The sequence below is a fragment of the Streptomyces litmocidini genome, assembly GCF_014649755.1.
Classification (GTDB): domain Bacteria; phylum Actinomycetota; class Actinomycetes; order Streptomycetales; family Streptomycetaceae; genus Streptomyces; species Streptomyces litmocidini.
In genome coordinates, this window is record NZ_BMTQ01000001.1 from 172,250 (window position 1) to 228,773 (window position 56,524).

Sequence of the window (56,524 nt, forward strand, 5' to 3'; positions counted from 1 at the left end):
GACCGCGATCGGCCCCGTGGACATCCTGTGCCGGGACGCCGACGGCGCGACGGTCGCGGTGGAGATCAAGCGGCGCGGCGAGATCGACGGCGTCGAGCAGCTGACCCGCTACCTGGAGCTGCTCAACCGCGACCCGCACCTCGCCCCGGTGAAGGGCGTCTTCGCCGCCCAGGAGATCAAGCCGCAGGCGCGGGTCCTGGCGACGGACCGCGGGATCGGCTGCGTGGTCCTCGACTACGACGCGCTGCGCGGCATCGAGGACGACAAGCTGCGGCTTTTCTGACCGCGGCGGGAGTACGAGCACGGGGACGGCCCCGGGTGCGGTGAGCGCGCCCGGGGCCGTCGTCGTTGGCGTACGGGATCAGGCCGGCGAGTCCGTGGCAGCGGAGGTTTCGGAGGCGGAGGGGGCGCCGAGGGTGGTGGTCTCGCCGGTCGCGGGGGACGAGGTCGGCGCCGTCGGCGTGGCCGTGCTCGGCTCCGGCGAGGTCGTCGGCGAGGAGGTGCTCGGCTTCGGCGTGCTCGACGTGGGCCTCGGGGAGGAGCTCGTCGGGCGCGGCGGCCGGGTGGTCGTGTTCGGGCTCGTGGGCGCGGTCGTCGAGGGGGCCGTGGTGGCCGTCGGGCTGTCCGAGGACGACGGGGTGCCGGAGGTGCTGGGGGTGCCCGAGACCGTGGGGTCCGGCGACGCGCTCGCGGAGCCCGACGGGCTCGGGGAGTCCGAGCGGGTCGCCTCGCCCGTCTCCGTCGGGTCGGCCTCGCCGTCGGCCGGCTGGTCCTCGCCGTCGAGGCCGTCGTCGGTGCCGGTCTCGCTCGTGGTGCTGTCGGAGGTGACGCGGTCGGTGGCGGGGTTCTCGCCGTTGCCCGAGGTGGCGCCGAGGGTGACGACGGTGCCGAGGACCGCGACGAGGAGCGCGCCCGCGCCGACGGCGACGAGGTTGCGGCGGGCGCCGCCGAGGATGCCGCCCTTGAGGCCGGGGCGGCGGCCGTCGGTGTCGGGGTGGGTGAGGACCGTCGGGGCCTCGTCGGCGAAGTCGGGGAACGCGGGGACCGGGGCCGCCGCCGGGGGCCGGGCGGGTCCGCCCGGCAGGGGGGCCGTGACGGGCTCCGGTCTCGCGGGGCGGGCGGCGGGGCCGCGCAGGGCGGGGGTGCCGCGCGGCGGGGAGAGGGGCTCCTCGGCGCGCGGGGCGACCGCGGCGGCGTGCTCCCCGGAGAGGTCGGAGACGAGGGCGAGCGCCCGGCGGCCGGCGACGGTGCCGCGCTTGTCGGCGAGCGCCCCGCGCATGCCGATGGAGGCCTCCAGCTCGGCGCGGGCGCGTTCCAGGTTTCCGGCGCAGATCGCGAGGACGCCGAGTTCGTGGTGGAAGTAGGCCTCTTCGGCGACGTCTCCGGTGAGGCGGGCGGCTTCCTGGCCGGCGCGCAGGGCGCGTTCCCAGGCGCCCCAGTGCAGTCCGGCGGCGAAGGCGGGTGCGGCGGCGCGGGCGAGGAGGACGGCGGTGGCGCGGTGTTCGGCGGCGGATTCGCCGGTGCCGGGGACCAGCGCGGTGAGGGCGGCGAGCAGCGCGTCGGCCTCGGCGGCGGCCCGTTCGGGGGTGACGGAGGGGTGGGCGGCCCACCAGGCGTAGTGCTGGGCGAGGGTGTGGGCGCGGTCGGTGGCCCCGTGGTCGTAGCCGTGGGCGAGGAGCTGGGTGAGGACGCCGGCGGCGAGCCGGTAGCGGGGGCCGGCCGGGGAGAGCAGTCCGCAGGCCATGAGTTCGCCGAGGGCGGCGTCGGCGTGGGTGTCGCCGACGAGGGCGGGGAGGTGGGCCTGGTGCGGGACCTCGCCGCCGAGGGCGACGGCGAAGCGCAGGGCGGACTGGGCGGCGCGGCTGAGGCGGGAGGCGAGGAGGGCGGCGGGGGCGGCGCCTTCGCCGAGGCTGGGCAGCGGTACGTCGCGCAGTTCGACGTCGGGGTCGTCGATGCCGTCGAAGGCGGCGGCGGCTGCGGCGGCAGCGGCCGTGGGGTCGGTGGGTCCGAAGGCTTCTTCGAGGGCGCCGAAGGCGTCGAACTCGGCGGGGGTGACGCGCAGCCGGTCGCGCTGCCGGAGGAGGGCGCCGGCCTGGACGAAGCGGAGCGGGAGGCCTTCGGACTCGAACCACAGGTCGCCGGCCCAGTTGGCCTCCTCCTCGGTGAGGGTGCGGCCGGCGGCGGTCTCCAGGAGTTCGAGGGCGGCGGCGCGGCCGAGGCCGGCGAGGAGGACCTCCTCGACGTGGGCGTCGGCCGAGGGGGCGGGGGTCTCGGGGCCGGCGGCGAGGAGGAAGGCGCACTCGGGGGCGGCGGCGAGGAGCTCGTCGAGGGCGGCGCCGCCGAACTCCAGGTCGTCGACGACGACCACGGCGCCGACGTCCCGGAGCCGGTCGAGCAGGGCGGCCCGGTCGGGGCGCTGGTCGGGGGCGTACCGGACGGCCGCGAAGAGCTCGTGGAGGAGTTCGGTGGGCGTGCGGTGGCGGCCGGAGAGGCGGACGACCCCGTCGGGGGCGAGGTCGGCGCAGTCGGCGGCGACGGCGTCGAGGAGGGCGGTGCGGCCGGAGCCGGGGACGCCGAGGAGGCGGGCGCAGCGGCCCTGGCGGAGGATGCCGGTGAGCCGCTCGCGCTCCTCCTGGCGTTCGAGGAGGGGCAGCTCGGGTGCGGGAGGGCCGGGCGGGAGGGGCGGGGCGACGGCGCGGGCGGCCTCGGCGCGCTCCTCGGGGGTGCGGGGGCGGGGGGCCGCCGGTTCCTGCCCGGGCGGGCAGGGTTCGATCTCGCTGCCGTCGACGGGGTTGACGGTGAGGAGCAGTTCGCCGGAGACGAGCCGGACGACGCGGGCGCGCGCGGGCGTCGGCGCGGGCATGCCACGGCCCTGCCGGGCCTCCTCGCCCTCGGTGTCGTGACCGTACTCCTCCGACCCAGGGTTGATCGGGTCCATGGTCCTAGCCCCCAAGAAGCGGTGTCCGGTGCCCGCCGGTGGGTCCGCCCCATGTGCAGGCGGGTCCGTCAATGTGCGGGCGACCGAACCCTAGACCGTGGTCAGCGGCTCGGGAACAGCCGGGGTGCTCCCGAGACCAAGACGTCACGGTCTTGTGAGGATTGGGCGTGACGCCTGGTTCGCGCGGCTGCTTCACGGACGGCGGGGCCGGGAGCGGATCACATGCGGGGAAGGGACTCCAGGGCGAGGCCGCCCTCGATGGCGAGGATGCGGTGGAGCCGGGTGGCGACGAGGAGTCGCTGCATCTGGGGCGGGACCCCGCGCAGGACGAGGCGTCGGCCGCAGCGGCCGGCCCGCCGGTGGGCGCCCATGATGACGCCGAGCCCGGTGGCGTCCCAGGAGTCGAGGCCGGTCAGGTCGAGCACCAGGTCGCCGACTCCGTCGTCGACGGCCGAGTGCAGGACCGTACGGGCGTCCGCCGCGCTGCGGACGTCGAGGCGGCCCCCGACGACCAGCTCGACGTGGTCGCCCCTGATGTGCATATGCGCTCCCCGAGAGTGCTCCGTCTTCGCAACAACTGACTGCCGCACCGGCAGATACGTTGCGCCTTGTCAGCGAACCGATGCCGAAATTCACCCCACGGAGTGAGGCGGGGTGGTGGGTGGGGCTCAGTACTTGTAGAAGCCCTGCCCGCTCTTGCGGCCGATGTCACCCGCGTCCACCATCCGGCGCATCAGCTCCGGCGGCGCGAACTTCTCGTCCTGGGACTCGGTGTAGATGTTGTTGGCGGCGTTCACCAGGATGTCGATGCCGGTGAGGTCGGCGGTGGCGAGCGGGCCCATGGCGTGGCCGAAGCCGAGCCTGCAGGCGATGTCGATGTCCTCGGCGGTGGCGACGCCCGACTCGTGGAGCTTGGCGGCCTCGACGACGAGGGCCGAGATGAGGCGGGTGGTGACGAAGCCGGCGACGTCGCGGTTGACGACGATGCAGGTCTTGCCGACGGACTCGGCGAACGCGCGGGCGGTGGCGAGGGTCTCGTCGCTCGTCTTGTAGCCGCGGACCAGCTCGACGAGCTGCATCATCGGCACGGGCGAGAAGAAGTGGACGCCGACGACGGCCTCGGGGCGCTCGGTCACCGCGGCGATCTTGGTGATCGGGATCGCGGAGGTGTTGGAGGCGAGGACGGCACCGTCCTTGACGATCTTGTCGAGCGAGCGGAAGATCTCGTGCTTGACGTCGAGGTTCTCGAAGACGGCCTCGACGACGACGTCCGCGTCGGCGACGGCGTCGAGCTCGGTGGTGGCGGTGATCCGGCCGAGCGCGGCCTCGGCGTCCGCGGCGGTGAGCTTGCCCTTGGCGACGAACTTGTCGTACGACGCCTTGATGCCGTCGGTGCCGCGGGTCAGGGCGGCGTCGGTGACGTCACGCAGGACGACGTCCCAGCCCGCCTGTGCGGAGACCTGCGCGATGCCGGACCCCATGAGTCCGGCCCCGATGACGGCGAGCTTCCTGGCCACGATGTTCCACCCCTTTAACGCCTGTTCACTTCTGGCTCTCCGGCGGAGATTAGCGGTCGCGGGGCGTCATGTGACCGTGAAGTAATGCGCGTCACGCCGTCTTTGACGGACGTCACACTCGCGACAGGCCCGGGGAGGCCCCTCAGGCCCGTACGGCGTACGTCAGGACCTTCTCGCTCAGCAGCTCCTCGATCTCGTCGAGGAGGACGAGGGCCTCCCGGGAGACGGTGGTCGCCTTGCGTCCGGCGGTCATCCCGTCGCTGACGAACTGGACGACGGCGTCCTGGATCCAGGCGATCTGGCCGCCCACGAGCAGGGGCATCGGGTCGTCGGGCCCGGTGCCGACCTCCTCGCGCAGGGCGGCGACGGTGGTCCGGCGGACCTCCTGCTGGAGGACCATGAGCCGGGCCTGGAGGGTGGGGGCCTCGTCGATCACCCGCATGAAGTCGGCGTAGCCGTCCATCAGTCCGTAGGCGGGCGAGACGGCGGTGACGTGGCCGCGGATCTCGCGGAGCACGGCCTGGGCGGCGGACTCCCCCGCGTCGCGGCCGCGGATCATCCGGGCGAGGCGGTGGACGACGCCCTCCATCCGGTCGAGGAAGAGGTCTTCCTTGGCCGGGAAGTAGTTGTAGACGGTGTTGACGGAGACGTCGGCGGCCTCCGCGATCTCCGCCACCGTCACGGCCTGGAAGCCGCGTTCCAGGAAGAGTCCGGTCGCGATGTCCGAGATCCGCTGTTTCGTCTGACGCTTCTTGCGCTCCCTGAGCCCTTCACCCATGCCGCCATCCTAGGCGGCCTAAAATTTTGGTGGCATTGCAAATTTTCAGTGACTCTGTTTTTGTAGTCGCCATGGCAATCATCAGCACGTCCGGGCTGTCCCGGACCTTCCGGACGAAACAGGGCGAGGTGCACGCGGTCCGCGGCATCGACCTCACGGTGCGGGCGGGCGAGATCCTCGGTTTCCTCGGACCCAACGGCGCCGGCAAGTCCACGACCCTGCGGATGCTCAGCACCCTGCTGCCGCCCACCGGCGGCGCCGCCACCGTCTGCGGCCACGACCTGCTGCGGGACCCCGTCGCGGTACGGCGGAAGATCGGGTACGTCGCCCAGGGCGGCGGCGTCGACCCGCAGGAGACCGTCCGCTCCGAACTGGTCACCCAGGGCAGGCTCTACGGCCTTCCCCGGCCCGAGGCCACGGCCCGCGCCGCCGCACTCGCCCGCGACCTCGACCTCACCGAGCTCCTCGACCGGAGCACCGCCGCGCTCTCCGGCGGCCAGCGACGCCGGCTCGACCTCGCGCTCGGCCTGACCCACCGCCCCGCGCTGCTCTTCCTCGACGAGCCGACCACCGGCCTCGACCCGGGCAGCCGGGCCGCCCTGTGGGCGCTCGTCCGGCGACTGCGCGACGACCACGGCACCACCGTCGTCCTCACCACCCACCACCTCGACGAGGCGGACGCCCTCGCCGAACGGCTCGTGATCATCGACGGGGGCGCCGTCGCCGCCGAGGGCTCCCCCGCCGCGCTCAAGGCCGAGCACGGCGCGGACACCCTCCAGGACGCCTTCCTCGCCATCACCGGGCGCGGCCCCGCGCCCGTCGACACCACGCCCGTCGCCGTCCAGTAGCCGTCCAGGAGTCCACACGATGCTTCTCCACGACACCGCGGTCCTCTTCGGCCGCTACGCCCGGCAGACCCTGCGCTCGCCGTTCCAGATCTTCTTCGGCGCCCTGACGCCGCTGCTCTACCTGTTCTTCTTCGGCCCGCTGCTCACCGGGCTCCCGCTCGGCCGCGCGGGCGACTCCTGGCAGGTCCTCGTCCCGGGCCTGCTGCTCCAGCTCGGACTCTTCGGGGCCTCGTTCGCGGGGTTCGCCGTCATCATGGAGAAGAACTGGGGCGTCCTCGAACGCATGCGGGTCACCCCGGTCAGCCGTCTCGCGCTGCTCCTCGGCCGGACCCTGCGGGACACCGTCCTCTTCCTCTTCCAGGCCGTCCTGCTCGTCCTCGCCGCCCTGCTCATGGGCCTGCGGGCGCCGCTCCCCGGCATCCTCGTCGGCTTCGGCTTCGTCACCCTGCTCACCTTCTCGCTCGCCTCGCTGTCGTACGTGCTCGCGCTGCGGCTGCCCAGTCCGCAGGAGTTCGGCCCGGCGATCAACACCCTGGCCATGCCCGCCATGCTGCTGTCCGGCCTGATGCTGCCGATGGCCCTCGCGCCCGGCTGGCTCGACGTCCTGTCGCACTTCGTGCCGTTCCGCTATCTGGTGGACGCGGTACGGGACGCGTACACCGGGCACTACGCGACCGCGACGATGCTGTACGGCGTCCTCGCCGCGGCCGGACTCACGGTGCTCGCCGTGACGGTCGGCACACGGACGTTCCGCGGGGCCGAGGCGTAACTACGCTGGACCCATGGTCAATCTGACGCGCATCTACACCCGTACCGGCGACAAGGGCACCACGGCGCTCGGCGACATGAGCCGGACCGCCAAGACGGATCTGCGGATCTCGGCCTACGCCGACGCCAACGAGGCCAACGCCGCCATCGGGACCGCCATCGCCCTCGGGCAGCTCGACGAGGACGTCGTGAAGGTCCTCGTCCGGATCCAGAACGACCTCTTCGACGTGGGCGCCGACCTCTGCACGCCGGTGGTGGAGGACCCCGAGTACCCGCCGCTGCGCGTCGAGCAGGCGTACGTCGACAAGCTGGAGGCCGACTGCGACCGCTTCCTGGAGCCGCTCGACAAGCTGCGCTCCTTCATCCTGCCGGGCGGCACGCCCGGTGCGGCCCTGCTGCACCAGGCGTGCACGGTCGTCCGGCGGGCGGAGCGCTCCACGTGGGCGGCCCTGGAGGTGCACGGCGAGACGATGAACGCCCTGACCGCGACGTACCTCAACCGGCTATCGGACCTGCTCTTCATCCTTGCCCGGACCGCGAACAAGGAGGTCGGGGACGTGCTCTGGGTCCCCGGCGGCGACCGCTGAGCGGGCCCCCGGGTCCTCCTTCCGCCAGACGAAGTAGCTGAGCGCGATCAGGCCGTGGATGCCCACGGCCCGCCAGGCACCGTACATCCAGCTCCGCAGGCTCTCGGTGTTCCCGTCGTCGCCGACGTACGCCATGGCCAGGAGCAGCAGGACGGTGGCGACGGCGCCGCCGGCCAGCGTGCCCAGCCAGATCCCGCCCTCGTGGCGGGCGCGCGCCGCGCCGTGCTTCGGGGGCCTCGGGGGCGGCGGGCCGCCGCCGAGACGGTGGGCGGCGTGGCCGTCGAGCCATCGCACGGTGCGGTGGCCGTGGCCGACGGTGTAGCCGATGTAGAGCGCGGCGAGGCCGTGCTCCCAGCCGGGGTCCGCGCCGTTCTCGAGGTCGATCGCGGTGGCGACGAGGAGCACGAGCTCCAGGACCGGCTCGGCGAGCAGCAGCGCCATGCCCGCCCGGGGCATCCCCAGGAGGTAGCGAGTGGTGAGGCCGGCGGCCAGCAGGACCCAGAAGCCGACCTCGCAGAGCACGATCAGCGTGACGATCACGGCGGTTCCCCTTTCGGTTCCCCTTCAGCGTCCCGTGCGGCCGGGGCCGACGCGTCGTCGCCGGTGACGACGTCCGTCTACATCCTTCGGCGGAGGCCGGCACGCGCGCGCATCGGCCCTGACGAGGAGGTTCCCGCGCGTGGGGGCGTGTTGGATGAGGACGTGACGCTCCCCCGCCCGCACCGCATCGACCTGACCATCGCCGTCGTCGGCCTCGCCGGCGGGCTGGTCCTGTGGTGGTTCGGTCTGCACACCCAGCTGGACCGGCCGTTCACCCAGCGCTGGGCGACCCTGGTGCCGCTCGTGGTGATGGCCGGGTGCGAGGCGGCGCGCCGGACCGCGCCCCGGACGGCGCTGTCCGTCGGCACGGTCGCGATCGTCGCGGACCAGTTCACGTACGGGAGCCTGGTCACCGTCCTGATGTTCACGGACGTCGTCTACGCGGCCGTCGTGTACGGGGCGCCCGCCCACGCCCGCCGCGTCCCGTACACCACCGGACTCGTCACGGTCGGGGTGACGATCGGCTTCCTGGTCTGGTGGCAGAACGCGTACGCGCTGCTCGTCGGCGTGCTCACCGGCATGATCTCCTTCCTGCCCGCGATCACGGGCGCGGTCGTCCGCAACCACCGGGAGGCGGCGGGCGCGGCCAGGCTGCGGGCCGAACAGACGGCGCTGCTCGCCGAGATGGACCGGGTTCAGGCGGTGGCGGCCGAGCGGGCCCGGATGGCGCGCGAGCTGCACGACGTGGTCGCGAACCACCTCTCGGCGATCGCGATCCACTCCACGGCCGGGCTCTCCCTCGACGAACCGGCCACCACGCGGCGGGCGTTGACGGTGATCCGGGAGAACAGCGTGGCGGGCCTCGCCGAGATGCGGCGGCTCATCGGGCTGCTGCGGGACAGCGGCGGGGAGCCGGAGCCGGGGGCCGTGCCGAGCCTCGACGCCCTGGACCCGCTGCTCGCGCGGGCCCGGACGAACGGTTCGGCGGGCGGCCTGGAGTTCGTCCTGGAGGACACCCGTCCCCCGGGCGGCTCCCTGCCGGCGCCGGTGGAGCTGGCCGCGTACCGGATCGTCCAGGAGTCGCTGGCCAACGCGGTCAAGCACGCCGCCCCCGGTACGGTCAGGGTGCGGGTCGGCCGGTCCGGCGGGGCGCTGACGGTGGCGGTGGACTCGCCGTACGGGCGGCGGCCGGGGCCGGGCGCGCCCGGCACGGGTTCGGGCCTGGTGGGCATGCGGGAGCGCACGGAGCTGCTCGGCGGGGAGTTCCGCGCGGCGGCCTCGGGGGCGGTATGGCAGGTGCGGGCGGTGCTGCCCGCGGACGAGAGGGCGGGGGACGCATGACGGTGCGGGTGGTGGTCGCCGAGGACCAGTCCGCGGTGCGGGCGGGGCTCGTGCTGATCCTGGGCAGCGCGCCGGACATCGAGGTGGTCGGCGAGGCGGCGGACGGCGAGCGGGCGGTGGAGCTGGCCCGCGGGCTGCGGCCGGACCTGGTCCTGATGGACGTGCAGATGCCCCGGATGGACGGGGTGACGGCGACCGGGATCGTCGTGGCGGAGGGCCTCGCCGACGTCCTCGTGCTGACCACCTTCGATCTCGACGCGTATGTGTTCGGGGCGTTGCGGGCGGGCGCGGCGGGCTTCCTGCTGAAGGACGCGGACGCCCGGGAGCTGATCGAGGCGGTGCGGACGGTGGCGCAGGGCGAGGGGCTGATCGCCCCGGCGGTGACCCGGCGGCTGCTCGCGGAGTTCGCCGCGAGCAGCCGTCCGGCGCGGCCGGAGCGGGGGACGGGCGCGGCGGATCCGGCGCGACTGGGCGTGCTGACGCCCCGGGAGCGGGAGGTGCTCTCCGCGCTGGGGCTCGGTCTGTCGAACGCGGAGATCGCGGTACGGCTCGACATGGCGGAGGCGACGGTGAAGACGCACGTCAGCAAGGTGCTGGGGAAGCTGGGGCTGCGGAGCAGGGTCCAAGCGGCGGTGCTGGCGCAGGAGTGGGGGGTTTAGCAGTTCTTTGCCGACGTTGGTCTGGACCTCTTGACGATTGGTCCAGACCTTCCTACGCTCGCGGGGCGCGCGCACCTTTCGGACCACCCCCACCTTGTCCGTCCGCAACTTGAGGAGCACCGTTGAGCACTCAAGCACCGACGCGCAGAGCAGGGTTCAGACACCGGACCGCCGCCGGACTGACCGCCCTGATCCTGCCCCTGGCCGCCATGGTCGGCCTCGCCTCCCCCGCCGAAGCCGCAACCTCGGCCACCGCGACCTACACCAAGACCCAGGACTGGGGCACCGGCTTCGGCGCCAACTGGACCGTCAAGAACACCGGCACCACCACCATCAGCTCCTGGACCGTCGAGTGGGACTACCCCTCCGGCACCGCCGTCACCTCCGCCTGGGACGCCACCGTCACCGGCTCCGGCACCCACTGGACCGCCAAGAACGTCGGCTGGAACGGCACCCTCGCCCCCGGCGCCTCCGTCTCCTTCGGCTACAACGGCACCGGCTCCGGCGCGCCCACCGGCTGCAAGATCAACGGAGCTCCCTGCGACGGCACCACCCAGCCGGGCGACAACCCGCCCTCGGCCCCCGGCGCCCCCGTCGCCTCGAACATCACCGACACCTCGGCGAAGCTCACCTGGACCGCGGCCACCGACGACAAGGGCGTCAAGAACTACGACGTCCTGCGCGACGGCACCAAGGTGACCACCACCACCGGCCTCACCTTCACCGACAGCGGCCTCACCGCGGGCACCGACTACTCGTACACCGTCGTCGCCCGCGACACGATCGACCAGACCGGCCCCGCCGCCGGCCCGGTCGCCGTCCGCACCACCGGCGGAGGCGGCGGCCAGCCCCTCCCGAACGCCGTGAAGATGGGGTACTTCACCAACTGGGGCGTCTACGGACGCAACTACCACGTGAAGAACATCGTGACCTCCGGCTCCGCGTCGAAGATCACGCACATCAACTACGCCTTCGGCAACGTCCAGAACGGCAAGTGCACCATCGGCGACGCCTACGCCGACTACGACAAGGCCTACACCGCCGACCAGTCCGTCGACGGCGTCGCCGACACCTGGGACCAGCCGCTGCGCGGCAACTTCAACCAGCTCCGCAAGCTGAAGAAGGCCTACCCGAACATCAAGGTCCTGTGGTCCTTCGGCGGCTGGACCTGGTCCGGCGGCTTCGGCCAGGCCGTGCAGAACCCGACCGCCTTCGCCCAGTCCTGCTACGACCTGGTCGAGGACCCGCGCTGGGCCGACGTCTTCGACGGCATCGACCTGGACTGGGAGTACCCCAACGCCTGCGGCCTGTCCTGCGACACCAGCGGCGCGGCCTCCTTCAAGAACATGATGCAGGCCATGCGCGCCAAGTTCGGCGCCAACAACCTGATCACCGCGGCCGTCACCGCCGACGCCTCCACGGGCGGCAAGATCGACGCCGCCGACTACGCGGGCGCCGCCCCGTACATGAACTGGTTCAACGTCATGACGTACGACTTCTTCGGCGCCTGGGAGGCGAAGGGTCCGACGGCCCCGCACTCCCCGCTCACCTCGTACGCCGGCATCCCGCAGCAGGGCTTCAACTCCGCCGAGGCGATCGCCAAGTTCAAGGCGAAGGGCGTCCCCGCCGACAAGCTCCTCCTCGGCATCGGCTTCTACGGCCGCGGCTGGACCGGCGTCACCCAGTCCGCCCCCGGCGGCACGGCGACCGGCCCGGCGCAGGGCACGTACGAGCAGGGCATCGAGGACTACAAGGTCCTCAAGAACTCCTGCCCGGCCAACGGCACCGTCGCGGGCACGGCGTACGCCCACTGCGGCACCAACTGGTGGAGCTACGACACCCCCGCCACCGTGAGCTCGAAGATGAGCTGGGCCAAGAACCAGGGCCTCGGCGGCGCGTTCTTCTGGGAGTTCAGCGGCGACACCGGCAACGGCGAGCTGGTCGGCGCCATCAACAGCGGACTGAGCTAGCGCACGTGAAGGAGCGGGGGACGGCGCAGCACGCCGCCCCCCGCTCCTTCACGTCTCACGCGACGTTCACCCTCTGCCCGGGAGGCGCCGCCTCCAGCCAGGCCATGAAGCCCGTCCGGGCGTCCTCGCTCATCGCGAGCTCCAGGCGGACGCCCTCGTACATGCAGGGCTGGATCACGGCGTCGGAGAGCAGCGCGAGCTCCTCCTCGCCCTCCGGCATCCGGCGCTCCAGGGCCACGATGGAGGAGCGCTCCAGGACCCGGCGCGGGCGGGGCGAGTAGGAGAAGACACGGAACCAGGAGATCTCGTCACCGCTGTAGCGGGCGACGCCGTACACCCAGCCCTTGCCGGTCGGATCCGGCTCGTCGGGGACGTCCCAGCGCAGCGAACAGTCGAAGGTGCCGCCGGCGCGCTGGATCAGTCTGCGGCGCAAGCCGAAGACGAAGAGCCCGATCACCACCAGTGCGACGACCAGGCCGCACACGAGCAGAGCGAGGAACATCTTCACCGACCTCCTCGCTGCGTCCCGTAGCCGGCACCGCCGGCAGAACCGAATACGACCTGCATCTGCATCGCCTCAGCCGCGACACGCTCCGGAGTATTCCGGACCGTGCCGCGGCTGAGGGCACTCCTGCTCGGCGCGGACCGTCAGCGGACCGCTACCGCGCGCAGCCGGACCTCGGCGCGCCGCTCGGCGGCGGCGTCGGAGTCCGTCTTCGCACGCTCCAGCGCGCGCTCGGCGCGCCGGGCGTCGATCTCGTCCGCCAGCTCGCAGACCTCCGCGAGCAGAGACAGCTTGTCGTCGGCGAACGAGATGAATCCGCCGTGGACGGCGGCGACGATCGTCCCGCCCTCGCTCGTACGGATGGTCACCGGGCCCGACTCCAGCACACCGAGCAGCGGCTGGTGGCCGGGCATGACGCCGATGTCGCCGGAGGTGGTACGCGCGATGACCAGGGTGGCCTCGCCGGACCAGACACTCCGGTCCGCGGCGACCAGCTCGACGTGCAGCTCAGCAGCCAAGGGTGGCTCCTCGGGTCACCACCCGGCGGTCGTGCCGGGTGTTGGGGTCAATTCTAGGGGGCGTGGAGAGGGGGACGGGACGGATCCCGTCCCCCTCGGGCGAGCACGGGGCTCAGGAGACGCCGAGCTCCTTGGCGTTGTTCTTGAGGTCCTCAAGACCACCGCACATGAAGAACGCCTGCTCCGGGAAGTGGTCGAACTCACCGTCGCAGATCGCGTTGAACGCGGCGATCGACTCGTCGAGCGGAACGTCCGAACCGTCCACGCCGGTGAACTGCTTCGCCGCGTGGGTGTTCTGGGACAGGAAGCGCTCGACACGGCGGGCGCGGTGGACGACGAGCTTGTCCTCCTCGCTCAGCTCGTCGATACCGAGGATCGCGATGATGTCCTGGAGGTCCTTGTACTTCTGCAGGATGCCCTTGACCCGCGAGGCGGTGTCGTAGTGGTCCTGCGCGATGTAGCGGGGGTCCAGGATCCGGGACGTGGAGTCCAGCGGGTCCACGGCCGGGTAGATGCCCTTCTCGGAGATCGGACGGGAGAGAACCGTCGTCGCGTCGAGGTGGGCGAAGGTGGTCGCCGGCGCCGGGTCGGTGAGGTCGTCGGCGGGGACGTAGATCGCCTGCATCGAGGTGATCGAGTGACCACGGGTCGAGGTGATGCGCTCCTGGAGGAGACCCATCTCGTCGGCCAGGTTCGGCTGGTAGCCCACCGCGGAGGGCATGCGGCCGAGCAGGGTCGACACCTCGGAACCGGCCTGGGTGAAGCGGAAGATGTTGTCGATGAAGAACAGCACGTCCTGCTTCTGCACATCGCGGAAGTACTCCGCCATGGTCAGACCGGCGAGGGCCACACGGAGACGGGTGCCCGGGGGCTCGTCCATCTGGCCGAAGACCAGGGCGGTCTTGTCCAGAACGCCGGACTCTTCCATCTCCGCGATGAGGTCGTTGCCCTCACGGGTGCGCTCGCCGACGCCGGCGAAGACGGAAACGCCCTCGTGCAGCTTGGCCACACGCATGATCATTTCCTGGATGAGAACGGTCTTGCCGACACCGGCGCCACCGAACAGACCGATCTTTCCACCCTTGACGTACGGGGTGAGAAGGTCGACGACCTTCAGGCCGGTCTCGAACATCTCGGTCTTCGACTCGAGGTCCGCGAACGCCGGGGCCTTGCGGTGGATGGACCACCGCTCGGTGACCTCGGACTCGGCCTCGGGCTCGTTCAGGATCTGGCCCAGCGTGTTGAACACGCGGCCCTTGGTGACGTCGCCGACGGGCACCGTGATGCCGTCGCCGGTGTCGACCACGGGGGCCTGGCGGACCAGACCGTCGGTGGGCTGCATCGAGATGGTGCGGACGATGCCGTCACCGAGGTGCTGCGCGACCTCGAGGGTCAGCGTCTTGAGCTTGCCCTCCTCGGCCGGGTCGGCGACCTCGACGTGCAGGGCGTTGTAGATCTCCGGCATCGCGTCGACGGGGAACTCCACGTCGACGACCGGGCCGATGACCCGGGCGACGCGGCCCGTGGCGGCGGCCGTCTCAACAGTGGTCGTCATTACTTGTCACTCCCCGCGGTCGCGTCGGCCAGGGCTGCGGTGCCACCGACGATCTCGCTGATTTCCTGGGTGATTTCGGCCTGGCGGGCCGCGTTGGCAAGTCGGGAGAGATTGTTGATCAAGTCTCCCGCGTTGTCGGTGGCCGACTTCATCGCGCGGCGGGTGGCGGCGTGCTTGGAGGCAGCCGACTGGAGCAGCGCGTTGTAGATCCGGCTCTCGACGTAGCGCGGCAGAAGGGCGTCGAGGACGTCCTCCGCCGACGGCTCGAAGTCGTACAGCGGACGGAGGGTGTCCGGCTCGCCGGCCTCCTTCGCCACCTCGTCGAGGCTGAGGGGCAGCAGCCGGGCCTCGACCGCCGTCTGGGTCATCATCGAGACGAACTCGGTGTAGACGATGTGGAGCTCGTCCACACCACCCTCGGCCGTCTCCTTCTCGATGGCCTCGATCAGCGGTGCCGCGATCTTCTTGGCGTCCGCGTACGTGGGCTCGTCCGTGAAGCCGGTCCACGTGTCGCTCAGCCTCCGCTCACGGAAGTTGAAGTGCGCGACGCCACGGCGACCGACGACGTAGATGTCGACCGCCCGGCCCTCGCCCTCCAGCTTCGCGATGAGCTGCTCCGCCGCCTTGATGGCATTGGAGTTGAAGGCACCGGCCAGACCGCGGTCGCTCGAGAGGAGCAGGACCGCGGCACGGCTCGGGTTCTCCGCCTCGGTGGTCAGCGGGTGCTTGTCGTTCGCACCCGTGGCCACCGCCGTGACCGCGCGCGTGAGCTCGGTCGCGTACGGAGTCGACGCCTGCACCTTGCGCTGCGCCTTGACGACACGCGAGGCGGCGATCATCTCCATCGCCTTGGTGATCTTCTTCGTCGCGGTGACGGATTTGATGCGACGCTTGTAGACCCGGAGCTGCGCTCCCATGAGTCAGGTCCCTTCCGTCGTCACTTCGAGACGTTGACGGCGGGAGCGTCAGCGCCGAGCAGCTTGCCGTCAGAGGTCTCGAACTGCTTCTTGAACTCCGCGATGGCGTCGCCGACGGACTGCAGCGTGTCGTCCGACATCTTGCCGCCCTCGCGGATGGAGGTCATGAGGCCCGAGTGGTTCTGGCGCAGGTACGCCAGCATCTCGGCCTCGAAGCGACGGATGTCGGCGACCGGGACGTCGTCCATCTTGCCGGTGGTGCCGGCCCAGACGGAGACGACCTGGTTCTCGGTCGGCATCGGCTGGTACTGAGCCTGCTTGAGCAGCTCGACCATGCGCTGACCGCGCTCCAGCTGCGCCTTCGACGCGGCGTCCAGGTCGGAACCGAAGGCGGCGAACGCCTCGAGCTCGCGGAACTGGGCCAGGTCGACACGGAGGCGACCGGAGATCTGCTTCATCGCCTTGTGCTGGGCGGAGCCACCGACTCGGGAGACCGAGATACCGACGTTCAGGGCCGGGCGCTGGCCGGCGTTGAACAGGTCGGACTCCAGGAAGCACTGGCCGTCGGTGATGGAGATGACGTTGGTCGGGATGAACGCGGAGACGTCGTTGGCCTTCGTCTCGACGATCGGCAGACCGGTCATCGAACCGGCACCCAGCTCGTCCGAGAGCTTCGCGCAGCGCTCGAGGAGACGGGAGTGCAGGTAGAAGACGTCACCCGGGTAGGCCTCACGGCCCGGCGGGCGGCGCAGCAGCAGCGACACGGCGCGGTAGGCGTCGGCCTGCTTCGACAGGTCGTCGAAGACGATCAGGACGTGCTTGCCCTGGTACATCCAGTGCTGGCCGATGGCGGAGCCGGTGTACGGCGCCAGGTACTTGAAGCCGGCCGGGTCGGACGCCGGGGCGGCGACGATCGTCGTGTACTCGAGCGCGCCGGCCTCTTCCAGGGCGCCGCGAACGGACGCGATGGTCGAGCCCTTCTGGCCGACGGCGACGTAGATGCAGCGGACCTGCTTGTTCACGTCGCCCGAGCGCCAGTTGTCGCGCTGGTTGATGATGGTGTCGACACAGAGCGCGGTCTTGCCGGTCTGACGGTCACCGATGATCAGCTGACGCTGACCACGGCCGACCGGCGTCATGGCGTCGACGGCCTTGTAGCCGGTCTCCATCGGCTCGTGCACCGACTTACGGGCCATAACGCCCGGGGCCTGCAGCTCGAGGGCGCGGCGGCCCTCGGTCGCGATCTCGCCGAGACCGTCGATCGGGTTACCGAGCGGGTCGACGACGCGACCCAGGTAGCCCTCACCGACACCTACGGAGAGGACCTCGCCGGTGCGCTGCACCGACTGACCCTCCTCGATGCCGCTGAACTCGCCGAGGACGATGGCACCGATCTCGCGCTCCTCGAGGTTGAGGGCGAGACCGAGGGTGCCGTCCTCGAACTTCAGCAGCTCGTTCGCCATGGCCGAGGGAAGACCCTCGACCTTCGCGATACCGTCACCGGCCAGGCTGACCGTGCCGACCTCCTCGCGCGAGGCCGCGTCCGGCTGGTACGACTGGACGAAGTTCTCCAGTGCGTCCCGGATCTCCTCCGGCCGGATCGTGAGCTCCGCCATCTGGGTTCCCTGCTCTCCTTGTTGGGCCCGAAGTTTCTTAAGGGGTCTGGGGGCCGACCCCCAGGAATCTTCTGCAATCTCTGCACGGCCCAACCGGGCCGCTGGTGATGCTGTGTTGCTGTACTGCCTTGTGCTGCTGTGGTCGCTGCCGTCAGCCGGCCAGTCGACGGGTCGCCTCGCCGAGGCGCTCCGCGATGGAGCCGTCGATGATCTCGTCACCGACGCGCACCGTGATCCCGCCGAGGACCGCGGGGTCCACGTCCAGGTTCAGGTGCATCTCGCGGCCGTACAGCTTCGCCAGTGCGGCACCGAGGCGCTGCTTCTGCCGGTCCGACAGCGGCACCGCCGAGGTGACGACGGCGACCATCCGGTCCCGGCGCGCCGCGGCGAGCTTGGACAGGGACTCGAGTCCCGCTTCCAGGCTACGTCCCCGGGGCTGGGTCACCAGACGGACGACCAGGCGCTCGGTGGTCGCGTGGGCCTTGCCGCCGAGCAGGCTGCGCAGCAGCGTGCCCTTCGCCGTGGCCGTGGCGGCCTTGTCCGTCAGCGCCGAGCGCAGCTCGGTGCTGGAGGACACGATCCGGCCGAACCGGAACAGCTCGTCCTCGACGTCGTCGAGGGCGCCCGCCTTCTGCGCCGCGGTGAGGTCGGCGGTGTTCGCCAGCTCCTCGGTCGCGTCGACCAGGTCGCGCGAGCGCGACCAGCGGGAACGCACCATGCCGGACACCAGGTCGACGGTCTCGCCGCCCACCTGTCCGCGCAGGAGTCGCTGCGCGAGCTCGGCCTTGGCCTCACCCGACTGGGCGGGGTCGGTCAGGACCCGACGCAGCGACACCTCGCGGTCGAGCAGCACGGTGACGGCGGCCAGCTCGTCCGCGAGCTTCTTCGCGTCGACCGGCGTGTTGTCGGTCAGCGCGTCGAGGGACTCACGGGCGGCGGACAGTGCCTCGCGGCTCGCTCCGTTCATCGGACAGCCTCGGCCTTCTCCTCGAGCTCGTCGAGGAAGCGGTCGATGGTGCGGCTCTGGCGGGCGGCGTCCTCGAGGGACTCGCCGACCAGCTTGCCGGCCAGGTCGGTCGCGAGCTTGCCCACGTCCTGACGCAGCGACGCGGACGCGGCCTTGCGGTCGGCCTCGATCTGCGCGTGGCCGGCCGCGATGATCTCCTCGCGCTGGCGCTGGCCTTCCGCCTTCATCTCCTGGATGATCGCGGTGCCCTGCTCCGTGGCCTCCTGGCGAAGACGCGCGGCCTCGTGGCGAGCCTCGGCGAGCTGGGCCTTGTACTGCTCCAGCACACTCTGAGCCTCGATCTGGGCCGACTCGGCCTTCTCGATGCCACCCTCGATGGCCTCGCGGCGCTCGTCCAGAACCTTGTTGATGTTCGGGAGGAGCTTCTTGGCGAGGAAGCCGAAGACGATGACGAAGGCGATCAGGCCGATGACGAGCTCGTCGAGATGCGGGATGAGAGGAGGCTGCGCCTCTTCACCCTGCGCAAGAAGCAGAGCGTTCACATCAGTGCCTTCCGTAAAAAGAATCGGGCAGTCGGTCCGGCTTACTGGTAGACGAAGCCCATGACGATGCCGATGAGGGCGAGCGCCTCACAGAAGGCGAAGCCCATGATCTGGTTGGTACGGATGAGACCGGCGGCCTCGGGCTGACGGGCGAGCGCCTGCGTACCGTTACCGAAGATGATGCCGACGCCGACGCCGGGGCCGATCGCGGCGAGGCCGTAACCGATCGACGCGACGTTGCCGACGACGTTCTCCTTGGCGCCGGCGGCGAGGTTGACCATGTCGAGAGCAGCGGACATGCCGTTACTTCCTTCTCTTTCAATGACCCGGTGGGGGTTGGCCACCGGACGACTGATGGTTTCGGGGGTGGAGCTACGGTGCCGGGGAGGCTCAGTGGTGCTCGGAGAGCGCGCCCTGGACGTAGCTGCAGGCCAGGAGGACGAAGACGTACGCCTGGACGGCCTGGATGAAGAGCTCGAAGGCGGTCATCACGAGGACCATCACGAACGAGGCGCCGGCGTAGACGAAGCCGAGGCCGTTCATGAGGTACCAGGTGGCCAGCGAGAACATCACGATCAGCAGGTGGCCGGCGAACATGTTCGCGAACAGTCGCACCGCGTGCGTGAAGGGCCGGATCAGCAGGTTCGAGAAGAACTCGAGGACGACGACCATCGGGAGGATGGCACCGAGGGACTTGTCGTAGCCGACGATGTTCTTCCAGCCACCCACGAAGCCGTGCTTCTTGAAGGTGAGCGAGATCCACATGAAGTACACGATCAGCGCGAGACCGGCCGGGAAGGCGATCAGCGAGGTGACCGGGAACTGGGCGAGCGGAACGATCGACCAGAGGTTCATGATCCAGACGAAGAAGAACAGCGACACCATGAAGGGGACGTACTTCTCGCCGTCCTTCTTGCCGATGATCTCGTAGACGATGCCGCGGCGCACGAAGTCGTATCCGGCCTCGCCGACCATCTGCATCTTGCCGGGGATCAGCTTGGGCTTGTTGAAGGCGGCCCAGAAGAACCCGACGACCACGATGGAGCCCAGCAGAGCGAGCAGCATCGGCTTCGTGATGTCGATGCCGGCCACCGTGGCGATGGGCTCGTACATGAACGTGTGCAGGCCCGGCGCCGGGAAGCCACATCCAGAGAAGATGTGGCAATCCGGGTCGAAGGCAAGCGTCTGGTCAGCACTCACCGCGGGCTCCTTCAGCGTGGCGCATAGGTACGGCAACCTCGTTGTGTCGGCGCGGCGCGCAGCCGCGGGTCGGCACTGGACTGGTCTTACGGATAAGGGGGCGGCGGTTCGGCATCGAGCCTCTCGCTGGGACAGGCGCCGTTTCGGATGCCCGCGTCCGCAGTGCCGCAGTTGGCACCGGACGATAGCAGGAAGCCGAACTCGGCTTTATCCCGGCCCTACCCTTCACGACCTGGACCCCGTGTTTCCGGGGTCGATGTACGTGATCTTGGCCTTCATGTAGGCCCGGGCCTGTGCGGCGACCCACACCACGGTCGTCGCGAGCAGCGTGAAGGCGAAGGCCTTGAAGTCGAACAGGGTCGTGTTCTTCAGCAAGGCCAGGAAGATGAAGAGCACCAGCAGCTGGGCCGTGTAGAGCATGAGCCCCATGGCCTGGAAGAGGTGCGGAAGCGACTTCGCCGTCCGCTGGAGAACCAGCTGCCCGATCCCCATGAAGAGGATGACCACCAGGGTGCCGACGACGGCACCGATCGCACCCTTGCCACCGGCGACCACCCCGCTGACGACCGTGGCGATCGCGCCGACGGCTGCGGAGGGTACGGCGGTGTGCAGAAGGATGCGTGCGTCGTTCGACGGCATGGCGGTGTCTCCGCTTGCTCTGGAGGGGGCGATGGTGTCGTCATGGACGAGCGTAAGCCCGGTCCGAGGTGGGTCTCGGGGCCAACAGACCGTCGCACTACGGTCTTTCGGCACTGTCGCCGGGTCTCGTGAACCGTATCACAAACTATTTGAATAGGTCTTTACCCATACGGTGTGCCAACGGTCACACATGAGAGTTACCCCGCGCGTGTGTGCGCGACAGCGAGGCACCTTGTCTGCTATTGGCCCCGGATGGGGCTTTCGTCAACCTCGCGCCCCGGCCTTACTCCTGTCGGTGAAGCGCGAACGGTGACCGATGGCGGTCGCCCCGTTGACCCCCGCGGGCACGGGCTCCCGCTCCTCCTCGACGGATTCGGCGGACTCGGCGGACTCGGCGGACTCGGAGCCGGCGTCGTCGAGGGACTCCGCCGTCACGGCGGCCGGCTTGCGGCGCCGGTAGCGGGGCGGCACCACGGACTGGGCCCAGCGCGGGGCGCGCGGCGTGAAGCGCGGCAGCAGGAGCAGCACCAGGCCGATCGCGCTGAGCGCGACGACGCCGAGGACGATCCACATCGAGGTCGAGTGGACCGAGTAGGCCAGCGTGCCGAAGGCGATGAGCGCCGACCAGAAGTACATGATCAGCACCGCGCGGCTGTGCGAGTGCCCGATCTCCAGGAGCCGGTGGTGCAGGTGGCCGCGGTCGGCCGCGAACGGCGACTGCCCCTTCCACGTGCGGCGCACGATCGCGAGGACCAGGTCGGCCATCGGGATCGCGATGATCGTCAGCGGCAGCACCAGCGGGATGAAGACCGGCAGGGCGGCGTGGGTGGCCTCACGGGTCGAACCCTCGAAGAGGCGCAGCACGTCGGGGTCGACCTGTCCGGTGATCGAGATGGCGGAGGCCGCCAGGATCAGGCCGATCAGCATCGAGCCCGAGTCGCCCATGAAGATGCGCGCCGGGTGCATGTTGTGCGGCAGGAAGCCCAGGCACATGCCCATGAGGATGGCGGCGAAGAGGGTCGCGGGGGCGGCCGCCTCGATCGTGTAGCCGTACCAGAGGCGGTACGCGTACAGGAAGAAGGCCGCGGCGGCGATGCAGACCATGCCGGCGGCGAGGCCGTCGAGGCCGTCGACGAAGTTCACGGCGTTGATGGTGAGGACCACCAGGGCGACCGTGAGGAGCGTGCCCTGCCAGGGGGTGAGGGCGACCGTGCCGACACCGGGGATCGGCAGCCACAGGATCGTCAGGCCCTGCGCGACCATCACGCCCGCCGAGATCATCTGCGCGCCCAGCTTGATCAGGGCGTCCAGCTCGAACTTGTCGTCGAGGACGCCGATCAGCCAGATCAGGGCGGCGCCGGAGAGCAGCGCGCGGGGCTCGTTGGACTGCTCGAAGACGCTGCTCAGGTTCTGCAGGTGGTCGGCGACGAGCAGTCCCGCGCACAGCCCGAAGAACATGGCGATGCCACCGAGCCGCGGAGTCGGTTCTCGGTGCACGTCACGGGCGCGGATCTCCGGCATCGCCCCGGTCGCGATGGCGAACTTCCGCACCGGACCGGTGAGCAGATAGGTCACCGCCGCCGTGACACAGAGCGTCAGCAGGTAATCACGCACGGGCTGCCCCACAGGAATAGCTGGCCATCTCAGCCCCACACCCTAGCCGTGCCGTCCATGTGGTTGGAGACACCGGGGCCCCCCGAACGGTTGCGCCCGGTCCCCCATCAGTGCCCGTACGGGGGAAATCGGGAGGTCAGCTCCCGTACCTCCGCGCGTACCCGGGCCGTTTCCCCGGCGTCGTCCCGCAACGCGACGGTGAACAGTGCGGCGATCCTCGCCATCTCCGGGGTGCCCATCCCCTGCGTGGTGACGGCCGCGGTGCCGAGCCGGATGCCCCGGCCCTCCCCGTGCGGCAGGGCGCAGGTGTCGAGCACCATGCCGGCGGCGGCGAGCCGTGCGCGGGCGGTGCGGCCGTCGACCCCGAGCGGCGCGGGATCGGCGGTGATGAGATGCGTGTCCGTCCCGCCGGTGGTCACCGCGAAGCCCTCGGCGGCGAGGGCGGCCGCGAGGACCTTCGCGTGTTCGACCACCTGATGGGCGTACGCCGTGAACGCCGGGGCGGACGCCTCGCCGAAGGCCACCGCCTTGGCCGCGATCGTGTGCATCTGGGCGCCGCCCTGCGTGAACGGGAACACCGCCCGGTCGACCGGGCCCGCCAGTTCCTCGCCGCACAGGAGCATTCCGCCGCGCGGCCCGCGCAGCACCTTGTGGGTGGTCGCGCAGACCACGTCGGCGTACGGGACGGGGCTGGGGGCCGCTCCCCCGGCGACCAGGCCGATGGGGTGGGCGGCGTCGGCGATCAGGTACGCCCCCACCTCGTCGGCGATCTCGCGGAAGACCGCGTAGTCGAGGTGACGGGGATAGGAGATCGACCCGCAGACGATCGCCTTGGGCCGGTGGTGGCGGGCGAGCGCGGCGACCTGCTCGTAGTCGACGAGCCCGGTCTCGGCGTCGACGCCGTAGGGCACGAAGTCGAACCACCGCCCGGAGAAATTGGCGGGCGACCCGTGCGTGAGGTGCCCGCCGTGGCCGAGGCCCATGGCCAGGACCGTGTCACCGGGCCTGAGAAGGGCCGCGTACGCCGCCAGAACGGCCGAGGAGCCGGAGTGGGACTGCACGTTCGCGTGGTCCGCTCCGAAGAGCGCGGTGACCCGCTCGACGGCGATCCGCTCGACCGCGTCGGCGTACTCGCAGCCGCCGTGGTGCCGGGCGCCGGGGTAGCCCTCGGCGTACTTGTTGGCGAGCGGGGAGCCGAGGGCGGCGAGGACGGCGGGCGAGGTGAAGTTCTCGGCCGCGATCAGCTGCAGACTGTCGGCCTGCCGCCGCACCTCGCCGAGCAGCACATCGGCGACCTCGGGGTCCTGTCGGCGCAGGACGTCGAGCTCCTCATCGGGGGGTGCGGTGACGGACATGGCTGGCTCCGGACGTGGAGGGATGTCAGCACCAATGTAGGCAGCCGCACCCCGCCCCGCCTGTCGACTCCTCCCGACGCGCCCCTCGCACCGCTCGGCCCCCGGAGGGCCTCCCCGGCTCCGGCGCGCTGCGGCGGCCTCCGACCGCCGGAGGTGGCCGGGGCCGTCGGCGCCGGACCGGAGCGTCCGTGGACGCCCTCGGCGTCGGGTCGAGACGCCCGCGAACCCCCTCAGCGCTTGGCCGAGGCGCCCGCGAACCCCGTCAGCGCCTGGCCGAGACGCCCGTCAGGGCCGTCACCACCGGGTCCAGCGCCTGGTTGATCTCGTCGCCGATCGAGCGGAAGAAGGTGATCGGTGCGCCGTACGGGTCGTTGACCTCGTCGGCGTCCACCGAGGGGGCCAGGAGCCACCCGCGGAGAGCCGCGGCCGCGCGGACCAGGGCCCGTGCGCGTTCCACCACGCCCTCGTCGCGGGGGTCCGGGAGGGTGGCCGGGTCGATCGCGCGGACCAGGCGGGTGAACTCCTTCAGGGTGAAGGTGCGCAGGCCCGCCGAATGGCCCATCGAGATGACCTGCGCCCGGTGGTCGCGGGTCGCGGTCAGGACCAGGTCGGCGCGGATGACGTGCTCGTCGAGGAGCTCACGGCCCACGAAGCCGCTGTAGTCCGCGCCGAAGTCGGCGAGGACCAGTTCCGCGTTGGCCTCCATGGGGGCGCCCTCGTGGCCCCAGGTGCCCGCGCTCTCCACGATCAGGCCGCCGCCGAGGGGGTCGCCGAGGCGGTCGCTCAGGGCGTGGCGGGTCAGCCGCTCGGTGATCGGCGAGCGGCAGACGTTGCCGGTGCTGACGTGGAGGATGCGGAAGGTGTCGCTGTCTTCGTGCCCCGCTATGCCACGCCCCTCAGGGGGGGTCAACTGGCCACCTCGAGGTCGGGTACGACCTTCCGGAGCTCCTCCGGGGAGAGGGAGCCCTCGCGCAGCAGCACCGGCACCTTGCCCGTGACGTCGACGATGGAAGAAGGAACGATTCCGGGCGTGGGACCGCCGTCGAGGTAGACGGAGACGGAGTCGCCGAGCATCTGCTGGGCCGCGTCGCAGTCCTCCGGCGCCGGGTGGCCGGTGAGGTTGGCCGAGGTGACGGCCATCGGGCCCACCTCGGTGAGCAGTTCGATCGCGACGGGGTGCAGCGGCATCCGGATGGCGACGGTCCCCCGGCTGTCCCCCAGGTCCCACTGGAGGGACGGCTGGTGCCGGGCGACGAGGGTGAGCGCGCCGGGCCAGAAGGCGTCGACGAGTTCCCAGGCCTGTTCGGAGAAGTCGGTGACCAGGCCGTGGAGGGTGTTCGGGGAGCCGATGAGCACGGGCGTGGGCGTGTTGCGGCCCCGGCCCTTGGCGGCGAGCAGATCGCCGACGGCCTCGCTGCTGAAGGCGTCCGCCCCGATCCCGTACACGGTGTCGGTGGGCAGCACGACGAGCTCGCCCCGGCGGACGGCGGACGCGGCCTCGCGCAGGCCGGTCACGCGGTCGGTCGCCTCGTTGCAGTCGTATCGCCGTGCCATCAGTTCCCGTCCTCCTCGTACACGTCGTGCTTGCTCATGGCATCGCCTTGCGGGCGGTCGCGAACCGCGGCCGGTTGTTGAGGTCCGGGTGGTCGGCCGCGTCGGCCCAGCCGGCCTCCTCGTTGAAGATCCACGGCACCTGCCCGCCCTGGGTGTCGGCGTGCTCGATGACGACGAGGCCGCCGGGGCGCAGCAGCCGGTGGGCGGTGCGCTCGATGCCGCGGATGGTGTCGAGGCCGTCCTCGCCGGAGAAGAGGGCCATCTCCGGGTCGTGGTCGCGGGCCTCGGGCGCCACGTACTCCCACTCGGTGAGCGGGATGTACGGCGGGTTGGAGATGACCAGGTCGACCTGGCCGTCCAGCTCGGGGAGCGCGGTGAGCGCGTCGCCCTGGTGGACGGTGACGCGGGAGCCCCGGGCGTTCTTGCGGGTCCACACGAGGGCGTCGTCGGAGAGCTCGACGGCGTGGACGCGCGAGCGCGGCACCTCCTGGGCCATGGCGAGGGCGATGGCCCCGGAGCCGGTGCACAGGTCGACGATGAGCGGTTCGACGACGTCCATGGCGCGTACGGCGTCTATGGCCCAGCCGACGACCGACTCGGTCTCCGGGCGGGGCACGAAGACGCCGGGCCCCACCTGGAGCTCCAGGTAGCGGAAGAACGCCCGCCCGGTGATGTGCTGGAGCGGCTCGCGGGCCTCGCGGCGGGCGACGGCCTCCCAGTAGCGGGCGTCGAAGTCCGCGTCCTTGACGTTGTGCAGCTCCCCCCGCTTGACGCCGTGCACGAACGCGGCGAGCTCCTCGGCGTCGAAACGCGGTGAGGGAACGCCGGCGTCGGCCAGCCGCTGGGTGGCCTGGGCCACCTCGGCAAGCAGCAGGTTCACGCTGGTCCTCCGTGGTGCGGGGGTGGGGCTGGCTTGAGGGGGGCCTTACGCTGCGGCGAGCTTCGCCGCCGAGTCGGCGTCGACGCACGCCTGGATCATGGCGTCCAGGTCGCCGTCGAGGACCTGGTCCAGGTTGTACGCCTTGAAGCCGACGCGGTGGTCGGAGATCCGGTTCTCCGGGAAGTTGTACGTACGGATCTTCTCGGAGCGGTCGACGGTGCGGACCTGGCTGCGGCGGGCGTCGGCGGCCTCGGCCTCGGCCTTCTCCTGGGCGGCGGCGAGCAGCCGGGAGCGCAGGATGCGCATGGCCTGCTCCTTGTTCTGGAGCTGGCTCTTCTCGTTCTGGCAGGAGGCGACGATGCCGGTCGGCAGGTGGGTGATGCGGACGGCGGAGTCGGTGGTGTTGACCGACTGGCCGCCGGGGCCGGACGAGCGGTAGACGTCGATGCGCAGGTCGTTGGCGTGGATCTCGACGTCGACCTCCTCGGCCTCGGGCGTGACGAGCACGCCGGCGGCGGAGGTGTGGATGCGGCCGGCGGACTCGGTGGCGGGCACGCGCTGGACTCGGTGCACCCCGCCCTCGTACTTGAGGCGCGCCCAGACGCCCTGGCCGGGCTCGGTGGCGCCGTTGCCGCCCTTGGTCTTCACGGCGACCTGGACGTCCTTGTAGCCGCCGAGCTCGGACTCGGTGGCGTCGATGATCTCGGTCTTCCAGCCGACGCGCTCGGCGTACCGCAGGTACATCCGGAGGAGGTCGCCGGCGAAGAGCGCGGACTCGTCGCCGCCGGCACCCGCCTTGATCTCCAGGATGACGTCCTTGTCGTCGCTCGGGTCGCGCGGGACGAGGAGGAGGCGGAGCTTGTCGGTGAGCTCCTCGCGCTGCTTCTCCAGCTCCTTGACCTCGGCCGCGAAGTCCGGGTCGTCGTGCATCAGCTCGCGAGCGGTCTCGATGTCGTCACCGGTCTGCTTCCAGGAGCGGTAGGTGGCGACGATCGGGGTCAGCTCGGCGTAGCGCTTGTTGAGCTTGCGCGCGTTCGCCTGATCGGCGTGGACCGACGGGTCCGCGAGCTTCGTCTCGAGATCGGCGTGCTCGCCGATCAGTTCCTCGACCGCCTCGAACATCGGGGGCTCCTGGGGTTTTCGTCAGTTGCTACGGGACGGCAAAGCGCCGGTCCCGGCCGCCCGCGCGGGGCGACCGAGGACCGGCGCAGGGGCTCGCTACTTGGCGGAGCCGGCCTTGCCGAAGCGGGCCTCGAAGCGGGCCACGCGGCCACCGGTGTCGAGGATCTTCTGCTTGCCCGTGTAGAACGGGTGGCACTCGGAGCAGACCTCGGCACGGATGGTGCCGTCGGTCAGGGTGCTACGGGTGGTGAACGACGCGCCGCAGGTGCAGCTGACCTGGGTCTCGACGTACTCGGGGTGGATCTCGCGCTTCAAGGTGTCTCCTAGTTTCGGGAGGGCTCCGGGTCGCCGCCGCGGGTTGCGGACAGCGTGAACCGGGGCCGACGTACCAGTCTGCCAGGACCGGCCGCATCTCCCAAAACGGGGGTGGGTCCGGAGGTATTCCCGGGCTCGTCCCGGCCTCTTCCCGGCTTCTTCCCCGGTCACCTCACGACGCCGTCGGCCTCACCGGTGGCGGTGTCCCTCGTGGCCGACGCGGGGATCGGCAGGTCCTTCTCGAGCGCCTTCCAGACCTGCCGGGACTGGGCTTCGAGGGGGACGACGCGGTTGGGGTCCCTGGGGTCGTACTCGACGGGCAGGGTGACCATGTGGACGTTCCCCGCGCCGATGCCGGAGAGGCCCTTGGCGAAGCCCATCAGCTTCTGGACCGAGTCGAGTTCGGAGTCGGGCGTGACGGCCTTGGTGGCGGCGTCGGCGAGGCCGTACAGCTTGGCCGGGCTGGTGAGGACGCCGACGCTCCTGACCTGGCCGATGAAGGCCTTCATGAAGGCCTGCTGGAGCTGGATGCGGCCGAGGTCGCTGCCGTCGCCGACGCTCTTGCGGGTGCGGACGAGGCCGAGGGACTGCTCGCCGTCGAGGGTGTGCGTGCCCGGGGCGAGGTCGAGGTGGCTCTTGGAGTCCTTGATGGGCCGCGTGGTGGTGATCTCGACGCCGCCGAGCTCGTCGATGAGCTCCTTGAAGCCGGTGAAGTCGACCTCGATGTAGTGGTCCATGCGGATGCCGGACATCGACTCGACGGTCTTGACGGCGCAGGCGGGGCCGCCGACCTCGTACGCGGTGTTGAACATGGCCCGTCGCTCGCCGGGGACGGCGGTCCCCCGTCCGTCGGTGCAGGAGGGCCGGGTGATGAGGGTGTCGCGGGGTATGGAGACGACGCTCGCCTTCTTGTGGCCCTCGTAGACGTGCACGACCATCGCGGTGTCGGAGCGGGCGCCGCCCTCGTCCTTGCCGTACTCGCGGTTGTCGCCGGAGCGGGAGTCGGAGCCGAGGACGAGGATGTCGAGGGAGCCGTTGTCGACGTTCCCGGGGCGCTTGTCGCCGAGCTGGGCGTTGATGTCGACGCCCTGGAGGTTGCCGTCGAGCTTGAGGTACACGTAGCCGAGTCCGGCGCCGCCCAGGACGAGGACGGCGGCGGCCCCCGATATCAGGAACGGTGCCTTGCGCCGTCCGGCGGGCCGCTTGCGACGGCGGCCGCTGCCCGCGCCCCGTGCGCGCCCGCTCTTGCTCTGCTCGGTCATCGTCTTCCCTCAGCCCTAGGATTCACCTTCTGTGACGGCCAGGCACCCGAAAGGGTTGCATGCGGGCCTGTGGGGTTTGAGCGGACTCCGGCCGGAAACGGCACTGCGCCCACCGTGCGGACACGGTGGGCGCAGTGGTTCACGCAGGTCACGACGGGGTTACGGGATCGAAGCCCGGTTCTCGTCGTGTGACGCGGCTCTCGCGTCAGTCGTTGTTGCCGGCTCCAGGGGTGGTCTTCTGGATCTGGAGCAGGAACTCGCCGTTCGACTTCGTCTGCTTGAGCTTGTCGAGCAGCAGCTCGATCGCCTGCTGCTGGTCGAGCGCGTGGAGCACGCGACGCAGCTTCCAGGTGACGGCGAGCTCGTCGCTGCCGAGGAGGATCTCCTCCTTGCGCGTGCCCGAGGCGTCGACGTCGACGGCCGGGAAGATGCGCTTGTCGGCGAGCTTCCGGTCGAGCTTGAGCTCCATGTTGCCGGTGCCCTTGAACTCCTCGAAGATCACCTCGTCCATGCGCGAGCCGGTGTCGACCAGCGCGGTGGCCAGGATGGTCAGCGAGCCGCCGTCCTCGATGTTGCGCGCGGCACCGAAGAAGCGCTTCGGCGGGTAGAGCGCGGTCGAGTCGACACCACCGGACAGGATGCGGCCGGAGGCGGGCGCCGCGAGGTTGTACGCGCGGCCCAGGCGGGTGATCGAGTCGAGCAGGACGACCACGTCGTGACCCAGCTCCACGAGGCGCTTGGCGCGCTCGATCGCCAGCTCGGCGACGGTGGTGTGGTCCTCGGCCGGACGGTCGAAGGTCGAGGAGATGACCTCGCCCTTGACCGACCGCTGCATGTCGGTGACCTCTTCCGGACGCTCGTCGACCAGGACGACCATCAGGTGGCACTCGGGGTTGTTGTGCGTGATCGCGTTGGCGATCGCCTGCATGATCATGGTCTTGCCGGTCTTCGGCGGGGCCACGATCAGACCGCGCTGCCCCTTGCCGATCGGCGACACGAGGTCGATGATCCGCGTGGTCAGCACGCCCGGGTCGGTCTCCAGACGGAGCCGGTCCTGCGGGTAGAGCGGGGTCAGCTTGTTGAACTCCGGGCGGCCGCGGCCGGAGTCGGCGGCCATGCCGTTCGCGGAGTCCAGGCGGACCAGCGCGTTGAACTTCTCGCGGCGCTCGCCCTCCTTCGGCTGACGCACGGCGCCGGTGACGTGGTCGCCCTTGCGCAGGCCGTTCTTGCGGACCTGGGCGAGGGAGACGTACACGTCGTTCGGGCCGGGCAGGTAGCCGGAGGTCCGGATGAACGCGTAGTTGTCGAGGATGTCCAGGATGCCCGCGACGGGGATCAGGACGTCGTCGTCGGCGACCTGCGGCTCGCCGGCCTGGAAGTCGTCACGGCCACGACGGCCACGACGGTCGCGGTAGCGACCGCGACGGCCGCGGCGGCCGCCCGCCTCGTCGTCGTAGTCGTCCTGCGGGCCGGCCTGCTGGCCACCCTGCTGGCCCTGGCCGCCCTGGCCCTGGCCCTGGCCGCCCTGGCGCTGGCGCTGGCCTCCCTGGCCACCGCCCTGCTGCTCGTCGCCCTTGCGGTCGCGCTGGCGGTCACGGCGGTCACGGCGGTCGCCGCGCTCCCCGCGGTCGCCCCGCTCGCCGCGGTCGCGACGGCCGCGGCCCTCGGCGCCGTCGACGACGGCCTCGGCCTTGGCGTCGGCCTGCGGCTCGGCCTTGACCTCGCGGGTCTCGGTGCGGGCCTCGGTCTTGACGGCCTGGACGGCCTCGGCCTTGGTCTCGCCCTCCGGGGAACCGGCGGGGGCGGTGGCGCGACGGCGACGGCGCTCGCCGGCCGGGGCGTCATCGGCCGCGGGCTGGCCCGGGATGTCGATCTGCTGCTGGGCGACGGCCTTCTCGGCCTTCTCCGCCTGGGGCGCGGCGGCCTCGGCGGCCTCGCCCGTGCGGGCCTTGGAGGTGGCGCGGCGCTTCGGCTTGCTCTCGGCGGCGTCGGCGGCCTTGGCGGGGGCGGAGCCTCCGGCCTGCGCCTCCTTGATGACCTCGATCAGCTGGCTCTTGCGCATCCGCGCGGTGCCCCTGATGCCGAGGCCGGACGCGACCTGCTGCAGCTCGGCCAGGACCATGCCCTCGAGGCCGGTGCCGGAGCGGCGGCGCCGTGCGGTGCCGGTGGCACCTGCGGCGGGCGCGGCGGTGTCGACACTGTTGTCGGCAGTCACGCCCATCAGATCGGTGGTGTCGCTCACGAAGGGTCCTTCCCTGGAGCGGACGTCGGCCATCTGGCTCGGCGACCGGTTGTGCTGTCCGGCAGGGTCCTGGTTCGTGGACCGTGTCCGGGGCGGTGGTCCCGCCGGGTACGGCGGAGAGAAAACGTGCTGTGGGTCCGGCCCGAGCGCCCCCTGCTCGGCCCTCACTGCAGAAGAGCGAGGGGTGTCGTGCCGGTTCCGGAGCGTGCTCGAAACTGCTCAGGCAGGCTGCTCAGGCAGTTGGGGAGGCTCCCGGAAGAAGGGTGGTCCCTGATGGGGACACTCCGCACCGCTCCACAAAGAGGTCGGGTGCAGACTTGAGGTTAACACTACCGGCTCCAACAAACATTCCCCCTCTCCCTCACCGGCAATCTCCTGTCCGAGGCGCTGCCCGGCGCCCCGGCCGCCACACGCCTAGGGCGCCAGCGGCAGGACGCTCGCTCCGGACGCGTCGAGGTCGAGCCGGTTCGCGGCCCAGCCCTCGCCCGCGAGGCGGGCGACCTTGTCGGCCGTCCCGTGTTCGGCCAGCGCGAGGACCGTGGGGCCCGCGCCGGAGATGACCGCGGGGACCCCGTCCGCGCGCAGCCGGTTCACGAGGGCGATGCTCTCCGGCATCGCGGGGGCCCGGTACTCCTGGTGCAGCCGGTCCTCGGTGGCCGCGAGCAGCAGCTCGGGGCGGCGGGTCAGGGCCTCGACGAGGAGGGCGGCGCGTCCGGCGTTGGCGGCGGCGTCCACGTGCGGGACGGTGCGCGGCAGGAGTCCGCGGGCGGTCTCGGTCAGTACGGGCTTTCCGGGGACGAAAACCACCGGAACGATGGAGTCCGAGGGGTCCATCCTGATCGCCCGCGCGGCACCGGACTCGGTCCAGGCGAGCGTGAATCCGCCGAGCAGACAGGCGGCGACGTTGTCGGGGTGGCCCTCGATCTCGGTGGCCAGCTCCAGGAGGGCGGCCTCGTCGAGCTTGGCGTCCCCGCCTATGGTCACGGCGCGGGCGGCGACGATGCCGGCGCAGATGGCGGCGGAGGAGGAGCCGAGGCCGCGGCCGTGCGGGATGCGGTTGGCGCAGACGACCTCGAGGCCGCGCGGCTGTCCGCCGAGCAGGTCGAAGGCCGTGCGCAGGGAGCGTACGAGCAGGTGGCTCTCGTCGCGCGGGAGCGTCTCGGCGCCCTCGCCGGCGATGTCGACGTGCAGCCCGGAGTCGGCGACCCGGACGACGACGTCGTCGTAGAGCCCCAGCGACAGGCCGAAGGCGTCGAAGCCCGGGCCGAGGTTGGCGCTGGTGGCGGGGACGCGCACCCGTACGGCGGCGGCGCGGAACGCTGGACCGGCCATCGCTCGTTGACTCTCCTTGATCGCGAAAACGGTGTTTCAGACAACGGGTATTCAAGAGAAGTACTCGGGGACCCGGGGGCCGTTTCGGCCGCGGGGGCGACAACGGCAACGACACCGCGCATATGCGTCGGGGCGGGTTCGGTACAGCCTATCGAAGGAAGGTTCTGTGGCGACATAGGGCGCACAGGAGGCGCACGATGCGTGTCGCGAGCCGTCCTGTGCGCCTATGTAGGTTCCTGATCGGGTTTCACCCGATCAGGAACCGGTGGGGCCGGGCTGTTTTCAGGCCAGGCCGAGACGCTCGGCGGCGGCCGCGGCGTCGACCGGGACGGTGACCGGCTGCGGCGCGCCGGCGACGGCCCAGTCGGGGTCCTTGAGGCCGTTGCCGGTGACCGTGCAGACGATCCGCTGGCCGGGGTCGACCTTGCCCTGCGCGGCGGCCTTCAGCAGACCGGCGACCGAGGCGGCCGAGGCGGGCTCGACGAAGACGCCCTCCTGAGCGGCCAACAGGCGGTAGGCCTGCAGGATCTCACGGTCCGTCACCTCGTCGATGAAGCCGCCGGACTCGTCGCGCGCGGCGATCGCGTAGTCCCACGAGGCCGGGTTGCCGATGCGGATCGCGGTGGCGATCGTCGACGGGTCCTTGACGACCTCGCCGCGCACGAGCGGGGCGGAGCCGGAGGCCTGGAAGCCCCACATGCGCGGACGGTGGGTGGACAGGGGAGGGAGGGTGCGGTGCGAAGCGTCTCCGGCGAGGGTGGCGGCCTGAGACGGGCGGGAGTACTCGGTGTACCCCTTCCAGTACGCCGTGATGTTGCCCGCGTTGCCGACCGGCAGGACGTGGATGTCGGGGGCGTCGCCCAGCATGTCCACGATCTCGAAGGCGGCGGTCTTCTGGCCCTCGATGCGGACCGGGTTGACCGAATTGACCAGCGCCACCGGGTAGTTCTCGGAGAGGCTGCGGGCCAGGGTCAGGCAGTCGTCGAAGTTGCCGTCGACCTGGAGGATCTTCGCGCCGTGGACGAGGGCCTGGCCCATCTTGCCGAGCGCGATCTTGCCCTGCGGCACGAGGACGGCCGAGACCATGCCGGCGCGGACCGCGTAGGCCGCCGCCGAGGCGGAGGTGTTGCCGGTGGAGGCGCAGATGACCGCCTTGGCGCCCTCCTCCTTGGCCCGGGTGATGGCCATGGTCATGCCCCGGTCCTTGAAGGAGCCGGTGGGGTTGGCGCCCTCGACCTTGAGGTGCACCTCGCAGCCCGTGCGCTCGGAGAGGACCTGAGCGGGGACGAGCGGCGTGCCGCCCTCACGGAGCGTGACGACCGGCGTCATGTCCGTGACCGGAAGGCGGTCCCGGTACTCCTCGATGATGCCGCGCCACTGGTGGGTGCCCTTGTGGGTCATGGGTCCTTACTCCCCTTCAACACGCATGATGCTGGCGACACCGCGCACGGTGTCGAGCTTGCGCAGCGCCTCGACGGTCCCGGAGAGGGCGGCGTCGGGCGCGCGGTGGGTGACGACGACGAGGGAGGCCTCGCCGTCCTTGCCCTGCTGGCGCACCGTATCGATGGATACGCCGTGCTCGGCGAAGACCGTCGCGACCTGGGCGAGGACGCCCGGCTTGTCGGCCACGTCGAGGCTGATGTGGTACCGCGTGACGACCTCGCCCATGGAGCTCACGGGCAGCTGGGTGTACGCGGACTCGCCGGGGCCCGTCGCCTCGTTGAGACGGTTGCGGCAGACGGCGACGACGTCGCCGAGCACGGCCGAGGCGGTCGGCGAGCCGCCCGCCCCGGGGCCGTAGAACATGAGCTGCCCGGCGGCCTCCGCCTCGACGAAGACCGCGTTGTACGCCTCGCGGACGGAGGCGAGCGGATGGCTGAGCGGGATCATCGCGGGGTGCACGCGCGCGGTGACGGACCCGCCGTCGGCGGCCCGCTCGCAGATCGCGAGCAGCTTGATGGTGCAGCCCATCTGCTTGGCGGAGGCGAAGTCCGCGGCGGTGACCTCGGTCATGCCCTCGCGGTAGACGTCGTCGAGGCGCACGCGCGTGTGGAAGGCGATCCCGGCGAGGATGGCGGCCTTGGCGGCGGCGTCGAAGCCCTCGACGTCGGCGGTGGGGTCGGCCTCGGCGTACCCGAGGGCGGTGGCCTCGTCGAGCGCCTCGGAGTACCCGGCGCCCGAGGTGTCCATCTTGTCGAGGATGAAGTTCGTCGTCCCGTTGACGATGCCCATCACCCGGTTGATCTTGTCGCCGGCGAGGGACTCGCGCAGCGGCCGGATGAGCGGGATGGCGCCGGCGACGGCGGCCTCGTAGTACAGGTCCTGCCCGTGCTGCTGGGCGGCGGCGTACAGGCTCGCGCCGTCCTGGGCCAGCAGCGCCTTGTTGGCCGAGACGACGGAGGCGCCGTGCTCGAAGGCGGTGGTGATGAGGGTGCGGGCCGGCTCGATCCCGCCGATGACCTCGACGACGACGTCGATGTCCCCGCGTTTGACCAGGGCGGTCGCGTCGGTGGTGATCAGCTCGGCGGGGACTCCCCCGCGGACCTTGTCGGGCCGGCGGACCGCCACGCCGGCGAGCTCGACCGGCGCGCCGATGCGCGCGGCGAGGTCGTCGGCGTGCGTCGTCATGATGCGCGCCACCTCTGAGCCGACTACTCCACAGCCCAGCAGCGCCACCTTCAGCGGACGCGTACGCATCATCCGACCTCGTTTCTCGTACTACTTCGTCGTCGTATTTCTACGGTGGAACCAGTCTCACTCACCGGACGGGGGTTTCCGCCCTCCGTCCGGATCCTGAGACATCTATTTCATCACTCGACTATTTCACCACGCGACGATTTCCTCAGCCGACGTCGAGACGCAGGAGATCTTCCTCCGTCTCGCGTCGCACGATGACCCGCGCCTCGCCGTCGCGGACGGCGACGACGGGCGGCCGCAGGGCGTGGTTGTAGTTGCTGGCCATGGAGCGGCAGTACGCGCCGGTGGCCGGCACGGCGACGAGGTCGCCGGGCGCCAGGTCCGAGGGCAGGAAGGCGTCCCGTACGACGATGTCGCCGCTCTCGCAGTGCTTGCCGACGACACGGGAGAGCATCGGCTCGGCGTCGCTGGTCCGCGAGACGAGGCTGACGCTGTACTCGGCGTCGTAGAGCGCGGTGCGGATGTTGTCCGACATGCCGCCGTCGACGCTCACGTACGTCCGCAGCCCTTCGAGCGGCTTGACGGTGCCGACCCGGTAGAGCGTGAAGGCGGTGGGACCCACGACGGCCCGCCCCGGCTCGACGGAGATCCGCGGCGTCCGCAGCCCCGCGGCCTCGCACTCCCGCGTGACGATCTCACTCAGCGCCTTGGCGATCTCGTGCGGCTCACGCGGGTCGTCCTCGGAGGTGTACGCGATGCCGAGCCCGCCCCCGAGGTCGATCTCGGGCAGCTCGACGCCGTGCTCGTCCCGCACCTCGGCGAGCAGCTGGACGACGCGCCGCGCGGACACCTCGAACCCGGCCATGTCGAAGATCTGCGACCCGATGTGGGAGTGGATCCCGATGAGCTCGAGGCCGTCGAGCCTGAGCGCCCGCCGCACGGCCTCGGCGGCCTGGCCCCCGGCGAGCGCGATGCCGAACTTCTGGTCCTCGTGGGCGGTGGCGATGAACTCGTGCGTGTGCGCCTCGACGCCGACGGTCACCCGGATCTGCACCCGCTGCCGCTTCCCCAGCTCCTGCGCGATGTGGGCGACCCGCACGATCTCCTGGAAGGAGTCGAGCACGATCCGCCCGACGCCGGCCTCGACGGCCCGGCGGATCTCGTCCTCGGACTTGTTGTTCCCGTGGAAGGCGATCCGCTCGGCGGGCATCCCGGCGGAGAGAGCGGTGCTCAGCTCCCCTCCGGAACACACGTCGAGGTTGAGCCCCTCCTCCTTGAGCCACCGGACGACGGCCCGGGAGAGGAACGCCTTCCCCGCGTAGAAGACGTCGGCGTCCTTGCCGAAGGCATCGGCCCAGGCGCGGCAGCGGGCGCGGAAGTCCTCCTCGTCGAGGAAGTAGGCGGGCGTGCCGAACTCCTCGGCGAGGGCGTCGACCCCGATCCCCCCGACGGTGACGACCCCGCGCTCGTCCCGGCTCACGGTCCGGGCCCAGACCTTGGGATCGAGCCGGTTGAGATCGGCGGGCGGAGCGGTGTAGTGCCCCTCGGGCAGGACATCGGCGTGACGGGGCCCGGCGGGGTGGGCGGAACGGCTCATGACGACTGGCTCTTTCAGATCTGGTCGGGTGCGCTGATGCCGAGCAGGGACAGGCCACCGGCGAGCACCGTCCCGGCGGCTTCGGCGAGCGCGAGCCGGGAGCGGTGGGCGGCCGAGGGTTTCTCGTCGCCGAGCGGCAGCACGGTGTGCTGGAACGCGAGCAGCGCGTCGGCGGTGGCTTCCAGGTGCCGGGCGACCCGGTCGGGGGCGCGGTGGCGGGCGGCGGAAAGGAGGACGACGGGGTGGTCGCCGAGGACGCCGAGAAGCTCGGGTGCGTGGACGTCGGCGTCGTACGAGGGCGTGAAACCGAGCTGCGACGCGTTGACGAGCAGCCGCTGGACGCGGGCGTGGGCGTACCGCACGCGGAAGAGGGGATTGCGCTCGTGCTGGACGAGGAGGGAGGCCCCGTCGAGAACCCGATCGTGGCCCGCGGCCCGCAGCAGAGCCCACCGCCCCGCGTCGACGCCGAAGAGATCGGGCCGGTACTCCCCGCCCCTCACGGGGATCCGCTCGTCCCCGCCGAAGGAGGCGTCGGCCCCCTGGCTCCGGAGCAGCCGCAGGACGACCCCGGTCACGACCGAGGCGCGCCCGGGCGCCGGCTCGGCGAACCGCACCGCACTCCCGGCGAGGGCGGTGCCGTACCCGTACGCGCCCCCGGCGTCCCGAATCGCCCGTACGAGATCGCCACCCGCGTCACGGCGGAGGGTGAAGTTCAAGAACCCGGGCCCGGTGATGTCGACGGCGAGGATCCCGGGGCTCTCGAGGAGCCGCTCCCGAAGGACCTCCGCGACGTCGAGGGGGGCGCGCCCCGCGGGCCGGGCGAGGCTGAGGGCGACGCTGCTGGCGTACTCCCCGGTGCCCCCGGGCCGGGCCCGCTCCACCTTCACGCGGGAGGGGACGTCGACCCGCAGCGCACCGTCGTCGACCGCACGGCGCACGGCGTGCTGCACGGTGAGGGAGAGGTCCGCGGGGGTCACGGGACCAGCCTAGGGGAGGAGGGGGGTCGGAACGCGAACCGGTTTCGCCATGCGGGACCGCGACCTCAGATCACCTGGCGCGCGCTCCCGGCACATCGGCACACCGGCCGTCCTGCTGTTCCTGCCGCCCCTCGACTGCGGCAGGTTCCTCTCCCCCGTCGGGACCGGCCGCCTCGGGACGCTCCCGCCGCTCGCGGTGCATCAACTGCCGCACCACGCGCACGAGCTCCGAGGGCTCGAAGGGCTTGGCGAGAAAGGCGTCGACCCCGGAACCGACCCCACCGACCTCGCGCTCGCCGCAGGCGCTGATGATCGCCACCGGCAGATGACTGGTCCGCGGGTCGGAACGCAGCCGCTCGGCCGTCTTGATCCCGTCCAAGCGGGGCATGACGACGTCCAGGGTGACGACATCAGGACAGACCTGATGCACGACATCCAGACACTCGGCACCATCGGCCGCGGTCACGACCTCGAACCCCTCGAGTTCGAGATTGACCCTGATCAACTGACGGATCACCTTGTTGTCATCGACAACGAGCACCCGACCGGACACGCCTGACACACGAACGAGAGTAGGCCGCCCCCCACGGCCGCGTCCGGGTTTTACCCACTTCTGACCCGTGCGGGGGACGGACCCCCGGTGACGCCCCGGAAATACCTGTTCACAGGCACGCCGGAAGAGCTGGTAGGGTTCTACCCGTCGCCGCGAAACACGGCGGACGCCCCCGTAGCTCAGGGGATAGAGCAACGGCCTCCGGAGCCGTGTGCGCAGGTTCGAATCCTGCCGGGGGCACTCCAGCTCGGACAGCGCGATCAAGCCGCTGACCAGCGAGATTGCTAGACACAGAGACCCGGACTCAGTCCCACTGAGTCCGGGTCTCTGTCGTTGTGTGTCACTGATCGCGAGTGAGTAGCGAGTGAGCCGTGGAGGCAGCCCAAGCCCCCCAGGTTCCAGGCCCCTGCGGAGCACGGACCGGAGGTGTCGCACTCACGTAGCCGCAGTCGCTCCGGGACAGGTGCGCCCTGAAAGGCAGTTGCGCAGCGAGAGGGCGGCGAGCATCTTCATGGCAAGTGTTGCTCAGGAGGGGCCTTGCCGACCAAAGCAGAAGTAGTAGAAGCCGGCGTCACGCTAGACGCCACTTACATGGGTCGCGTGTACAGCGAACTGAACGATCTCCCGAACCCCGGGATCATGAGCATCGGCTCCCTCTGCGTTGCCCCCTTCATGTCTCTGGTGATTTACGAAGCGATGAGGAAGCGCAACCTTCTCTCCTCATCAACAGAAATCACTCTGTCTGATGACGCCAACGAGGTATGTGGCAGAGCGCGCCACAGCCTGAAGTTGTTCACCGACACAAACGGGGGCATCGATCGACAGCTGACACATTTCGAGCAAGACATCATGAGGGAGCATTCAAAATTCTTCCTCGGCAACACCTGGCTTCCACTTGCCCGATTCCTTGAAACCGACCTAGGAGTCTTCACCTACGAAGGCCAGATCGTCACCACAACCCACTCAGCAACCTTTCATCTCGGCGTCCCGTCGAGCCGCCTCCTCCGAGAAGGCATCGCACCAGTAATGCAGTCGATTTTGCATCAGATGGGTCGTTGCCTCGTCGCGCTCGGAGCCGTAGGACACACTGGAGAACCGAGTACATTCGCAAGCTACGCCACCGACTCTTCCCTCAGAAACCGCGATGTGCGGGCGGCCAAGCACTACGGTCGCAGCTTCAACGGGCCTGAGACCCCCTACATAAACGGAACACTCACAGACTTCCAAGCGATCACGAACTTCATCGCATCGCTACTCATAGCCGGAGCGGATCCACTCTCCCTTGAGTACTCCGTATTCAAGATCCGCTATATCGCCCTATTCCATGTCTTGGCCAGCTTGCGCGTACTTCAGGAAAGGCCAGACATGGGACTCTCCCAGAGATCATCAGAGGCAATCGGAAGAATTATCGGAACCAGCGAGGCCCTGACAGTCACTCATCCTTCGACACGCGGGTTCAGAAACACCCTCATGCACTACGGACCGATCAATTCGATACTCGGCGACCTGAATCTGAGCGCGCCTCTATTTGGTCTAGTTCCGATCTTCTTTCCAGAGCATGATTTTAGGTCGCTCAGCGCGCTGGTGGATCGGTGCATCCGCGATACGGCAAAAGAGCTAAACGATTGGGCAAGGGCGACGTAGCGTCGCCTTGCGCACACCCAGGATCTCGGCGTGCACAAGGCGACACTCAAGTGCACTTCACTACCAGCCCATGGCCTTCTCGATCCTCCCGTTGTTGAGCTCCTCGTGGCCGTCGATGCAGCCCTCATACCGGCGGTGAATGACCTCGGGTGAGTTGCCCGCCCGCCGGGCCACCTCCGCGACGGGGACGCCCGCGTTCAGCCAGTTCGTGATGCAGGTGTGCCGCAGGTCATACGGTCGGTGGGCAAGCGGGGACTCCACCTTGTCTGGCGGGAGCGCGATCGGCCGGGCCTCCTGCCAGACCCTCCAATAGCTAGACGTCCCGAGTACGGCGCCGCGCTCGTTGGCGAAGAGCCGGCCATCCTTCGCCGTGCCGAACTCCGCTATGTGCGCGCGGAGCATGGCGACGAGCGTCGGAGGGATCGGGACGGGGCGGTCCGCCTTGGGCTCCCGGGACTTGAGTCCGCGCTTGTCGTGGCGCTGGCCCGAGTCCGTCCACCGCTTGCCGGACACCGGCCGGGTCTCCTTGAGGGTGAGCGTCCCCCATCCCTTCTCGGGGAGGTAGCAGTCCTTCTTCCTAAGTCCCACCGCCTCGGCCGGCCGCATCGCCGCGTACATCTGGCAGGCGAAGAATGCGACGAGTCGGCGCCCACGGTTCCGGTGGACGGATCCCACGTAAGAGACCGCCGTGAGGAGCTGCTCGCCCTGGACAGCGTTGACCAAGACACGGGGGTCCACGACGTCGCCCTTGGTGGACCCCGCACGCTTCACTCCCGCGAGCGGGTTCTCCTCCAGGTACCCGCACTCAATGGCGTACTCCATGGCCGTGTTGAAGCCGCGGCGCCGGCGCTTGTAGGTCTCCCCCGCTGCCGGGGTGTCGTCCAGCTTGAACGAAAGCCGGTATTGGACATCCCGCACCACCTTGGGGTCGGTCAGAGCCGAGAGCGTCAACGACCGGGTCCGGAGCCACGTGCACGCCGCCACGAGATCCGGCGGCGGCTCCTCGTCCTGGTGCGCCGGTACAACCGCCCATCGCATCGCGAGCCGCGTCTCCTCCGGCGTGGGCGCCTTCTTGCCGCCCTCCACCATCGCGAGCGCCACCGTGGCCAGGCTGTCGGCCAGTCCTTCACGGGTCTTCGCCGCCGCCGTACGCCACCGGCTCGCCATGTACTCGCGGCTAAAGTCCCACCACGACGGATCGGGCTTCTCGTTCTCCTTCGCGGCAGCCGCCCGGAGCTCCGACTCCGGCAGCCCGGACGCCACGTCGAACGCCTCACCCTTCCGCATCGCTTGCCACAGCTCGGAGCGGCGGCTCTCCGCCAGGGCCACGGTGGCGAAGCTGGCAGCCTTCACCTTTCCGGCGACCGTCCAGCGGATCTGGTACGGAGCCTTCTTGCTCCGTACCTGGTTGACCTTCCAGACCCGTACGTCCGTGGAGAGGGTCAGGTCCCCGGAAACGGGCGGGCGCCCGCTGTTGCGGGCGCCCGGGGTGTTGCTGGTCTTGCGGTAGGTCACGCGGCTTCCTCCAGGGTCTCGATCCAGCGCTCCAGGTCCGAGCGACGGATGCGGACCGCGCCGTTCGGGAGCTTGATGGCCTTCGGGCCCTTCTTGAGCTGACGCCACCGGTAGAAGGTGGCTCGGGGCACTCCGATCTCCTTCACGACCTGGGGGATCGTGAGCATCTCGTCACGCGTCGCGGACACGGGTCCTCCTCGACTGGTTACCGAAGACAAGGCGGGTCGCCGCAGAAAACGCAGTATCCGCAGAAACCTGCGAATCCGGGACCTGACCTGCGGCGTTGGGGGTGCGTGGGTGGCTCCCGCAAAAATCGCGAGAATCGCCGCAGAAATGGACGGCTGCACCAAGGGCCGGGCGTCGCGAGACTGGCGACGGGATTTGTGCGGCGGTTTCGCAGATTTTTGCGGCTGCCGGGCCGACGGGCCGTTTCCGCAGGTGGGCACGACCGCCCGGGGGTTTCTGCGAATTCTGCGGTTTGTGCGGCGGGGGTCCCATGCGAAGGCAGGTGGGGAGGCTCACGTCTTGGGCTCACGGACGCTCGGGTGAATCAGGTACCGGGGCGCCGGCGGGCGACCCCGTTTGCCGGTGCGGGGCGGGGTCTCGCTACGGAGGTAACCGTGCTCCTCCAAGACGGCAACGGCGGGCTCCAGTTCGGCGATGGTGGGGAACTCGGAACGGGAGAGCTTGGCGAAGAGGTCCCGGCGGCTGACGCTCTCCCAGCCGTTGTCCTCCAGGACGGACAGCAAGCTACGGGCGCGAGCCAGGGTGGCGTCGGCGCCCATGAGGTCGAAGACGGTCAGGGCGTGGGCGGTGAAGTAGTCGGCCAGTTCAATCGCCGCGCCCATCGTGGCGGCACTGATCGGGGTATTGGTACCGCCGTCGATGTGCTCGGCGAGGTGGAGCAGACCGGCGATACGAACCGCAGCACCCACGAGCTTCCCGGCCCACTTCCCGATGTGCCCGAGACGCCCGCCCTTAGTGCGGAGCTGCGGCTCCAGGTGCTCGCCGTACGCCTTCAGGGCGACATCGGCTTCAGGGCTCACCTGCACCACGAGGGGATCGGTCCAGTCCGCGAGCTTGAGCGTGAGAGCGAAGACGTTCCGCTCGTACGTCGCACCAACGGCGGGCGGGATGGGGTCCGGGTCGATCTTCCGGTAGCCGACCAGGGATTCCGGCAGGCAGTAGAGGAAGCGGGCGAGCAGACCGCGGCCGTCGAAGCCGCGGTTCTTGCCGATGTCCTCCAGGACGCTGGGCTGGACGGCGAGCCCCATGGTGAGCGCGGGGGCCTCGATGAACTCCTGTCGGGTCCGGCGGTCGACGCGCAGCCGATCGCCGGCATGGCCCTTGAGGAAGACCTCCATGTTGGGCACACCGGAGTACCGCCCGGCGATGATGTCGAAGATGCCGCCCTCGGCGGACATGACCGCGAGCCGGCCGCCCTGCTCGGCGAGCAGGGTGGTGACGGTCTCGGGGGTGGCGTCGTCGGCGAGGAGTCGCGGGCGCGGCGGCACGGTCAGGGACTCGGCGGTCTGGGCGAGGCCGATCGCCTCGGCCACCAGGTTGTCCCGCTCGGGGCCCTCGGCCTTGGCGGCTTGAGCGGCGGCCTTGTCGGCGGCCTCGCGCGCCATGCGGGCGGTGACCTCGGCCTCCACGATGGTGAGGTTGGAACCCTCCACGAGCGTGTTCTCCGCCTCGTAGAGCGGGGCGGTCATGGCGGCGAAGACGGCGGACTTCCGGTTGGCCGGGCCGAGGGCGACGACGACGAAGAGGTTCGTGGGTTCGCGCCACCGCCCACGTACCTGGACGACGGCCCGGCCGCCGGCCGCGGTCGCGAGGACGGAGAGCGCGAGGGCGCCCGCGAGGTCCACCGGGGTCTGGGTCTCCTCGGCGAGCGCGACGACGAAGTCCGAGACCCAGTCGGGGAGGGCGTGGACGGGGAACGGCGGCAGCTTCGGCTGCCGGTCCAGCGGGATCGGCTCCGGCCATGCGGCCGGGATGGTCGCGGCGCCGAGCGCGAGGGCCTCGCGGAGGTCGTCCTCGGTGGCCTCGGCCGACATGCCGGCCTGGACGATGCGGGTGCCGACCTCGATGCTCCGGCGGCGCCGGGCGAGGTCGTGGACGATCTCGGCGTAGTAGGTCGCGTTGGCCGTGGAGGGCACGGCCTGGATGAGGGTGTGGAGGTAGGGCCGGCCGCCCACGCGGACGAGTTCGCCGGTCTGCTCCAGGTGGTGCCCGAGGGTGATCGGGTCGACGGGCTGTCCCTGGGCGTGCAGGGCGAGGATCGCGCGGTGGATCGTCTCGTGGGCGGGCACGTAGTGGTCGGCCGGGTCCATCGAGCCGTTCACGTCGCCGATGACGCCGGGCGCGAGCATGAGCGCGCCGACGACGGCCTGTTCGGCTTCCCGGTCGTGCGGTGCCATCCGCTCCGTGCCGTCGGGCACGCTGTGCAGCGGCACCACGGGGGCGTACTGCCCATGGGCGGGCTCAGGTGTCATGCTGGGGTTTCTCCTGTTTCTGTCGAAGGGACGGAGAGCCGGGGCGGTCGCGGTCTTGTGGTGAGAGGCGACCGCCCCGGGCACAGCTACTTCTGCTTGAGCCACCGCTCGTACTGCTGGCGGACGTAGGCGCGGGGGTCGCAGATGACCGCGGTGTCGTCGGTGTCCATGAGCCGACGGGCCGCCTCGGTGGCCATCTCCGCCGCGTCGCTGCGTACGCGCTCGCTCTCGTCGCCCAGCGCGATGCGGTCCAGGAGCGCGGCCTTACGGAGCCAGAACTCGCGGCCGAGGCCCTTGCCGAACGGCTTGTCGGCCGCGGTGCCGGCGGTCCAACCGACCTCACTGATGATGCTCGGGGCGAGCGCGTAGGCCTCCTCGGGCGTCGGCCACCGCTCGGCCCGGAGGTCGGCGGTGAGGTAGAGGCGCTCGCGCTTGCCGTCGCGGGTGGCGTACTGGCGTACGGCGCCGGTGGTGAAGGCGCCGCCGAGCGCGGCGGTCACCTGGTCGGTGTCGTCGGGGTCGCAGATGACGCGGATCTCGAACATGGGTCAGTGCTCCTTGTTGGTCTCGGTGGCGGGGAGTTCGGGCAGTCCGGCGCGGGTGAGGGTCTGCGGGTCGAAGCCAGGCAGGGCCGCGCGCGTGAGCAGGGCGGTGGCGAGCTGCTCGGCGTAGAGGGCGCCGGTGCGGGCGGCCTCGATCTGGGCTCCGGCGCGCAGGGCTTCCACGCGCTCGATGTGGGCGTGGTCCTCGCGCCGCTCGACGGTGCGGCGCTCGTAGGCGGTGGTCTCGCGGCGGGCGGTGCGCCAGTAGCGGGCGGCGAGGCCGTAGGCGACGGCGGTGGCGAGCACCCACAGCAGGAGCGGAAGGGACAGTCCGTCGGCGTACCCGGCGACCCCGGCGAAGGCGAGGCCGCCCGAGGTCGCGAACGCGGTTCCGGCGAGGGTGCTGTCTCCGCGGTGTCCGGCCGCGGCGAAGGCGCCGGCCGTGGCGGCTCCGGCGGCGAGGACGACCATCAGGATGGCGTTGCCGACGGAGTGTTCGGCGCCGTTGGCGTTCCAGATCCGGCCCAGGACCAGGACCGTGGACGTGGCGAGGGCGGGGGCCACCTTCGGCGTGGCCGTGATGAGCCAGTGCGGGGCGGTGATCGGTTCGTTCATCGCGGGCTCCTTCGGCTAGTTGGCGAGGTCGGAGAGGGCCGTGGCGGAGGACTGGACGAGGTTGGCGATCGGCTCGTACGCGCCGGTCCCGGCGGCGAAGAACCCGAAGAGGAAGAGCACGATGGCGGCGCCGGCGCCGGAGGACTTGCTCTTGACGGCGAAGGCAGACGCGGCGCCGAAGAGCAGGACGGCGGAGATCTCGAAGTTCATGTCAGGCTCCTGTCGTTGCGAGGTCAGCGGGTGCCGTCGCGGTGGACGCGAGCGGCGATGTTGAACAGGTGGCGGCCGACGCGGATGCGGATGCCGTGGCCCTTGCAGCGGCGGCAGGTCTTGCCGCGCTTGGGCTTGCCCTTGCGGTCCGTCGTGAGAGCGAAGCCGAGTCCGTTGCACTTGCGGCAGTTGCCGAACGGCAAGGCCGCACACAGGGAGATGTAACCGAGCGTGACGGCGAGTAGGAGTGCGCTAGCGGCGAGAAAGGGGGTCATCGTGGGCCTCTCCGGCGGTTTTCGGGGTATGCGCAGGTCAGCCCGCTAGGAACTAGCGCGCTGATCAGATGCGGTATGGGGTGCTAGCGGTGCCGCTAGACCTAGCGGGGCTTGCTGCTAGGTCTAGCGGCGATCCATGTCAGCTCGCGTCCCGGCTTCCGTCACGGTCCGTGATGGCATCGGAGATGCGGGAGCGCTCGATGCCGCGCCGGTTGGCGCCCTTGCCGCTCTCGGTCTTGCCCCACACCTGGGTGGTGGAGATGCCGTGCGGCTTGAGGGCGGCGGCCAGCCCCTCGGGGTCCCAGCCGCCGTAGACATCGGGGCGCAGCTCGGCGAGCCGGGCCACGACGACTTCGGACCAGACCTTGGGCTCCTCGGCGGGAACGACGGCGAGGATGTCGCGCAGCAGGTCGTACGCGCTGGTCTCGGCGGTCTCGAACGACTCCCCCAGCGCGTGGCCGGAGAGAGTGTCGGCCTGTTCGCGGAGCTTGCGTGCCCGCAGGCCGATGGTCTCGGCGGTGGGGGCGTCGACATAGACGGAGGAGACGATCCGGGCGTCCGCTCCTTCGCCGACGAAGTAGTGGATGCCCTTGTCCTTCCAGGAGAACATCGTGGCCCGCACGCCTCGCTTGTAGGAGGACGTGCCGAGGACCATGTCGTTCTCCAGCTGGCCCATGACCTTCAGGCAGAACCGGGCCGAGGCGTTCGCGCTAATGCCGGTCGGCAGGGCCTTGGCGTCGGGGCGCTGGGTGGCGAGCAGCAGCACGATGCCGGTGGCGGGGCCGCGCTTGACCAGGTCGGTGCAGATCTCCTCGAACTCCGCCCCGTGCTTGGGGTGCTCGAACCACACCTGGCACTCGTCCACGCCGACGACGATCGGGTGGAGCCCCAGGTTCTTCATGTTCGCCAGCTCGCTGGTGACCTTCGACTCCGGGCAGATGTCCCGGGGCAGGGAGCGGATCATCTTCGCCCGGCGCCGCAGCTCGTCCCGCAGTTCCCGCAGGTCAGCGAGGGCGTACTCGATGTCCTCGTCGTCGTCCCCGGCGCGGTGGCGGTGCGAGACGCGCTCGCCCACCGGGTCGAGGTCGCCGGTGCCCTTGAGGTCGTACGTGTGCAGCTCGGCCCGCGGGTCAAGGGCGGCGATCAGGAGCAGCAGCCGCAGGAGGAACGTCTTGCCCATGCGGGGGATCGCGCCGATGACGGCCGCGATGTACATGAGCGTCATCTCCACCCAGCGACCGCGCTGGTCGGTTCCGAAGGCAACCGGCTTGAACAGGTCCGTGGCCCCGCTCTTGAGCAGCGGCCACACCGGCTTCCGCGCAGTCGACATGTCCTGGTCGCCGACCCACAGCACCAGGTGCCCGGTGTGCTCCTCCGGCACCGCCTCGGGCCACACGCAGCCCAGCGGGCGGCGCAGACCGGACGCGAGCTTGTCGCGACGCTCGATCACGTCCGTGACGGTCACGCCGTACGGGAGGTCCCCCTCCGCACGCCAGCCGGGCCCGTCGCGGGTGATCGGGGCAGTGAACGTGAACCCGTCCCGGCCCTTGCCCTGCGCCTGGTTGATCGCCGGGATGCCCAGCGCCCCCAGCGCACGCAGGACGATGTCGCTGGTGAGCTTGGGCGCCTTGGTGACCTCCACCGCCCGGTTGATGACCGGAGCGTCGGCCTGGCCGCCGGCCGACCCGAGGGCGAGCAGCAGCGCGCCGACCGAGACGACCTGGAGCCAGCCGGGAGCGAGGACGTAGAGGGCGAGCGCGGTGCCCATGCCGACGAGTGCGGCGAGGGTGGCGACCAGGGTCCGCAGCCGGACCCGGCCGTCGCGCTGTCGGGACAGCTTCAGGTACTCCGCCGCATCCTCGCGCCGGACGGCGGCGAGTCGGACGGGCTCGCCCTCGCGGTCGGCGACCCAGCGCATCGTGCCGCCGACGAACTTCGCGGCCCCACGCGGGGCCTGGAGGGCGAGGCGCCCGGCGTAGACCGGGGAGCGGAGCGCGTGGTACCCGGCGAGGTGGGTGTAGTGGCTGGCGACCCAGCGGGCGGCGGTCTTGAGTTCGGCCGACGACCGCAGCCACGCCGGGACGATCCGTCGCCGCTTCGCGCCCGCGAGTCGGCCGAGGTATCCGGGCCCGACGAGCGCCGGACCGTCGACCAACCGGCGGGCCGACGCGTCGCCCGACTCGTCGGCCGACTCGTGCGTGTGGGAGTCGGGCGACGCGTCGGCGGTGGAGTTGGCCGACTCGGTCCGGGCGGATCGGGCCTTGTCGAGGTCGACCACGTCGGCCCCGGAGTCGGGCGACCCGGTGGCGGCCATGTCGGCTTCGAGTCGGTCGAAGAAGTCGTTCTCGTCGTCGGGGTGCTTCACTGAGACTCTTCCTTCTCTCGGGAGGGATGGCGGGGTCCGGCCGCTGCTTTGGTCGGTCGTGACCGGACCCCGTGGCTCACAGGTCGAACAGGCCGCCCTGGTCATCGCCGGGCGCCGCAGCGGCGCGCTGGGCGGCCCGGCGCGCGGCGGTGAAGCAGGACGGGCACCAGGCGCGCAGCTCGCTCGCGGGCAGAGCCGCGGCGGCGAGCTCGGTGGTGAGCGGATCGGCTGCGGCGGCCATGAGGCGGACCGGGCCGCTGTGCTTGCCCGCGTGGCGGCCGTGCTCGCGGGTGCAGCGCCCCTCGCCCTTCGTGTGGGGCTGTCCGCACGCGCCGGCGCACTGACAGCGGTGCTGTGCGGCCTCCATCACGGTGTGGAAGAGGTCGGCGGCGGCGAGCGGGCCCGGCATCACGCCGCCACCCCCACAGCCGGTGCCCCGGCCGGAGCTCCTCGGCGTCCGGACCGGCGGCCGGTGACCGCCGAGAGCAGCCGACCCAGCCGGGCCCCCTTGATCCCGGCGCGGCTCTGCTTGGCCGCGTACATGGCCTCATCGGCCTGGCCGAGGAGCGCAGAGAGGTCCTCGCCGGGGAAGTCGGCGGCGCGGACCCAGCCGAGGGACACCGTGGTGGCCACGTGCGGGTTGGCCTTGTCGGCGGGGCGGGCCAGTACCCCGTGAAGGACGGCGAGGAGGTCCGCGACCGTGCCGTCGACGTCCAGGACGACGGCCGCGAACTCGTCGCCGCCGAGGCGCCCGACGACACCGTTCGGGCCGACGTAGTGGGCGAGCCGGTCGGCGGTGGCCTTCAAGAGGGCATCGCCGGCCGCGTGACCGTGGCGGTCGTTGATCTGCTTGAAGTGGTCGACGTCCGCGAGGACGACCACCGCCCTGTCGTCGCGCAGGAGCGCGGCGGCCCGGCGGGTGAAGCCCTCGCGGGTCCGCAGCCCGGTCAGCGGATCGCGGCGGGCGGTGCGGAGCCGACGACGCAGCCACAGCACATGGCCGGACCATCCGGCCGCGAGCGGGCCGGTCGCGGCGAGGATCGTGGCGAGCGTGTTCATGCGGCGACCTCCTCGGCCGTCTCGGCGGACTCGTCCGTGTCGCTGCCGTCGTTCGTCTCGACGGAATGGAGATCCGGGCGACTGGCCCGCTCGGCGAGCAACTCGTCACGCAGTACGCGAGAGTTGGCTGCCGAACAGTGCAGTGCGGTCCGGATCGCCTCGGCGTTGATCCCTGCCAACGGCCAGTCGGCGGTCAGCTCGCGGGCCTCGGCCAGCAGCTCCTCCGCCGAACGCGGCGGCTTCGCGCCCTTGGGCTTCTGGCGGGCGGTGCGCTTGCGCGGCTTCCGCTCGTCCGGCTCCTCGGCCGGCGGCGGCACGGGGGGCACGGCGGGCTCCTGCTCCTCCACAGCCCCGTCGGGGGCAAGCTCCCCGAGCCTCAGGAGGACACGCTCGCGGCGCGGGGTCTTCGACCGCCACCGCCATCCGTAGGTCTCGCGCAGGTCGGCGCGGGCGAGCTGCCGCTCCTTCTCACGGGAGAGCGCATCGGCGTAGGAGGTGATCTCCCACAGCGTCATCCGGCGCCACAGCGAGAAGGTGGAGGGGAAGGCCAGCAACCACCGCGAGGCCCGGATCTTGTCCATCCGACGGCCGGTCGCGGCCCCGATCCGTACGGCGTAGATGTGGGCGCCGATCTCGGAGAACACCACCCACAGCAGCGGCATCGTGCCGTGGGCGAGCTTGGCCCACATGCCGTGCCCGGCGGCCACGTTCAGGCCGCAGGTGATCAGGGTCAGGACCCAGGGCACGAACCGCACCCACGCGAGGGCCATGTCCATCCGGATCAGCAGAAGGTTGGCCACCGTGAACACCGGAATGGCCACGTCGATGCCGACCGGCAGCATCCACGGCTCGCCGAAGCCCCACCGCAGCGCGGCAGCCGACACAGCGTCGAAGGAGGAGATGAGCCCGAGGGCTCCGACGCCGGCGGCGGCGAGCGCGCCGACACCAGCAAGGCCCATCTCCGGACGTGTCAGCGGCGGCACCGCCGACCGCTCGTTGGTGATCGCGGTCGTCATCGCGCACCGCCGAAGAGCTTCCGGTTCCGAACCGCCCAGCCGATGTGCTGGACGAGGAACCCGAGAACCGCCGCGGCGAACAGCCACGCCTGATGGACCGCAACAGCGCCCGCGGCACTGCCCACCACGATCAGCGAGCCGAGCCAGACGAGAACCAGCTCCGAGCCCCAGGGCACCCGCGCGCTCATGCCGCCGCCCCCTTCCGGGAACGGGAGCGGCGGACCGCCGGCCGTACCAGCGGGAGGACGTTGAACAGCTCCGGCGCGAACGCCTCGATCGCCTCGGCGGCGACCCGGCTCACCTCGTCCGGCAGGTTCGGGTTGTCCGCGAGGATGTCCCGCGCCGCGTCCAGACGCGCCGCGCGCTCCTCCTCGCTCTCGCCCTCCACCCCGAGCCACAGTTCCACCGGGGTGCCGAGGGCGAGTTCCACGAAGTCGTTGGCGCTGACGGCCTGATGGCCGCCGATGTACGTACGCATGGCTGATCGCTCCTGCTTCTGTCGAAGGGACACCGGTGCGGCCTCGGTCCGTGGTGAGAGGCAGCCGCTCCAGTGCGGTGGGGTCGGAATGCTCCGGCTCCCCTCGGCCTCGCCCGTACGGCACCCCATGCGGGGCCCGGACAGGCGAGGGAGGCAACCGGCCGCGGCTGAAACCGCGGAGGGATGGGGTGGCGCTGTTCTTCACGCGGAGTCCGCGTGGCCGCCTACTTGGCCGAGGAGAGGCGGCGTGATCCCCATTCAGTTGTCAAGGAACGAGCACTTCCTTCGAGCCCTCTCGGACCCTCCGGGCGCACGTCAGTGCAGTTCAGGACGGCAGTAACCGTCCCTCGCTCCGCATGAGATACATGCTTGAACGTGTATCTCACGATGGAGCGTCCGATTGCGGCTGTCAAGTCGTTCGTTGCTATCGGGCCCTCCTGGGGCGTGACATCAGAGTGGCCCGACGCCTCGGGACGAAGTCACCACGTCCCTGGACGACTTGGGACGTCCTCGATAGCGTTCGGAGAGTCGAGTACGTCCCTGGACGTCCCTGGGGGTGGGATGGCGAACGAGCGGTTAAGGTCGGCGATGCTGACTCGCGGCATCACGGTCGATGCCATGGCGGAACACACAGGTGTGGACCCCAAGACGGTGGAGCGGTGGATCTCCCAAGGGCGGTCCCCGTACCGACGCCATCGCCTCGCAATAGCGGCTTATCTACGTGAGGACGAGGCGTACCTTTGGCCGAACGGCCTCCCCGACGGTCAACGCAAAGACGCAGCTGACGCCGAGGTTCTCAAGGTCTACCCGCATCGCTCGTACGTTCCGCCGGAGCTGTGGTTGGAGTTGTTCGGCCGGGCCGAGCGCGAGATAGGCGTGCTCGTCCACGCCGGCGTGTTCCTCGCCGAGAATCCACGATGGTCCCAGTTGCTCCGCCTGAAGGCGGCTTCCGGCGTCCGCGCACGCATCCTGCTGGGCGATCCCGATAGCCCCGAGATCCAGCGTCGGGGCGAAGAAGAGGAGATCGGGGAGGGCGTCGCCTACAAGGTCCGCGAGGTGATGAAACTCTACCGTCCGCTCTACTCAGTACCTGAGATCGAGTTCCGAATGCATCGGTCAACGCTTCACAACTCCCTGTACCGCGCGGACGATGAGTGGCTCGTCAACACTCAGGTCTACGGCGTCAGCGCACCCCTGGCCCCTGTTCTGCATCTGCGCCGTGTGGCCGGGGCTGAACTGGTCTCGACGTACCAACAGAGCTTCGAGAAGGTGTGGGAAGAAGCCGTCCCCATCGAAAGGACCTCATGAGTCGCCGCACCGACTACTTCAATGACCCTGCTGCCCCGAAGGCGAACAGCATCGTCCCGGCAGTGACAGCCTTCGTAGTGAACGACGCGGGCGAGGTCCTCCTCGAACGTCGCTCCGATAACGGGCGTTGGGGCATGCCGGGTGGCGTCCAAGAGATCGGCGAGAACATCGCCGGGACGGTCGTGCGCGAGGTCCTGGAGGAAACAGGGATCCAGGTGGAGGTGGTCGGCCTGGTCGGCATCTTCACCGATCCAGGCCATGTCATCGCCTTCACAGACGGGGAGGTCCGTCAGGAGTTCTCGCTCTGCTTCCGGGCCCGCCCGGTCGGGGGTGAGATCACGGTGAGCTCGGAGTCCTTCGAGGTCCGGTGGGTTCCACGGTCAGAACTGGATGCCCTCGATGTCTCTCCGACCACGCGCCGGCGCCTGGAGGAAGGCTTCCGAAATGTGCCGATCCCCGTGATTAGCTGAGCCGCGCCGCTGCGGCCTCGGCCTTCCGGTCTCGCACGCGTGCGACCCTCTCCAACAGTTCTGGCCGGGCCGCCGAGACTGCTCGGAAGACGACGTGCTCCGGCCCGTAGCGCTCCAGCACCTCCGCAAGCCTGTGGGCCGGGTCAACCAGTTCACCGACCGGACTGCTGGTCAGATCGCAGTACGTGATCGCGTCCACCAGCTCAGGTTCGGCAGGGCCGAACTCGGCAAGCGCCTCATCGAGCCCCAGCTCCGATGCCTCCCATGGCGAGGAGGTATGGAAGGCGACGATGCTGCAGAGCCGCGGATCGGCTCCAATCACATCGCGCAAATACCGGGCGCCATCGATCATGTGCTGCCCGGTGTCCACAGCCGACCTGGCGTATCCGACGTCGTGCGTAATGGCTGCAGCAGCCAAAAGCTCGGCGTCAGCCCCAAGAGCAGGCGCCAGTGAGAGTGCTTGGTCGTAGACGCGCCGAGAGTGGGCCCACCGCTGAGGCAGATTCTCGGCGAGCAACGACTCTGCGAGGTCGTAGGCCCACTTGCTCAACTGCATATCGAGTGCCTCCGAAGAATGTGTGCGCTCAGGAAGGTGAGCTGACGAACCGCCCTACGCCGTGCCGAGCTTCAACATGCCCAGAAGTCTCCAGTTCACGGACCGCGCGGCGGACGGTCCCACGAGCGACCCCGTACTGACCGGCCAACTGCGCTTCGCTCGGCAGTTGGGCGCCGACCGGAAGGGCACCGCTTCGGATCTGCTCCAGCAAGTCGTTCACGATCCGCTCGTACGGCGCGACATCGACACCGCCGGCCACTGTGCGCCCAACCCCAGCAACAGCCTTAACGTCTCCGGCCTCTTCGAGAGCCCGCAGCGCTCGCCGCACAGTCGTCCGCGCCACGCTGAACTCCTGCCCGATCGCAGCTTCGGAGGGCAAGCCACCTTCATAGACACCAGCGACGATCCGCTCCCTCAACGCCTGAGCGATCACCTGGTATGTCCCGCGTGGGTTGGTGCCCGGCACGCACTCCTCCTTGACCACGATCGCGTCCTAGCTTCGCTGACTACCTGGGCCTCACAGCGACGGTCGAGGTCAGCTGTATCTCGCCCTCCCCTGCCCCGACCAGCAAGCCACAGCCAAGGATGCCAGTTCAAGACCCTCTCGCCACCTTGAGATCTTTCAGCAGTGGGTCAGAGTCACACAGACTCGAAGATCTTTACGGGACAGGGGTTATTCGACATGCACGCCTCGCAAAAGTAGGCCGGGGGCGGAAACATCATGCGTCCCAGGAAGCAAGGCTTGAGCCATGATCCCACTAGCCACCCTCCCCTCTTCCTCTCCAGGCACTTCTTGCGTCTCTGCAGTTACCCAAACATTCCGGCCACTCACCAAAGGCATGGGCCCTCCGATTAGACGTACACCATCCGGCAAGGCAACCTCAGGCTCAGTCATCCAAATCTGAGCCATTGTAATTTGGTCCCATCTATCCTCGACAGCAATATGCACATCATTGGAATCGATAGGAGCAGGCATTAGCGCCCCTCGGAATACGGCAACCACGAAAGCGAGACGCCGGCCATCCTCCCATGCAGTGGGTGAAAATTTCCACGGTGCACGGTCCACCCCTGAGGGCCATACAGGGTTTTCACTCTTAAGGTGTTCAGAAGTCACAGCTATTCGCCAGGCGACTTCACCGTGGAGCGAAGCCTTCCAAATACCCCCCAGGGATGCGAAGGTGATGTACGTATCTTCCCTACTCGTCCACACGCGAAGGGAACCGCTCGTCAGCCCTCGATTCCCCCCATCTCGAATAGTGAAGGCGAATCTAACTTTCTTTTTTTTCGACACACTTCACCCCGCGACATTATTCCCATCCACCGCTCTCCGGCCGCTGCCCGCTCCACCGCCGCCATGAACGCAAGCCGGAACACTTCCTGGCATTCGCGGCCACCACCAGCCTCATCAACTACCGACGACTCACCAAGTAAAGCGAGGCCTTAATGTCCGCTTTTGCACTTCGGGGCACCTTCCTGTGCAGTCGCACTCTGAGGCGCATGAAATCGGAACAGCTCCGTCCGCTCGTCCTGCGGGACGCCCTCCGGCCACCGGATAACGAGTGAGCCGTCTCTTTTATCATCTCTTCTCACCCATCGGAGGCCTTGGACTGGGTCCAAATCCAAAACTTCCCCAGCCTGGACGTGAGTCCAGAAACTACGAAGGGCCAGCTCTGATCGTGCCGTCACCTTGCTGTTCATACGCTGACGCAGAAAGGCCCGAAGGCCCATCATCGAATGGTCTTTACTGATTGCACCCTTGGCCGGATGAGTTGCGAGGTCCCACGGAAGTATTGGCGTGACATTCCGGTATTCCTGCCTGGCATATCTACCCATAGCATTGAAACGCTTTGTAACGGCTTGCCGACTGACGCCGAACTGGGCGCCGATTTCCGCATGGGTGAAACCCGCCGCTTCAAGCTTCAGGAGCTCGGAATCTTCGGGGAGCTTAGGCGGTCTCATTTCCCATTCCTTTAAGGCTCAAGCCTGTTCGGCGGTTCAAGGTGCGGACCCCTCCAGCGGGTAGGGGCGCGGGAGTTTGAGGCATGCTACCGGCCCCACCTGCTACCTCACACCAACTTTTGAGGCACTTGTGATCTAGGTCTCAGTTAGCTTCCGATGCGTCCCGGAGGAGACGGCAGGACACGTACATACCTAGAACTCTTTTCCTTTGACGGGTTTGCTCGCCACGCCCAGCGCAACGAGCAAACCCGTCAAAGGAAACGAGTTCTAAAGCCGCCTCCCTGGCAGCCGCTCCCAACTCCGGACGTTCAGCTTCAGGTAGGAAGCGGGGCTTGAAATCGCTCACGCTCGCCTACTTCCGCAACGCAGGATGGCGACGACGATCAAGCGACCAGGGGAGGGTCTTGTGCCGAGGGGCATCTGGGTGGGAGACACGCACTTCCGGACGAAGGAAGCGGTTCGGGACCGCTGCCGCGCGATCCGAGACCGCTACTTGGGTCAGGCGCAAGTCGCTGGAGAGGACGATGATCAGTTCCTTCGTGACCTGCTGACCCTCCACCCCGACTACGAGTTCAAGAAGGGTCACGGCATCACTGGGTTCACAGTGATTCGCAACGACGAGCATGGCACGTACGGCTTCGCCGTGATGCGCGTGGACGGAACCGCCATCGACTTCTCCTGGAACACCTGCCTGAAGGCCCCCACCCAGCGGCAGAAGGTCCTGGGTTGCTTACGGCGGGCGGTAAAGGACCAGGTGATCGCTCACCGAGACGCCGCGTTCATGGCAGGTCCTGTTACTTGTGCGATCTCCGGCATGCCGATCGCCTCCAAGCACGATTCGCACGTCGACCACTACAAGCCGACGTTCGTCCAGATCGCCGAAGACTTCATCGCATCCCATGGTGGCCCTGACGCCTTCCGTGTGTCGGACGACATCCCGGATGGGTTCTCCCATGCCGAGCTCGCCGACAAGGAGTTGGAAGCGATCTGGCAGGAGCACCACCGGGCGGTCGCCACACTCCGAGTCGTCACTAAAGTCGCCAACCTGAGCCGGCGCAGGGACGACAGCAGCTGAGCGTCTCGGTTCGACAGCCCCCTCCGTGGTACATCCACAGCGCTCCTCGGTCGCCCCTCCGAGTGAGTGGCGAGTGAGGTCGTCCTGTCCGCCGCCCAGAAGGCAGAAATGTGCAGGTCATAGCGGCTATCCGGCGCCACTGAACCATGCCCTCCGGAGCCGTGTGCGCAGGTTCGAATCCTGCCGGGGGCACTTCGCAGGAAGTGCCAAGAGACCCCGTGGTCAGCGGAAACGCTGGACGCGGGGTCTTGTTGCATGTGCGGGTGCGTGCCGGGACGAGCGGTCGCGTGACGGGGCCGCTGCCCGTTCGCGGTGGGATCCCGGGGCGTCGGCGCGAGGCGGCCGGAGGGACGGCCAAGGGCCCCGGTGGGTCCAGGGGGTTGTGGGGGTCGGTGGGTCGCCCTCTGGTTCTCGTCCCGGCGCCTTGTTCCCGTCGCTCCGTTCCGGCTCGTGGGGGAGCACGGCTCGCGGGGCGGGGTGACGGGCGGAGGGCCCCGTCCCGGCGGGTGTGCCGGGGCGGGGCCCTCCGTCTGTGTCAGGTGGGGTTACTTGACGTTGATCGCGGACCAGGCGGAGGCGACCGCGTTGTACTGGGTGCTGCTGGCGCCGTAGAGGTCGGCGGCGGCCGAGAGGGTGGCCGTGCGGGCGCCCGCGTAGCCGGTGGTGGAGGTCATGTAGGTGGAGAGGGCCTTGTACCAGATCTTGTACGCGGCCTGGCGGCCGATGCCCGTGACCGTGGAGCCGTCGTAGGTCGGCGAGCTGTAGGTGACGCCGTTGATGGTCTTCGTGCCGCTGCCCTCGGAGAGCAGGTAGAAGAAGTGGTTGGCCGGGCCCGAGGAGTAGTGGACGTTCAGGCGGCCGACCGACTTCGACCAGTAGTCGGCGGAGCTGCCGTCCTTGCTGGGCTTGTCCATGTAACGGAGCGGCGTGCCGTTGCCGTTGATGTCGATCTTCTCGCCGATGAGGTAGTCGCCCGCGTCGGAGGAGTTGTTGGCGTACCACTCGACCGAGGTGCCGAGGATGTCGGAGGTCGCCTCGTTCAGGCCGCCGGACTCGCCGCTGTAGCGGAGGTTGGCGGTGGAGGAGGTCAGGCC

General features: G+C 70.0%; 57 protein-coding genes, 1 tRNA gene and 1 pseudogene (2 of these 59 cut by a window edge). 13 read left to right on the forward strand and 46 right to left on the reverse strand.

The annotated features are described in order from the left end of the window. Positions 1-283: the final stretch of an endonuclease NucS gene (nucS, locus tag IE180_RS00710; protein WP_190154757.1), read on the forward strand. The gene continues 389 nt to the left of window position 1, outside the view; the window shows 283 of its 672 coding nt (coding positions 390-672); its start codon lies beyond the left edge, outside the window; the stop codon is at positions 281-283. Between the two features lie 78 nt (positions 284-361). Here the strand turns inward: nucS and IE180_RS00715 are convergent, their stop codons facing one another. The 4 genes from IE180_RS00715 to IE180_RS00730 all read right to left on the reverse strand — a co-directional run bounded on the left by IE180_RS00715 (position 362) and on the right by IE180_RS00730 (position 5,233). Further along, on the reverse strand, positions 362-2,938 hold the full coding sequence (locus tag IE180_RS00715; RefSeq protein WP_190154758.1) for an ATP-binding protein: 2,577 nt from the start codon (positions 2,936-2,938) through the stop codon (positions 362-364). A 218-nt stretch (positions 2,939-3,156) separates the two neighbouring features. Next, positions 3,157-3,480, reverse strand: a complete 324-nt coding sequence (locus IE180_RS00720; protein ID WP_190154759.1) for an STAS domain-containing protein — start codon at positions 3,478-3,480, stop codon at positions 3,157-3,159. A 126-nt stretch (positions 3,481-3,606) separates the two neighbouring features. Further along, a complete protein-coding gene (locus tag IE180_RS00725) occupies positions 3,607-4,455 on the reverse strand; it encodes a 3-hydroxyacyl-CoA dehydrogenase family protein (protein WP_190154760.1) in 849 nt (282 codons plus the stop codon). A 142-nt stretch (positions 4,456-4,597) separates the two neighbouring features. After that, entirely contained in the window at positions 4,598-5,233 is a 636-nt protein-coding gene (locus IE180_RS00730) for a TetR/AcrR family transcriptional regulator (RefSeq protein WP_190154761.1), read from the reverse strand. A gap of 71 nt (positions 5,234-5,304) precedes the next feature. Between IE180_RS00730 and IE180_RS00735 the strand changes: the two genes are divergently transcribed. From IE180_RS00735 to IE180_RS00745, 3 genes are read left to right on the forward strand one after another with little or no spacing between them, the layout of a single operon-like run. Beyond that, positions 5,305-6,081: an ABC transporter ATP-binding protein gene (locus IE180_RS00735; protein WP_190154762.1), complete on the forward strand. Its 777-nt coding sequence runs from the start codon at positions 5,305-5,307 to the stop codon at positions 6,079-6,081. 19 nt (positions 6,082-6,100) lie between these two features. After that, complete coding sequence (locus tag IE180_RS00740; protein ID WP_190154763.1) at positions 6,101-6,850, forward strand: ABC transporter permease; 750 nt, start codon at positions 6,101-6,103, stop codon at positions 6,848-6,850. Positions 6,851-6,863: 13 nt separating this feature from the next. After that, the gene (locus IE180_RS00745) at positions 6,864-7,436 is read left to right on the forward strand and encodes a cob(I)yrinic acid a,c-diamide adenosyltransferase (protein WP_190154764.1); all 573 of its coding nucleotides are present in this window, start codon (positions 6,864-6,866) and stop codon (positions 7,434-7,436) included. On the opposite strand, the gene IE180_RS00750 is transcribed toward IE180_RS00745, so the two are convergent. Then, positions 7,353-7,976, reverse strand: coding sequence for a hypothetical protein (locus IE180_RS00750; protein WP_190154765.1), 624 nt, complete (start codon positions 7,974-7,976; stop codon positions 7,353-7,355). The genes IE180_RS00745 and IE180_RS00750 overlap by 84 nt on opposite strands. A 162-nt stretch (positions 7,977-8,138) precedes the next feature. Between IE180_RS00750 and IE180_RS00755 the strand changes: the two genes are divergently transcribed. From IE180_RS00755 to IE180_RS00765, 3 genes are all read left to right on the forward strand, one after another. Further along, positions 8,139-9,317 (forward strand): sensor histidine kinase, encoded by a 1,179-nt coding sequence (locus tag IE180_RS00755; RefSeq protein WP_190154766.1) that lies wholly within the window; start codon positions 8,139-8,141, stop codon positions 9,315-9,317. Beyond that, positions 9,314-9,976 (forward strand): response regulator, encoded by a 663-nt coding sequence (locus IE180_RS00760; RefSeq protein ID WP_190154767.1) that lies wholly within the window; start codon positions 9,314-9,316, stop codon positions 9,974-9,976. The genes IE180_RS00755 and IE180_RS00760 overlap by 4 nt, the downstream gene beginning before the upstream one ends. A 122-nt stretch (positions 9,977-10,098) precedes the next feature. Beyond that, positions 10,099-11,946, forward strand: coding sequence for a glycoside hydrolase family 18 chitinase (locus IE180_RS00765; RefSeq protein ID WP_506005087.1), 1,848 nt, complete (start codon positions 10,099-10,101; stop codon positions 11,944-11,946). A gap of 55 nt (positions 11,947-12,001) precedes the next feature. Here IE180_RS00765 and IE180_RS00770 read toward each other — a convergent pair whose 3' ends face one another. The 25 genes from IE180_RS00770 to IE180_RS00890 all read right to left on the reverse strand — a co-directional run bounded on the left by IE180_RS00770 (position 12,002) and on the right by IE180_RS00890 (position 37,854). Beyond that, the gene (locus tag IE180_RS00770; protein ID WP_190154768.1) at positions 12,002-12,448 is read right to left on the reverse strand and encodes a DUF2550 domain-containing protein; all 447 of its coding nucleotides are present in this window, start codon (positions 12,446-12,448) and stop codon (positions 12,002-12,004) included. A 146-nt stretch (positions 12,449-12,594) separates the two neighbouring features. Next, on the reverse strand, positions 12,595-12,969 hold the full coding sequence (locus IE180_RS00775) for a F0F1 ATP synthase subunit epsilon (RefSeq protein ID WP_190154769.1): 375 nt from the start codon (positions 12,967-12,969) through the stop codon (positions 12,595-12,597). A gap of 112 nt (positions 12,970-13,081) precedes the next feature. Beyond that, positions 13,082-14,524 carry a F0F1 ATP synthase subunit beta gene (gene atpD / locus IE180_RS00780; RefSeq protein WP_190154770.1) on the reverse strand — a complete coding sequence of 481 codons (1,443 nt, stop codon included), beginning with the start codon at positions 14,522-14,524 and terminating at the stop codon, positions 13,082-13,084. Continuing rightward, positions 14,524-15,441 (reverse strand): F0F1 ATP synthase subunit gamma, encoded by a 918-nt coding sequence (locus IE180_RS00785; RefSeq protein WP_190154771.1) that lies wholly within the window; start codon positions 15,439-15,441, stop codon positions 14,524-14,526. Before IE180_RS00785 ends, atpD begins: the two co-directional genes overlap by 1 nt. A gap of 20 nt (positions 15,442-15,461) precedes the next feature. Beyond that, positions 15,462-17,057, reverse strand: coding sequence for a F0F1 ATP synthase subunit alpha (gene atpA / locus IE180_RS00790; protein WP_093874068.1), 1,596 nt, complete (start codon positions 17,055-17,057; stop codon positions 15,462-15,464). A gap of 151 nt (positions 17,058-17,208) precedes the next feature. Then, positions 17,209-18,024, reverse strand: coding sequence for a F0F1 ATP synthase subunit delta (locus tag IE180_RS00795; protein ID WP_190154772.1), 816 nt, complete (start codon positions 18,022-18,024; stop codon positions 17,209-17,211). After that, complete coding sequence (locus IE180_RS00800) at positions 18,021-18,566, reverse strand: F0F1 ATP synthase subunit B (RefSeq protein ID WP_190154773.1); 546 nt, start codon at positions 18,564-18,566, stop codon at positions 18,021-18,023. Before IE180_RS00800 ends, IE180_RS00795 begins: the two co-directional genes overlap by 4 nt. A 41-nt stretch (positions 18,567-18,607) precedes the next feature. After that, a complete protein-coding gene (gene atpE / locus IE180_RS00805) occupies positions 18,608-18,865 on the reverse strand; it encodes an ATP synthase F0 subunit C (RefSeq protein ID WP_093874070.1) in 258 nt (85 codons plus the stop codon). 91 nt (positions 18,866-18,956) lie between these two features. Further along, complete coding sequence (gene atpB / locus IE180_RS00810; protein ID WP_190154774.1) at positions 18,957-19,766, reverse strand: F0F1 ATP synthase subunit A; 810 nt, start codon at positions 19,764-19,766, stop codon at positions 18,957-18,959. Positions 19,767-19,991: 225 nt separating this feature from the next. Beyond that, positions 19,992-20,405: a Cg1360 family ATP-synthase-associated protein gene (locus tag IE180_RS00815; RefSeq protein WP_190154775.1), complete on the reverse strand. Its 414-nt coding sequence runs from the start codon at positions 20,403-20,405 to the stop codon at positions 19,992-19,994. Positions 20,406-20,669: 264 nt separating this feature from the next. Continuing rightward, positions 20,670-22,019 carry an MraY family glycosyltransferase gene (locus IE180_RS00820; protein WP_190154776.1) on the reverse strand — a complete coding sequence of 450 codons (1,350 nt, stop codon included), beginning with the start codon at positions 22,017-22,019 and terminating at the stop codon, positions 20,670-20,672. Between the two features lie 107 nt (positions 22,020-22,126). Then, on the reverse strand, positions 22,127-23,374 hold the full coding sequence (glyA, locus tag IE180_RS00825) for a serine hydroxymethyltransferase (protein ID WP_190154777.1): 1,248 nt from the start codon (positions 23,372-23,374) through the stop codon (positions 22,127-22,129). 262 nt (positions 23,375-23,636) lie between these two features. Continuing rightward, positions 23,637-24,284 carry an arsenate reductase/protein-tyrosine-phosphatase family protein gene (locus IE180_RS00830; RefSeq protein ID WP_190154778.1) on the reverse strand — a complete coding sequence of 216 codons (648 nt, stop codon included), beginning with the start codon at positions 24,282-24,284 and terminating at the stop codon, positions 23,637-23,639. Then, positions 24,281-24,928 carry an L-threonylcarbamoyladenylate synthase gene (locus IE180_RS00835; protein ID WP_190154779.1) on the reverse strand — a complete coding sequence of 216 codons (648 nt, stop codon included), beginning with the start codon at positions 24,926-24,928 and terminating at the stop codon, positions 24,281-24,283. Before IE180_RS00835 ends, IE180_RS00830 begins: the two co-directional genes overlap by 4 nt. Before the next feature lie 34 nt (positions 24,929-24,962). After that, a complete protein-coding gene (gene prmC / locus IE180_RS00840; RefSeq protein WP_190154780.1) occupies positions 24,963-25,808 on the reverse strand; it encodes a peptide chain release factor N(5)-glutamine methyltransferase in 846 nt (281 codons plus the stop codon). A 45-nt stretch (positions 25,809-25,853) separates the two neighbouring features. Beyond that, positions 25,854-26,930, reverse strand: a complete 1,077-nt coding sequence (prfA, locus tag IE180_RS00845; protein WP_190154781.1) for a peptide chain release factor 1 — start codon at positions 26,928-26,930, stop codon at positions 25,854-25,856. Positions 26,931-27,026: 96 nt separating this feature from the next. Continuing rightward, complete coding sequence (gene rpmE, locus IE180_RS00850) at positions 27,027-27,245, reverse strand: 50S ribosomal protein L31 (protein WP_055599288.1); 219 nt, start codon at positions 27,243-27,245, stop codon at positions 27,027-27,029. A gap of 167 nt (positions 27,246-27,412) precedes the next feature. After that, complete coding sequence (locus IE180_RS00855; protein WP_190154782.1) at positions 27,413-28,507, reverse strand: LCP family protein; 1,095 nt, start codon at positions 28,505-28,507, stop codon at positions 27,413-27,415. Between the two features lie 205 nt (positions 28,508-28,712). Further along, the gene (gene rho, locus IE180_RS00860) at positions 28,713-30,749 is read right to left on the reverse strand and encodes a transcription termination factor Rho (RefSeq protein ID WP_190154783.1); all 2,037 of its coding nucleotides are present in this window, start codon (positions 30,747-30,749) and stop codon (positions 28,713-28,715) included. Between the two features lie 414 nt (positions 30,750-31,163). After that, entirely contained in the window at positions 31,164-32,081 is a 918-nt protein-coding gene (gene thrB, locus IE180_RS00865) for a homoserine kinase (protein ID WP_150502986.1), read from the reverse strand. 282 nt (positions 32,082-32,363) lie between these two features. Next, positions 32,364-33,482, reverse strand: coding sequence for a threonine synthase (gene thrC, locus IE180_RS00870; protein ID WP_190154784.1), 1,119 nt, complete (start codon positions 33,480-33,482; stop codon positions 32,364-32,366). 6 nt (positions 33,483-33,488) lie between these two features. Continuing rightward, entirely contained in the window at positions 33,489-34,781 is a 1,293-nt protein-coding gene (locus tag IE180_RS00875; RefSeq protein WP_190154785.1) for a homoserine dehydrogenase, read from the reverse strand. 142 nt (positions 34,782-34,923) lie between these two features. Next, entirely contained in the window at positions 34,924-36,315 is a 1,392-nt protein-coding gene (gene lysA, locus IE180_RS00880; protein WP_190154786.1) for a diaminopimelate decarboxylase, read from the reverse strand. Between the two features lie 14 nt (positions 36,316-36,329). Next, positions 36,330-37,292, reverse strand: a complete 963-nt coding sequence (gene nrtL / locus IE180_RS00885; RefSeq protein ID WP_190154787.1) for an ArgS-related anticodon-binding protein NrtL — start codon at positions 37,290-37,292, stop codon at positions 36,330-36,332. A gap of 70 nt (positions 37,293-37,362) precedes the next feature. Beyond that, complete coding sequence (locus tag IE180_RS00890) at positions 37,363-37,854, reverse strand: response regulator (RefSeq protein WP_190154788.1); 492 nt, start codon at positions 37,852-37,854, stop codon at positions 37,363-37,365. A gap of 159 nt (positions 37,855-38,013) precedes the next feature. Here IE180_RS00890 and IE180_RS00895 point away from each other — a divergent pair. Both IE180_RS00895 and IE180_RS00900 read left to right on the forward strand, forming a co-directional pair. Then, a tRNA-Arg gene (locus IE180_RS00895) sits at positions 38,014-38,085 on the forward strand. A gap of 297 nt (positions 38,086-38,382) precedes the next feature. Continuing rightward, positions 38,383-39,489 carry a hypothetical protein gene (locus IE180_RS00900; protein WP_190154789.1) on the forward strand — a complete coding sequence of 369 codons (1,107 nt, stop codon included), beginning with the start codon at positions 38,383-38,385 and terminating at the stop codon, positions 39,487-39,489. A gap of 60 nt (positions 39,490-39,549) precedes the next feature. On the opposite strand, the gene IE180_RS00905 is transcribed toward IE180_RS00900, so the two are convergent. From IE180_RS00905 to IE180_RS00965, 13 genes are all read right to left on the reverse strand, one after another. Then, positions 39,550-41,004, reverse strand: a complete 1,455-nt coding sequence (locus tag IE180_RS00905; protein WP_190154790.1) for a tyrosine-type recombinase/integrase — start codon at positions 41,002-41,004, stop codon at positions 39,550-39,552. After that, positions 41,001-41,192 carry a helix-turn-helix transcriptional regulator gene (locus tag IE180_RS00910; RefSeq protein ID WP_033206761.1) on the reverse strand — a complete coding sequence of 64 codons (192 nt, stop codon included), beginning with the start codon at positions 41,190-41,192 and terminating at the stop codon, positions 41,001-41,003. The genes IE180_RS00905 and IE180_RS00910 overlap by 4 nt, the downstream gene beginning before the upstream one ends. 330 nt (positions 41,193-41,522) lie before the next feature. Then, the gene (locus tag IE180_RS00915) at positions 41,523-43,502 is read right to left on the reverse strand and encodes a YfjI family protein (RefSeq protein ID WP_190154791.1); all 1,980 of its coding nucleotides are present in this window, start codon (positions 43,500-43,502) and stop codon (positions 41,523-41,525) included. Positions 43,503-43,588: 86 nt separating this feature from the next. Beyond that, positions 43,589-44,047 carry a hypothetical protein gene (locus tag IE180_RS00920; RefSeq protein ID WP_190154792.1) on the reverse strand — a complete coding sequence of 153 codons (459 nt, stop codon included), beginning with the start codon at positions 44,045-44,047 and terminating at the stop codon, positions 43,589-43,591. A gap of 3 nt (positions 44,048-44,050) precedes the next feature. After that, positions 44,051-44,659, reverse strand: a complete 609-nt coding sequence (locus tag IE180_RS00925) for a hypothetical protein (protein ID WP_190154793.1) — start codon at positions 44,657-44,659, stop codon at positions 44,051-44,053. 15 nt (positions 44,660-44,674) lie between these two features. After that, complete coding sequence (locus IE180_RS00930) at positions 44,675-44,869, reverse strand: hypothetical protein (RefSeq protein WP_033206753.1); 195 nt, start codon at positions 44,867-44,869, stop codon at positions 44,675-44,677. A 23-nt stretch (positions 44,870-44,892) separates the two neighbouring features. Beyond that, on the reverse strand, positions 44,893-45,144 hold the full coding sequence (locus IE180_RS00935; RefSeq protein ID WP_190154794.1) for a hypothetical protein: 252 nt from the start codon (positions 45,142-45,144) through the stop codon (positions 44,893-44,895). Between the two features lie 139 nt (positions 45,145-45,283). Further along, positions 45,284-47,509: a cell division protein FtsK gene (locus tag IE180_RS00940; protein ID WP_190154795.1), complete on the reverse strand. Its 2,226-nt coding sequence runs from the start codon at positions 47,507-47,509 to the stop codon at positions 45,284-45,286. Between the two features lie 76 nt (positions 47,510-47,585). Then, positions 47,586-47,918, reverse strand: a complete 333-nt coding sequence (locus IE180_RS00945; RefSeq protein ID WP_190154796.1) for a hypothetical protein — start codon at positions 47,916-47,918, stop codon at positions 47,586-47,588. Further along, positions 47,918-48,568, reverse strand: a complete 651-nt coding sequence (locus IE180_RS00950) for a GGDEF domain-containing protein (protein ID WP_190154797.1) — start codon at positions 48,566-48,568, stop codon at positions 47,918-47,920. The genes IE180_RS00945 and IE180_RS00950 overlap by 1 nt, the downstream gene beginning before the upstream one ends. Next, positions 48,565-49,584: a DUF2637 domain-containing protein gene (locus IE180_RS00955; RefSeq protein WP_229860230.1), complete on the reverse strand. Its 1,020-nt coding sequence runs from the start codon at positions 49,582-49,584 to the stop codon at positions 48,565-48,567. Before IE180_RS00955 ends, IE180_RS00950 begins: the two co-directional genes overlap by 4 nt. Then, positions 49,581-49,772, reverse strand: a complete 192-nt coding sequence (locus IE180_RS00960; RefSeq protein WP_190154798.1) for a hypothetical protein — start codon at positions 49,770-49,772, stop codon at positions 49,581-49,583. The genes IE180_RS00955 and IE180_RS00960 overlap by 4 nt, the downstream gene beginning before the upstream one ends. After that, positions 49,769-50,062, reverse strand: a complete 294-nt coding sequence (locus tag IE180_RS00965) for a hypothetical protein (RefSeq protein ID WP_190154799.1) — start codon at positions 50,060-50,062, stop codon at positions 49,769-49,771. The genes IE180_RS00960 and IE180_RS00965 overlap by 4 nt, the downstream gene beginning before the upstream one ends. 561 nt (positions 50,063-50,623) lie before the next feature. Here IE180_RS00965 and IE180_RS00970 point away from each other — a divergent pair. Then, entirely contained in the window at positions 50,624-51,370 is a 747-nt protein-coding gene (locus IE180_RS00970) for a helix-turn-helix domain-containing protein (RefSeq protein WP_190154800.1), read from the forward strand. Then, positions 51,367-51,840 (forward strand): NUDIX domain-containing protein, encoded by a 474-nt coding sequence (locus IE180_RS00975; protein WP_190154801.1) that lies wholly within the window; start codon positions 51,367-51,369, stop codon positions 51,838-51,840. Before IE180_RS00970 ends, IE180_RS00975 begins: the two co-directional genes overlap by 4 nt. Here IE180_RS00975 and IE180_RS00980 read toward each other — a convergent pair. Together IE180_RS00980 and IE180_RS00985 are read right to left on the reverse strand one after the other, a co-directional pair. Next, on the reverse strand, positions 51,833-52,396 hold the full coding sequence (locus IE180_RS00980; protein WP_229860231.1) for an HD domain-containing protein: 564 nt from the start codon (positions 52,394-52,396) through the stop codon (positions 51,833-51,835). The genes IE180_RS00975 and IE180_RS00980 overlap by 8 nt on opposite strands. A gap of 28 nt (positions 52,397-52,424) precedes the next feature. Continuing rightward, positions 52,425-52,862 (reverse strand): GntR family transcriptional regulator, encoded by a 438-nt coding sequence (locus IE180_RS00985; protein ID WP_190154802.1) that lies wholly within the window; start codon positions 52,860-52,862, stop codon positions 52,425-52,427. A gap of 857 nt (positions 52,863-53,719) precedes the next feature. Here IE180_RS00985 and IE180_RS36105 point away from each other — a divergent pair. Further along, positions 53,720-53,827: pseudogene (locus IE180_RS36105) on the forward strand (IS5/IS1182 family transposase); the annotation flags it as partial. 952 nt (positions 53,828-54,779) lie between these two features. Continuing rightward, the gene (locus IE180_RS00990) at positions 54,780-55,430 is read left to right on the forward strand and encodes a DCL family protein (RefSeq protein WP_190154803.1); all 651 of its coding nucleotides are present in this window, start codon (positions 54,780-54,782) and stop codon (positions 55,428-55,430) included. Positions 55,431-55,975: 545 nt separating this feature from the next. Here IE180_RS00990 and IE180_RS00995 read toward each other — a convergent pair. Continuing rightward, positions 55,976-56,524, reverse strand: the 3' portion of a protein-coding gene (locus tag IE180_RS00995; RefSeq protein WP_373302629.1) for a M4 family metallopeptidase. The gene runs 1,062 nt beyond the window's last position; only the last 549 of its 1,611 coding nucleotides appear in the window; its start codon lies off the right edge, out of view; the stop codon is at positions 55,976-55,978.

Coding starts and splice junctions, on each gene's coding strand:
- thrB (WP_150502986.1), bottom strand. CDS start 32,081: ATGGCCGGTCCAGCGTTCCGCGCCGCCGCCGTACGGGTGCGCGTCCCC.
- prfA (WP_190154781.1), bottom strand. CDS start 26,930: ATGTTCGAGGCGGTCGAGGAACTGATCGGCGAGCACGCCGATCTCGAG.
- IE180_RS00960 (WP_190154798.1), bottom strand. CDS start 49,772: ATGAGCGCGCGGGTGCCCTGGGGCTCGGAGCTGGTTCTCGTCTGGCTC.
- IE180_RS00720 (WP_190154759.1), bottom strand. CDS start 3,480: ATGCACATCAGGGGCGACCACGTCGAGCTGGTCGTCGGGGGCCGCCTC.
- thrC (WP_190154784.1), bottom strand. CDS start 33,482: ATGACCCACAAGGGCACCCACCAGTGGCGCGGCATCATCGAGGAGTAC.
- IE180_RS00875 (WP_190154785.1), bottom strand. CDS start 34,781: ATGATGCGTACGCGTCCGCTGAAGGTGGCGCTGCTGGGCTGTGGAGTA.
- IE180_RS00980 (WP_229860231.1), bottom strand. CDS start 52,396: ATGCAGTTGAGCAAGTGGGCCTACGACCTCGCAGAGTCGTTGCTCGCC.
- IE180_RS00715 (WP_190154758.1), bottom strand. CDS start 2,938: ATGGACCCGATCAACCCTGGGTCGGAGGAGTACGGTCACGACACCGAG.
- IE180_RS00965 (WP_190154799.1), bottom strand. CDS start 50,062: ATGCGTACGTACATCGGCGGCCATCAGGCCGTCAGCGCCAACGACTTC.
- IE180_RS00945 (WP_190154796.1), bottom strand. CDS start 47,918: ATGCCGGGCCCGCTCGCCGCCGCCGACCTCTTCCACACCGTGATGGAG.
- IE180_RS00935 (WP_190154794.1), bottom strand. CDS start 45,144: ATGACCCCCTTTCTCGCCGCTAGCGCACTCCTACTCGCCGTCACGCTC.
- IE180_RS00785 (WP_190154771.1), bottom strand. CDS start 15,441: ATGGGAGCGCAGCTCCGGGTCTACAAGCGTCGCATCAAATCCGTCACC.
- IE180_RS00815 (WP_190154775.1), bottom strand. CDS start 20,405: ATGCCGTCGAACGACGCACGCATCCTTCTGCACACCGCCGTACCCTCC.
- IE180_RS00915 (WP_190154791.1), bottom strand. CDS start 43,502: ATGACACCTGAGCCCGCCCATGGGCAGTACGCCCCCGTGGTGCCGCTG.
- IE180_RS00955 (WP_229860230.1), bottom strand. CDS start 49,584: ATGACGACCGCGATCACCAACGAGCGGTCGGCGGTGCCGCCGCTGACA.
- IE180_RS00950 (WP_190154797.1), bottom strand. CDS start 48,568: ATGAACACGCTCGCCACGATCCTCGCCGCGACCGGCCCGCTCGCGGCC.
- IE180_RS00975 (WP_190154801.1), top strand. CDS start 51,367: ATGAGTCGCCGCACCGACTACTTCAATGACCCTGCTGCCCCGAAGGCG.
- IE180_RS00835 (WP_190154779.1), bottom strand. CDS start 24,928: ATGGCACGGCGATACGACTGCAACGAGGCGACCGACCGCGTGACCGGC.
- glyA (WP_190154777.1), bottom strand. CDS start 23,374: ATGTCCGTCACCGCACCCCCCGATGAGGAGCTCGACGTCCTGCGCCGA.
- IE180_RS00735 (WP_190154762.1), top strand. CDS start 5,305: ATGGCAATCATCAGCACGTCCGGGCTGTCCCGGACCTTCCGGACGAAA.
- IE180_RS00930 (WP_033206753.1), bottom strand. CDS start 44,869: ATGAACTTCGAGATCTCCGCCGTCCTGCTCTTCGGCGCCGCGTCTGCC.
- atpA (WP_093874068.1), bottom strand. CDS start 17,057: ATGGCGGAGCTCACGATCCGGCCGGAGGAGATCCGGGACGCACTGGAG.
- IE180_RS00730 (WP_190154761.1), bottom strand. CDS start 5,233: ATGGGTGAAGGGCTCAGGGAGCGCAAGAAGCGTCAGACGAAACAGCGG.
- IE180_RS00925 (WP_190154793.1), bottom strand. CDS start 44,659: ATGAACGAACCGATCACCGCCCCGCACTGGCTCATCACGGCCACGCCG.
- lysA (WP_190154786.1), bottom strand. CDS start 36,315: ATGAGCCGTTCCGCCCACCCCGCCGGGCCCCGTCACGCCGATGTCCTG.
- IE180_RS00745 (WP_190154764.1), top strand. CDS start 6,864: ATGGTCAATCTGACGCGCATCTACACCCGTACCGGCGACAAGGGCACC.
- IE180_RS00920 (WP_190154792.1), bottom strand. CDS start 44,047: ATGTTCGAGATCCGCGTCATCTGCGACCCCGACGACACCGACCAGGTG.
- atpE (WP_093874070.1), bottom strand. CDS start 18,865: ATGTCCGCTGCTCTCGACATGGTCAACCTCGCCGCCGGCGCCAAGGAG.
- IE180_RS00970 (WP_190154800.1), top strand. CDS start 50,624: ATGGCGAACGAGCGGTTAAGGTCGGCGATGCTGACTCGCGGCATCACG.
- IE180_RS00740 (WP_190154763.1), top strand. CDS start 6,101: ATGCTTCTCCACGACACCGCGGTCCTCTTCGGCCGCTACGCCCGGCAG.
- IE180_RS00770 (WP_190154768.1), bottom strand. CDS start 12,448: ATGTTCCTCGCTCTGCTCGTGTGCGGCCTGGTCGTCGCACTGGTGGTG.
- atpD (WP_190154770.1), bottom strand. CDS start 14,524: ATGACGACCACTGTTGAGACGGCCGCCGCCACGGGCCGCGTCGCCCGG.
- IE180_RS00795 (WP_190154772.1), bottom strand. CDS start 18,024: ATGAACGGAGCGAGCCGCGAGGCACTGTCCGCCGCCCGTGAGTCCCTC.
- IE180_RS00855 (WP_190154782.1), bottom strand. CDS start 28,507: ATGACCGAGCAGAGCAAGAGCGGGCGCGCACGGGGCGCGGGCAGCGGC.
- IE180_RS00760 (WP_190154767.1), top strand. CDS start 9,314: ATGACGGTGCGGGTGGTGGTCGCCGAGGACCAGTCCGCGGTGCGGGCG.